54 protein-coding genes and 1 riboswitch (2 of these 55 running past the window's edge) are annotated in these 57,155 nt (G+C 50.9%); of the genes, 27 read left to right on the forward strand and 27 right to left on the reverse strand.

What is annotated here, in order from left to right; all coding sequences use genetic code 11:
* The 3 genes in view from ttdT to ttdA are tightly spaced (at most 48 nt apart) and all read right to left on the reverse strand, a layout consistent with a single transcriptional unit that may run on beyond the window.
* Positions 1 to 843, reverse strand: the 5' portion of a protein-coding gene (gene ttdT / locus ACK8NJ_RS03255) for an L-tartrate/succinate antiporter (protein ID WP_220417937.1). It extends 621 nt beyond the left edge of the window; only the first 843 of its 1,464 coding nucleotides appear in the window; the start codon lies at positions 841 to 843; its stop codon lies off the left edge, out of view.
* Between the two features lie 48 nt (positions 844 to 891).
* A complete protein-coding gene (ttdB, locus tag ACK8NJ_RS03260; protein ID WP_000722957.1) occupies positions 892 to 1,497 on the reverse strand; it encodes a L(+)-tartrate dehydratase subunit beta in 606 nt (201 codons plus the stop codon).
* Positions 1,494 to 2,405, reverse strand: a complete 912-nt coding sequence (gene ttdA, locus ACK8NJ_RS03265; protein ID WP_077519422.1) for a L(+)-tartrate dehydratase subunit alpha — start codon at positions 2,403 to 2,405, stop codon at positions 1,494 to 1,496. Before ttdA ends, ttdB begins: the two co-directional genes overlap by 4 nt.
* A gap of 206 nt (positions 2,406 to 2,611) precedes the next feature.
* On the opposite strand from ttdA, the gene ttdR reads away from it, so the two are divergent.
* On the forward strand, positions 2,612 to 3,544 hold the full coding sequence (ttdR, locus tag ACK8NJ_RS03270; protein WP_000935209.1) for an L-tartrate utilization transcriptional activator TtdR: 933 nt from the start codon (positions 2,612 to 2,614) through the stop codon (positions 3,542 to 3,544).
* Positions 3,545 to 3,556: 12 nt separating this feature from the next.
* Here ttdR and plsY read toward each other — a convergent pair whose 3' ends face one another.
* A complete protein-coding gene (gene plsY / locus ACK8NJ_RS03275) occupies positions 3,557 to 4,174 on the reverse strand; it encodes a glycerol-3-phosphate 1-O-acyltransferase PlsY (protein ID WP_001272796.1) in 618 nt (205 codons plus the stop codon).
* A 104-nt stretch (positions 4,175 to 4,278) separates the two neighbouring features.
* On the opposite strand from plsY, the gene folB reads away from it, so the two are divergent.
* Together folB and bacA are read left to right on the forward strand one after the other, a co-directional pair.
* Entirely contained in the window at positions 4,279 to 4,647 is a 369-nt protein-coding gene (folB, locus tag ACK8NJ_RS03280) for a bifunctional dihydroneopterin aldolase/7,8-dihydroneopterin epimerase (protein WP_001295541.1), read from the forward strand.
* Between the two features lie 90 nt (positions 4,648 to 4,737).
* Positions 4,738 to 5,559, forward strand: coding sequence for an undecaprenyl-diphosphate phosphatase (bacA, locus tag ACK8NJ_RS03285; protein WP_001305111.1), 822 nt, complete (start codon positions 4,738 to 4,740; stop codon positions 5,557 to 5,559).
* An 80-nt stretch (positions 5,560 to 5,639) separates the two neighbouring features.
* On the opposite strand, the gene cca is transcribed toward bacA, so the two are convergent.
* The gene (gene cca / locus ACK8NJ_RS03290) at positions 5,640 to 6,878 is read right to left on the reverse strand and encodes a fused tRNA nucleotidyltransferase/2',3'-cyclic phosphodiesterase/2' nucleotidase/phosphatase Cca (protein WP_328117074.1); all 1,239 of its coding nucleotides are present in this window, start codon (positions 6,876 to 6,878) and stop codon (positions 5,640 to 5,642) included.
* Between the two features lie 63 nt (positions 6,879 to 6,941).
* The gene (locus tag ACK8NJ_RS03295) at positions 6,942 to 7,562 is read right to left on the reverse strand and encodes a TIGR04211 family SH3 domain-containing protein (protein ID WP_001125331.1); all 621 of its coding nucleotides are present in this window, start codon (positions 7,560 to 7,562) and stop codon (positions 6,942 to 6,944) included.
* 241 nt (positions 7,563 to 7,803) lie between these two features.
* Between ACK8NJ_RS03295 and ygiF the strand changes: the two genes are divergently transcribed.
* The 3 genes from ygiF to hldE are packed head-to-tail and all read left to right on the forward strand — an operon-like array spanning position 7,804 to position 13,449.
* A complete protein-coding gene (gene ygiF / locus ACK8NJ_RS03300) occupies positions 7,804 to 9,105 on the forward strand; it encodes an inorganic triphosphatase (protein WP_328117073.1) in 1,302 nt (433 codons plus the stop codon).
* A gap of 22 nt (positions 9,106 to 9,127) precedes the next feature.
* A complete protein-coding gene (gene glnE, locus ACK8NJ_RS03305; protein ID WP_328117072.1) occupies positions 9,128 to 11,968 on the forward strand; it encodes a bifunctional [glutamate--ammonia ligase]-adenylyl-L-tyrosine phosphorylase/[glutamate--ammonia-ligase] adenylyltransferase in 2,841 nt (946 codons plus the stop codon).
* Between the two features lie 47 nt (positions 11,969 to 12,015).
* Entirely contained in the window at positions 12,016 to 13,449 is a 1,434-nt protein-coding gene (gene hldE, locus ACK8NJ_RS03310; RefSeq protein WP_000869187.1) for a bifunctional D-glycero-beta-D-manno-heptose-7-phosphate kinase/D-glycero-beta-D-manno-heptose 1-phosphate adenylyltransferase HldE, read from the forward strand.
* A gap of 119 nt (positions 13,450 to 13,568) precedes the next feature.
* Here hldE and ACK8NJ_RS03315 read toward each other — a convergent pair whose 3' ends face one another.
* The 3 genes from ACK8NJ_RS03315 to ACK8NJ_RS03325 form a co-directional block, all read right to left on the reverse strand.
* A complete protein-coding gene (locus ACK8NJ_RS03315; protein ID WP_100249717.1) occupies positions 13,569 to 13,628 on the reverse strand; it encodes a type I toxin-antitoxin system Ibs family toxin in 60 nt (19 codons plus the stop codon).
* Positions 13,629 to 13,866: 238 nt separating this feature from the next.
* Positions 13,867 to 15,528, reverse strand: coding sequence for a flotillin family protein (locus ACK8NJ_RS03320; protein ID WP_000341038.1), 1,662 nt, complete (start codon positions 15,526 to 15,528; stop codon positions 13,867 to 13,869).
* A 26-nt stretch (positions 15,529 to 15,554) separates the two neighbouring features.
* Entirely contained in the window at positions 15,555 to 16,184 is a 630-nt protein-coding gene (locus tag ACK8NJ_RS03325; protein ID WP_000599928.1) for an OB-fold-containig protein, read from the reverse strand.
* A gap of 268 nt (positions 16,185 to 16,452) precedes the next feature.
* Between ACK8NJ_RS03325 and glgS the strand changes: the two genes are divergently transcribed.
* Positions 16,453 to 16,653 (forward strand): cell surface composition regulator GlgS, encoded by a 201-nt coding sequence (glgS, locus tag ACK8NJ_RS03330; protein WP_001296424.1) that lies wholly within the window; start codon positions 16,453 to 16,455, stop codon positions 16,651 to 16,653.
* A gap of 34 nt (positions 16,654 to 16,687) precedes the next feature.
* Here glgS and ubiK read toward each other — a convergent pair whose 3' ends face one another.
* Positions 16,688 to 16,987 carry a ubiquinone biosynthesis accessory factor UbiK gene (ubiK, locus tag ACK8NJ_RS03335; RefSeq protein ID WP_001298379.1) on the reverse strand — a complete coding sequence of 100 codons (300 nt, stop codon included), beginning with the start codon at positions 16,985 to 16,987 and terminating at the stop codon, positions 16,688 to 16,690.
* Between the two features lie 121 nt (positions 16,988 to 17,108).
* Positions 17,109 to 17,257: riboswitch (FMN riboswitch) on the forward strand.
* Positions 17,258 to 17,360: 103 nt separating this feature from the next.
* On the opposite strand from ubiK, the gene ribB reads away from it, so the two are divergent.
* Positions 17,361 to 18,014, forward strand: coding sequence for a 3,4-dihydroxy-2-butanone-4-phosphate synthase (gene ribB / locus ACK8NJ_RS03340; RefSeq protein ID WP_001076997.1), 654 nt, complete (start codon positions 17,361 to 17,363; stop codon positions 18,012 to 18,014).
* A gap of 53 nt (positions 18,015 to 18,067) precedes the next feature.
* On the opposite strand, the gene ACK8NJ_RS03345 is transcribed toward ribB, so the two are convergent.
* From ACK8NJ_RS03345 to ACK8NJ_RS03360, 4 genes are all read right to left on the reverse strand, one after another.
* Positions 18,068 to 19,117, reverse strand: a complete 1,050-nt coding sequence (locus tag ACK8NJ_RS03345; RefSeq protein WP_000631275.1) for a pilus protein — start codon at positions 19,115 to 19,117, stop codon at positions 18,068 to 18,070.
* Complete coding sequence (locus ACK8NJ_RS03350; RefSeq protein WP_001366880.1) at positions 19,114 to 19,854, reverse strand: fimbrial biogenesis chaperone; 741 nt, start codon at positions 19,852 to 19,854, stop codon at positions 19,114 to 19,116. Before ACK8NJ_RS03350 ends, ACK8NJ_RS03345 begins: the two co-directional genes overlap by 4 nt.
* 15 nt (positions 19,855 to 19,869) lie before the next feature.
* Positions 19,870 to 22,392, reverse strand: a complete 2,523-nt coding sequence (locus tag ACK8NJ_RS03355) for a fimbria/pilus outer membrane usher protein (RefSeq protein WP_328180464.1) — start codon at positions 22,390 to 22,392, stop codon at positions 19,870 to 19,872.
* Positions 22,393 to 22,477: 85 nt separating this feature from the next.
* Positions 22,478 to 23,041 carry a fimbrial-like protein gene (locus ACK8NJ_RS03360; protein WP_000475129.1) on the reverse strand — a complete coding sequence of 188 codons (564 nt, stop codon included), beginning with the start codon at positions 23,039 to 23,041 and terminating at the stop codon, positions 22,478 to 22,480.
* 581 nt (positions 23,042 to 23,622) lie between these two features.
* Here ACK8NJ_RS03360 and ACK8NJ_RS03365 point away from each other — a divergent pair.
* Positions 23,623 to 23,793: a hypothetical protein gene (locus ACK8NJ_RS03365; RefSeq protein WP_001296421.1), complete on the forward strand. Its 171-nt coding sequence runs from the start codon at positions 23,623 to 23,625 to the stop codon at positions 23,791 to 23,793.
* Positions 23,794 to 23,854: 61 nt separating this feature from the next.
* Here the strand turns inward: ACK8NJ_RS03365 and zupT are convergent, their stop codons facing one another.
* On the reverse strand, positions 23,855 to 24,628 hold the full coding sequence (gene zupT, locus ACK8NJ_RS03370; protein WP_001295627.1) for a zinc transporter ZupT: 774 nt from the start codon (positions 24,626 to 24,628) through the stop codon (positions 23,855 to 23,857).
* Positions 24,629 to 24,770: 142 nt separating this feature from the next.
* On the opposite strand from zupT, the gene ygiD reads away from it, so the two are divergent.
* The gene (gene ygiD, locus ACK8NJ_RS03375; protein WP_024174118.1) at positions 24,771 to 25,559 is read left to right on the forward strand and encodes a 4,5-DOPA dioxygenase extradiol; all 789 of its coding nucleotides are present in this window, start codon (positions 24,771 to 24,773) and stop codon (positions 25,557 to 25,559) included.
* A gap of 37 nt (positions 25,560 to 25,596) precedes the next feature.
* Here ygiD and ACK8NJ_RS03380 read toward each other — a convergent pair whose 3' ends face one another.
* From ACK8NJ_RS03380 to tolC, 3 genes are all read right to left on the reverse strand, one after another.
* Positions 25,597 to 26,757 (reverse strand): glutathionylspermidine synthase family protein, encoded by a 1,161-nt coding sequence (locus ACK8NJ_RS03380; RefSeq protein ID WP_411962117.1) that lies wholly within the window; start codon positions 26,755 to 26,757, stop codon positions 25,597 to 25,599.
* Positions 26,758 to 26,762: 5 nt separating this feature from the next.
* On the reverse strand, positions 26,763 to 27,434 hold the full coding sequence (locus ACK8NJ_RS03385; protein ID WP_000831543.1) for a DUF1190 family protein: 672 nt from the start codon (positions 27,432 to 27,434) through the stop codon (positions 26,763 to 26,765).
* Positions 27,435 to 27,581: 147 nt separating this feature from the next.
* Positions 27,582 to 29,063 (reverse strand): outer membrane channel protein TolC, encoded by a 1,482-nt coding sequence (gene tolC / locus ACK8NJ_RS03390; protein ID WP_000735289.1) that lies wholly within the window; start codon positions 29,061 to 29,063, stop codon positions 27,582 to 27,584.
* 204 nt (positions 29,064 to 29,267) lie between these two features.
* On the opposite strand from tolC, the gene nudF reads away from it, so the two are divergent.
* Genes nudF through parE form a run of 5 tightly spaced genes read left to right on the forward strand, consistent with a single transcriptional unit; the run spans position 29,268 to position 33,674 of the window.
* Positions 29,268 to 29,897: an ADP-ribose diphosphatase gene (gene nudF / locus ACK8NJ_RS03395; RefSeq protein ID WP_000917117.1), complete on the forward strand. Its 630-nt coding sequence runs from the start codon at positions 29,268 to 29,270 to the stop codon at positions 29,895 to 29,897.
* Entirely contained in the window at positions 29,898 to 30,320 is a 423-nt protein-coding gene (locus ACK8NJ_RS03400; RefSeq protein WP_000833393.1) for a DUF1249 family protein, read from the forward strand.
* A 24-nt stretch (positions 30,321 to 30,344) separates the two neighbouring features.
* The gene (gene cpdA, locus ACK8NJ_RS03405; protein WP_000444747.1) at positions 30,345 to 31,172 is read left to right on the forward strand and encodes a 3',5'-cyclic-AMP phosphodiesterase; all 828 of its coding nucleotides are present in this window, start codon (positions 30,345 to 30,347) and stop codon (positions 31,170 to 31,172) included.
* Entirely contained in the window at positions 31,172 to 31,753 is a 582-nt protein-coding gene (gene yqiA / locus ACK8NJ_RS03410; protein WP_064225869.1) for an esterase YqiA, read from the forward strand. Before cpdA ends, yqiA begins: the two co-directional genes overlap by 1 nt.
* A gap of 28 nt (positions 31,754 to 31,781) precedes the next feature.
* Positions 31,782 to 33,674: a DNA topoisomerase IV subunit B gene (parE, locus tag ACK8NJ_RS03415; RefSeq protein ID WP_411962118.1), complete on the forward strand. Its 1,893-nt coding sequence runs from the start codon at positions 31,782 to 31,784 to the stop codon at positions 33,672 to 33,674.
* Between the two features lie 63 nt (positions 33,675 to 33,737).
* On the opposite strand, the gene ACK8NJ_RS03420 is transcribed toward parE, so the two are convergent.
* Positions 33,738 to 35,879, reverse strand: coding sequence for a TonB-dependent siderophore receptor (locus ACK8NJ_RS03420; protein WP_001559959.1), 2,142 nt, complete (start codon positions 35,877 to 35,879; stop codon positions 33,738 to 33,740).
* Between the two features lie 373 nt (positions 35,880 to 36,252).
* Here ACK8NJ_RS03420 and ACK8NJ_RS03425 point away from each other — a divergent pair, with 373 nt between their 5' ends.
* From ACK8NJ_RS03425 to ACK8NJ_RS03445, 5 genes are read left to right on the forward strand one after another with little or no spacing between them, the layout of a single operon-like run.
* Positions 36,253 to 37,062 carry an ABC transporter ATP-binding protein gene (locus ACK8NJ_RS03425; protein WP_000940887.1) on the forward strand — a complete coding sequence of 270 codons (810 nt, stop codon included), beginning with the start codon at positions 36,253 to 36,255 and terminating at the stop codon, positions 37,060 to 37,062.
* Complete coding sequence (locus tag ACK8NJ_RS03430) at positions 37,059 to 38,042, forward strand: FecCD family ABC transporter permease (protein WP_411962119.1); 984 nt, start codon at positions 37,059 to 37,061, stop codon at positions 38,040 to 38,042. The genes ACK8NJ_RS03425 and ACK8NJ_RS03430 overlap by 4 nt, the downstream gene beginning before the upstream one ends.
* Positions 38,043 to 38,050: 8 nt before the next feature.
* On the forward strand, positions 38,051 to 39,088 hold the full coding sequence (locus ACK8NJ_RS03435; protein WP_001490512.1) for a FecCD family ABC transporter permease: 1,038 nt from the start codon (positions 38,051 to 38,053) through the stop codon (positions 39,086 to 39,088).
* A gap of 10 nt (positions 39,089 to 39,098) precedes the next feature.
* Positions 39,099 to 40,046, forward strand: coding sequence for an iron-siderophore ABC transporter substrate-binding protein (locus ACK8NJ_RS03440; protein ID WP_001305988.1), 948 nt, complete (start codon positions 39,099 to 39,101; stop codon positions 40,044 to 40,046).
* On the forward strand, positions 40,043 to 40,930 hold the full coding sequence (locus ACK8NJ_RS03445) for a MurR/RpiR family transcriptional regulator (RefSeq protein ID WP_000614954.1): 888 nt from the start codon (positions 40,043 to 40,045) through the stop codon (positions 40,928 to 40,930). Before ACK8NJ_RS03440 ends, ACK8NJ_RS03445 begins: the two co-directional genes overlap by 4 nt.
* A gap of 44 nt (positions 40,931 to 40,974) precedes the next feature.
* Here ACK8NJ_RS03445 and ACK8NJ_RS03450 read toward each other — a convergent pair whose 3' ends face one another.
* The 4 genes from ACK8NJ_RS03450 to qseB all read right to left on the reverse strand — a co-directional run bounded on the left by ACK8NJ_RS03450 (position 40,975) and on the right by qseB (position 44,016).
* Positions 40,975 to 41,289 (reverse strand): putative quinol monooxygenase, encoded by a 315-nt coding sequence (locus ACK8NJ_RS03450; protein WP_000958598.1) that lies wholly within the window; start codon positions 41,287 to 41,289, stop codon positions 40,975 to 40,977.
* A gap of 30 nt (positions 41,290 to 41,319) precedes the next feature.
* Complete coding sequence (mdaB, locus tag ACK8NJ_RS03455; RefSeq protein ID WP_000065430.1) at positions 41,320 to 41,901, reverse strand: NADPH:quinone oxidoreductase MdaB; 582 nt, start codon at positions 41,899 to 41,901, stop codon at positions 41,320 to 41,322.
* Between the two features lie 109 nt (positions 41,902 to 42,010).
* Entirely contained in the window at positions 42,011 to 43,360 is a 1,350-nt protein-coding gene (gene qseC / locus ACK8NJ_RS03460) for a quorum sensing histidine kinase QseC (RefSeq protein WP_411962120.1), read from the reverse strand.
* Entirely contained in the window at positions 43,357 to 44,016 is a 660-nt protein-coding gene (gene qseB, locus ACK8NJ_RS03465) for a quorum sensing response regulator transcription factor QseB (RefSeq protein WP_001221493.1), read from the reverse strand. The genes qseC and qseB overlap by 4 nt, the downstream gene beginning before the upstream one ends.
* Before the next feature lie 151 nt (positions 44,017 to 44,167).
* On the opposite strand from qseB, the gene ygiW reads away from it, so the two are divergent.
* The 6 genes from ygiW to ACK8NJ_RS03495 all read left to right on the forward strand — a co-directional run bounded on the left by ygiW (position 44,168) and on the right by ACK8NJ_RS03495 (position 52,687).
* Positions 44,168 to 44,560: an OB fold stress tolerance protein YgiW gene (gene ygiW / locus ACK8NJ_RS03470; protein ID WP_000712658.1), complete on the forward strand. Its 393-nt coding sequence runs from the start codon at positions 44,168 to 44,170 to the stop codon at positions 44,558 to 44,560.
* Positions 44,561 to 44,612: 52 nt separating this feature from the next.
* The gene (locus tag ACK8NJ_RS03475) at positions 44,613 to 45,095 is read left to right on the forward strand and encodes an AraC family transcriptional regulator (protein ID WP_000183504.1); all 483 of its coding nucleotides are present in this window, start codon (positions 44,613 to 44,615) and stop codon (positions 45,093 to 45,095) included.
* A gap of 545 nt (positions 45,096 to 45,640) precedes the next feature.
* Entirely contained in the window at positions 45,641 to 47,899 is a 2,259-nt protein-coding gene (parC, locus tag ACK8NJ_RS03480; protein WP_001281890.1) for a DNA topoisomerase IV subunit A, read from the forward strand.
* A gap of 233 nt (positions 47,900 to 48,132) precedes the next feature.
* Positions 48,133 to 48,870: a 1-acylglycerol-3-phosphate O-acyltransferase gene (gene plsC, locus ACK8NJ_RS03485; RefSeq protein WP_000965711.1), complete on the forward strand. Its 738-nt coding sequence runs from the start codon at positions 48,133 to 48,135 to the stop codon at positions 48,868 to 48,870.
* 74 nt (positions 48,871 to 48,944) lie between these two features.
* Positions 48,945 to 50,357: a cell division protein FtsP gene (ftsP, locus tag ACK8NJ_RS03490; protein ID WP_000059395.1), complete on the forward strand. Its 1,413-nt coding sequence runs from the start codon at positions 48,945 to 48,947 to the stop codon at positions 50,355 to 50,357.
* A 110-nt stretch (positions 50,358 to 50,467) separates the two neighbouring features.
* Positions 50,468 to 52,687, forward strand: a complete 2,220-nt coding sequence (locus ACK8NJ_RS03495; protein WP_411962121.1) for a YgiQ family radical SAM protein — start codon at positions 50,468 to 50,470, stop codon at positions 52,685 to 52,687.
* Positions 52,688 to 52,729: 42 nt separating this feature from the next.
* Here the strand turns inward: ACK8NJ_RS03495 and yqhH are convergent, their stop codons facing one another.
* The 4 genes from yqhH to yqhD form a co-directional block, all read right to left on the reverse strand.
* Complete coding sequence (yqhH, locus tag ACK8NJ_RS03500) at positions 52,730 to 52,987, reverse strand: lipoprotein YqhH (RefSeq protein ID WP_001559953.1); 258 nt, start codon at positions 52,985 to 52,987, stop codon at positions 52,730 to 52,732.
* A 50-nt stretch (positions 52,988 to 53,037) separates the two neighbouring features.
* Complete coding sequence (locus ACK8NJ_RS03505; RefSeq protein WP_001559952.1) at positions 53,038 to 53,964, reverse strand: YbjP/YqhG family protein; 927 nt, start codon at positions 53,962 to 53,964, stop codon at positions 53,038 to 53,040.
* Between the two features lie 199 nt (positions 53,965 to 54,163).
* A complete protein-coding gene (gene dkgA / locus ACK8NJ_RS03510) occupies positions 54,164 to 54,991 on the reverse strand; it encodes a 2,5-didehydrogluconate reductase DkgA (RefSeq protein ID WP_000013149.1) in 828 nt (275 codons plus the stop codon).
* Positions 54,992 to 55,095: 104 nt separating this feature from the next.
* Positions 55,096 to 56,259 (reverse strand): alcohol dehydrogenase, encoded by a 1,164-nt coding sequence (gene yqhD, locus ACK8NJ_RS03515; RefSeq protein ID WP_001058802.1) that lies wholly within the window; start codon positions 56,257 to 56,259, stop codon positions 55,096 to 55,098.
* A gap of 193 nt (positions 56,260 to 56,452) precedes the next feature.
* Here yqhD and yqhC point away from each other — a divergent pair, with 193 nt between their 5' ends.
* A protein-coding gene (gene yqhC / locus ACK8NJ_RS03520) for a DNA-binding transcriptional regulator YqhC (RefSeq protein ID WP_411962124.1) crosses the window boundary here: on the forward strand, positions 56,453 to 57,155 show its 5' portion. 197 nt of this gene lie beyond the right edge of the window; 703 of the gene's 900 nt are visible here — the first part of the coding sequence; it begins with the start codon at positions 56,453 to 56,455; the stop codon falls past the right edge of the window.

A 57,155-nucleotide genomic window follows, 5' to 3' on the forward strand; every position in this document is an offset into this window, starting at 1 on the left:
CGGGCCCATTGCCTGCAGTTCCGTCTCTGCCCAGCGCGGCACCTGATCGCCAGACTTCAGTACCGGCGGGTACAGCACGTAAGCCAGCCAGGGAACCAGCAGAACCAGTAAAATACTGAGCGGCAACATCCCGAGGAACCAGTCGCCCCAACTCAGTGTGGCGTGAGATGCGCTTTTCATCAGGCCAATTAACAGCAAGTTAGGTGCCATCGCCGTCAGGAAAATGGCGCTGGTCACGCAGTCGGCAACAATCCCCATCCACATGATGTACGAGCCAATGCTGCGCGAACTGCTGTCGTTTGGTTGTGATTGATAGAGCGGTGGCAGGTTACGGATGATGGGATAGATAATCCCCGCACCGCGCGCCGAGTTGGACGGTGTTACAGGTGCCAGGATCAGCTCGGAGAACATCACCGCATAGCCGAGAAACAGCGTACGATGCCCCATCTTTTTCACCAGAATCAGCGCGATACGTCGCCCCAGCCCGGTTTTTTCATAGCCTGTGCCAAACATAAAGGCGGCGAAAATCAGCCAGATAACCGAATTAGAAAAACCAGAAACCGCCCACGAGAGGGATTTGGCGGTGAACTTAAAACCTGGTTGGGCGAGCTGCTCCGGGCTAAACAGCAGCCACGGCGAGAGAATGGCGATAATGGAGATACCCACCATCGCCACCACGGCACCCGGCACGGGTTCGAGGATCAGTCCAACGATCACGCCAGTAAAAACGGCAAAGTAGAGCCAGGTATGACTCTCCAGCCCTGCGGGAACCGGAATTAGAGCAATAATGGCGATGACCGCCAGCGGCGCAAGGTATCGCCACCATTCAGTGGAAGGTTTCATCGTGTTATGCCTGCGAAAAAGGAGAGGGGGTGAGCCTCTCCGGGAGGGTTATTTGATGTAGTGGACGTGCTCGCAAATCTCTTCCACGATGGGATCGCGGCGTTCGGCGAACAGCTTTTTGTTTTCGGCTATCAGGTTGTTGCCGTGGGTATCAATAGAGACAATCAGCGGACCGAACTCTTTGACCCGGCAGACCCACAGCGACTCCGGCATCCCGAGTTCTGTCCAGTGCACTTCTTCAATCTCTTCCACCTGGGTTGCCGCCAGTACTGCGCAGCCTGCCGGGAAAATCACATGTAGCGCCTTGAATTTCTGACAGCCTTCTTCGGTCAGCGGCCCCATTCCGCCTTTGCCGACCACCAGTTTCACGCCGGTCTGCTCGATAAATTCACGTTCAAAACTTTCCATACGCATACTGGTTGTCGGACCGACGGATACCATCTCCCATTTGTCGCCGTTTTTGCGCACGATGGGGCCAGCGTGGAAAATCGCTTTGCCGTTGAGATCGTAAGGGATCGGACGTTTCAGTTCGATCAAGCGGCGGTGACAAACGTCACGGCAGGTCACCAGCGTACCGGTCAGGTAGATCACATCGCCGACGCGAATATCTTGCAGATCTTCAGCTTTGATCGGGGTTGTCAGGATCTTTTTCATAACGCGCTCCGGGTGTGAGACAGATTTTCAAAGGAGAGATCGGCATGAACCAGCAGTGTGCCGCGACGATGCGCCCAGCAGCCTGTAGAAACAGCAACGCCGATGGTTGACGGATGGCGAGCGGCAGATTCGATATGTACGCCCATCACTGAACTGTTGCCAGTCAGCCCTTGTGGACCAATCCCCAGACGGTTGAGTCCTTCTTCCAGGCGTAGCTCCAGCTCTGCCGCTTTCGGATTGGGGTGGCGGCTGCCAATTGGGCGCAAAATGGCTTTACGTGAGAGCACAGCGGCGGTTTCCACCGAGGTGGCGATGCCCACGCCTACCAGTACCGGTGGACAGGCGTTTACGGCGAGGGTGGAGATATTTTCGAAGACGAATTTCACTACGCCTTCGTAGCCTTCCGACGGCATTAACACTTTCGAACGACCAGGCAACGTGCAGCCGCCGCCTGCCATGTAAACTTCGATTTCCGCATCGTCATTGTCGGGGATGATGTCCCAGGTGACCCACGGTACGCCGCTACCGGTATTTTTGCCGGTATTTACTTCGTCAAAAATTTCCACCGCGTTGTGGCGCAGTGGCGCTTTGACGGTTGCCTCTTCCACGGCTTGCTTAAGAATGCTTTGCAGCTCGCCAAGCAGTGGGAAGCGGGAACCGACTTTAACGAAGAACATAATCTCCCCGGTGTCCTGACAGGCAGGACGATTCAGGTCAATCGCTTTTTGCATGTTGTCGAACATCGTATGGTAGATAATTTTCCCCATCGACGACGTTTCGGCATTCTTTAGCTGTTTTAGTTTATCCACCACGTCATCAGGCATTCGGGTAGAAATCATGGCGGTAAAGTTAGCGACAATCTCTGTCAACTTATTCACTGCCTGTTGCTTATTACTTTCGCTCATCATGGCAACTCCAGTTTCTGTATTTGTCTGGAAAAATTTACCGTCACAAACTACCACTAAAAATGTGGTTTTATATTTTTTGCCACCGTGAATATGTAATTAACAGTTCGTGAATCAACGCGAAAATAAGAATGAATATTGCGCCAGAGCAGGGAATGGCAATGTTTTGCGAAATACACTGCGCTTATCACAACTGCGGATAATTAACGATGCTGAATAGCTGGCCTTTAGCCAAAGATTTGCAGGTACTGGTAGAAATCGTCCACAGCGGGAGTTTTAGCGCCGCAGCGGCGACGCTTGGGCAGACGCCTGCATTTGTCACCAAGCGGATCCAAATCCTTGAAAATACGCTGGCAACAACGCTGCTGAACCGCTCCGCTCGCGGCGTGGCGCTGACTGAAAGTGGCCAACGTTGTTACGAGCATGCGCTGGAAATCCTCACCCAATATCAGCGACTGGTCGATGACGTCACGCAAATCAAAACGCGCCCGGAGGGGATGATTCGTATTGGTTGCAGTTTTGGTTTTGGGCGCAGCCATATTGCGCCAGCCATTACCGAACTGATGCGCAATTATCCTGAGTTACAGGTGCATTTTGAATTGTTCGATCGGCAAATTGATTTAGTGCAGGATAATATTGATCTGGATATTCGTATTAATGACGAAATTCCTGATTATTATATTGCGCATCTGTTAACGAAAAATAAAAGAATATTATGCGCAGCACCTGAGTATCTGCAAAAATATCCGCAGCCACAATCCTTACAGGAATTAAGTCGTCATGATTGTCTGGTGACCAAAGAGCGCGATATGACCCACGGAATATGGGAGTTGGGGAACGGTCAGGAGAAAAAATCGGTGAAGGTAAGCGGGCATCTTTCCTCCAATAGCGGCGAGATAGTGTTGCAATGGGCGCTGGAGGGCAAAGGGATTATGCTGCGTTCTGAGTGGGATGTTTTACCGTTTCTGGAGAGTGGCAAACTGGTGCGAGTATTGCCGGAGTATGCACAAAGCGCCAATATCTGGGCTGTTTACCGGGAGCCGCTCTATCGCAGCATGAAATTACGTGTCTGCGTGGAATTTCTGGCGGCATGGTGCCAGCAACGGCTGGGCAAGCCCGACGAAGGCTATCAGGTTATGTAGACTCGCGAAAAATCACTCAGGATCCTTTTCGCGCTTTCTTTTGAATTTCGTCCAGATTTTTGTCTCTTGACGACGCCACAGACGCTGGATGTTGTCATGATGACGCAGCAGGATCAGGCAAGAGAGCATCGAAACCGGGAAGGTGAATTGTGGCTTAAACCACCAGACATAAAACGGAGCAATCAGTGCACTGACAATCGCTCCCAGCGACGAATATCCGCTCAATAGCACGGTCAGTAACCAGGTTCCCGCCATTACTCCGGTAAGATCCCAGCCAATTGGTGCGATGGCACCAAAAGCGGTAGCAACGCCTTTTCCTCCTTTAAAACCGAAGAAAACGGGCCAGATGTGTCCAAGACAGGCGGCGATGGCAATTAAGCCTAGCCAGAAGGGGCTGACACCTAATTCATACGCGCCCCAGACAGGCAACATTCCTTTCAGAACGTCGAAAATCAGTACTGCTACGGCTGCTCCCTTGCCACCGATACGTAACACATTGGTTGCGCCAGGATTGCCGGAGCCGCTGGTTCGCGGATCGGGCAGCCCACACAAGCGGCAAACCAGAATGGCACTGGAAATGGAGCCGCAGAGGTACGCGATGAGGATCATTCCAGGCGCGATTGCACTCATAAGCTGTTCCGTTTTGAAAATTCGTGTTCAACGATGAATCTGTGGATAATACGCACATTTCGCCGGAAGTGGTATCCGGTTAGCCAAAAAGCAGGCAGGACGTGATGGATATTGTATTTATAGAGCAACTTTCGGTAATCACCACCATTGGTGTTTACGACTGGGAACAGACCATCGAACAGAAGTTAGTGTTCGATATCGAAATGGCGTGGGATAACCGTAAAGCGGCGAAAAGTGATGATGTGGCGGATTGCCTCAGTTACGCTGACATTGCAGAAACGGTGGTCAGCCACGTCGAGGGGGCGCGTTTTGCGCTGGTGGAACGTGTGGCGGAAGAGGTGGCGGAGCTGCTGTTAGCACGCTTCAACTCGCCGTGGGTGCGTATCAAACTCAGCAAGCCAGGCGCAGTGGCGCGGGCGGCGAATGTTGGCGTCATCATTGAGCGTGGCAATAATCTGAAAGAAAATAATTAATTTTACAGCTGTTAAACCAAACGGTTATAACCTGGTCATACTGCAGTAGTTCGGACAAGCGTTACATTTTTATAATTTAGGGGTTTATTGATGAGCGATATGCACTCGCTGCTGATAGCGGCAATATTGGGTGTGGTCGAAGGATTGACAGAATTTCTGCCGGTATCCAGCACGGGCCATATGATTATTGTCGGTCACTTGTTGGGATTTGAGGGCGACACGGCGAAAACCTTTGAAGTCGTGATCCAGTTAGGATCAATTCTGGCAGTGGTTGTCATGTTCTGGCGACGTCTGTTTGGCCTTATTGGTATTCACTTTGGTCGCCCGTTGCAGCACGAAGGAGAAAGCAAAGGTCGTTTAACGCTGATCCACATTTTGCTGGGGATGATTCCGGCGGTGGTACTGGGGCTGTTGTTCCACGACACGATTAAGTCATTGTTTAACCCGATAAATGTGATGTATGCGCTGGTCGTTGGCGGTCTGTTGCTGATTGCCGCCGAATGCCTGAAACCAAAAGAACCGCGTGCGCCGGGTCTCGATGATATGACCTATCGTCAGGCGTTTATGATTGGTTGCTTCCAGTGTCTGGCGCTGTGGCCGGGTTTCTCTCGCTCCGGGGCGACCATTTCAGGTGGGATGCTGATGGGCGTGAGCCGTTACGCTGCTTCCGAGTTCTCGTTCCTGCTGGCGGTGCCGATGATGATGGGTGCAACGGCGCTCGATCTCTACAAAAGCTGGGGCTTCCTGACAACCGGCGATATCCCGATGTTTGCCGTTGGGTTTATCACCGCTTTTGTGGTGGCACTGATAGCGATTAAAACCTTCCTGCAATTGATTAAGCGCATTTCGTTTATCCCGTTCGCCATTTATCGCTTTATTGTGGCAGCTGCGGTGTATGTCGTGTTCTTTTGATTGAGGGATAGTGTCGGATATGACGCATGTGCGTCTTATCCGACCTGGACGGTGTTTGCAATATATTGAAATTCAAGTGCTTAATCAGGCTTTGGGCAACGTTGTTCCTTCCAACTGGCTACCGCCGCAATCCGCCGTCGGGTCAGCTCCTCGCGAATCTCCACACCTTTAAATCCCGCTTCAACGACGGCTTTTGTCGGCACTGACTGCGCCACTTCCCAGGCTTCGCGCAACCAGCGGCCTTGCGGGTAGTCCGCTGATTCAAAACCGGTTCTGCCGCGCACGTCAGCCTCGCTGGTCAGCGCCAGTTGCTCGACACGCTGCGGTTTACGCCAGGCGTCGATGGAATCAAACAATTTGACGATGGTTTTTGGGTTCAGCATTGGGAAGGTGTGGATGAGATCGTGAAACTCAGCCACCAGTCTGGCTAAATCGCGAATTTCATTTGGCACGCGCAGACGCTGACAGAGTTGTTCCACTAACTTAATACCCGCCGGGCCATGACCATGATGACGCGGCCAAAGTTCTGGCGGCGTGAGTCCTTTACCGAGATCGTGGCATAGCGTTGCGAAACGGACATCGACCTGCGGACTCAGAATCGCCGCCATTGAGAGCGTCATTAAGGTGTGAATACCGGTGTCGATTTCCGGATGCCACCTGGCAGGGGCTGGAACGCCAAACAGGGCGTCAATTTCCGGGAATAAAACGCGCAGTGCGCCGCAATCGCGCAGTACCTGGAAGAACACCTGGGGATTGCGGGTAGTGAGGGCGCTTTCCGTCTCTTTCCACACCCGTTCAGGCGTCAGGTGTTCCAGTTCACCCGCGTGGGTCATCTCGCGCATCAGCGCCAGAGTTTCATCGGCAATACGAAAACCGAGGTGGGCATAACGCGCAGCAAAACGCGCCACGCGCAGTACGCGTAACGGATCTTCGCCAAAAGCGGGGGAAACATGGCGCAACAGACGATTTTGCAGATCGCCCAGACCGTTGTACGGGTCGATAATCTCGCCGTTATCGTCCTGGGCCAGCGCATTAATGGTCAGATCGCGACGCTTAAGATCATCTTCCAGCGTGACATCCGGTGCGGCATAGCAGGTAAAACCGGTGTAACCGGAACCGGATTTCCGTTCGGTACGTGCCAGCGCATACTCTTCATGCGTTTGCGGATGCAGAAAAACAGGAAAATCGCGGCCTACCTGCTGGTAGCCCGCGTCGAGCATCTCCTGTGGCGTACTGCCGACTACCACCCAATCTCTGTCTTTGACCGGTAGCCCTAACAATGCATCCCGAACAGCACCACCGACCAGATAAATCTTCACGCCATCATCCCTTCGTCAAATACACAATTCCTAATAATAAGACAGTGCAACGAAGAAGGCGATTTAGTTCATCCAGCGATCTTTGCGTTTGCGGCTTGGGATCAGGTGCGGCAGTACCAGACCGAGCAGCAAGCCAAGCCCCAGCACGCCGCCGCCATACATAAACCACTGCATGATGATGGTGCGCTGTTTGTCATCCAGCTGTACGCTGGCGGCATCGACCTTTTTCTGTGCGACAATCAGCTCGTTTTTCAGTTTCTGATTTTCTTCTTTTAACCCGTTGATCACGCTGTCGCTCTGCGCCACTTTTTGCTGCATTTCTGCGGTGCGCTGATTCCAGGTGTTATCGATATTGGTGAGTTTATCGGTCAGGGTTTTGACCTGATTTTCCAGATCTGGCACACGGGAGCGCAGGCTTGGCTCAGTGCTAAGTTGTTTCAACGGGATCCAGGCGGTACGGCCAGAGCTGTCTTTCACCTGGGCATAATTGGTGTTGGCGTCAGTTTGTAATAAGGTCACTTCCTCGCCGGCGTTAACCGTGCCCACGAGGCGATAATGATCTCCCGGACCGCTACGGACCCAGGTATTCAGTTCATCAGAAACATAGCGCGTTTCTTCAGCGTGTGAGACGGCAGTGGCGCTAAGTGCGAGTAAAGTTAATCCGATCAGGCGTAATTTTGGCATCAGGCTGTCGTTATTGTCATGGAAAGTGGAACGATAGTAGTGGCATCAGTGTCGCTACGCAAAGCATTCGACATCAATCGGAATCCTCTGTGTCAGGTCTTGCCACTGCTTCAAACTTTTACGCCCGTCAAATTGCCCGTTGCATGGCAATTTGGCGCAAAATACTATCTACTGACAAAAAAGATCGCATTAAGTTCGCCGTTCATCGTCACTTATGTGACATAACCGATAAGTAAAGGCCATGGCTCAGGAAATCGAATTAAAGTTTATTGTTAATCACAGTGCCGTTGAGGCGTTGCGTGACCATCTCAATACGCTGGGCGGCGAGCACCATGACCCCGTGCAGTTGTTGAATATTTACTACGAAACGCCGGATAACTGGCTGCGTGGGCACGACATGGGCTTGCGTATTCGTGGCGAAAACGGTCGCTATGAGATGACCATGAAAGTTGCAGGAAGAGTGACAGGCGGCTTACACCAGCGCCCGGAATATAACGTGTCGTTGAGCGAACCGACGCTCGACCTGGCGCAGTTACCGACGGAAGTCTGGCCGAACGGCGAATTGCCTGCCGATCTCGCTTCCCGCGTACAACCGCTGTTCAGCACCGATTTTTATCGCGAAAAGTGGCTGGTAGAGGTTGATGGTAGCCAAATTGAAATCGCCCTCGACCAGGGGGAAGTGAAAGCGGGTGAATTTGCTGAACCTATCTGCGAGCTGGAACTGGAACTGCTTAGCGGCGACACGCGCGCGGTGCTGAAACTGGCGAACCAACTGGTATCGCAAACCGGATTACGCCAGGGCAGCCTGAGCAAAGCGGCGCGTGGCTATCATCTGGCGCAGGGCAATCCGGCGCGTGAAATCAAACCGACCACCATTTTGCATGTTGCGGCAAAAGCCGATGTGGAACAGGGGCTGGAAGCGGCGTTCGAGCTGGCGTTAGCGCAATGGCAGTATCATGAAGAACTGTGGGTACGCGGCAACGATGCGGCGAAAGAACAGGTGCTGGCAGCCATTGGCCTGGTCCGTCATACGCTGATGCTGTTCGGTGGCATTGTGCCGCGTAAAGCGAGCACTCACTTACGTGATTTATTGACTCAATGCGAAGCGACCATCGCTTCAGCGGTTTCTGCCGTGACGGCGGTCTACTCTACCGAAACGGCAATGGCGAAGCTGGCATTGACCGAATGGCTGGTAAGCAAAGCCTGGCAGCCGTTTTTAGATGCCAAAGCGCAGAGTAAAATGAGCGATTCCTTCAAACGCTTTGCCGATATCCATCTTTCCCGCCATGCCGCTGAACTGAAAAGCGTTTTCTGCCAGCCGTTGGGCGATCGCTACCGTGACCAGTTGCCACGCCTGACGCGTGATATTGACTCAATCCTGTTGCTGGCGGGTTACTACGATCCTGTCGTCGCGCAAGCCTGGCTGGAGAACTGGCAGGGGCTGCGTCACGCTATTGCGACCGGGCAACGCATCGAAATTGAACATTTCCGTAATGAGGCAAACAATCAGGAACCGTTCTGGTTGCACAGCGGAAAACGTTAATCAGGCAAGGATAAAATCGCTTATGAAGCCGCTCTCTTCACCGTTACAGCAGTACTGGCAGACCGTTGTTGAGCGGCTGCCAGAGCCTTTAGCCGAGGAATCACTTAGCGCACAGGCGAAGTCAGTACTTACTTTTAGTGATTTTGTGCAGGACAGCATAATTGCGCATCCAGAGTGGCTGACGGAACTGGAAAGCCAACCGCCGCAGGCCGACGAATGGCAGCATTACGCTGCCTGGTTGCAGGAGGCGCTCAGTAATGTGAGTGACGAAGCCGGGTTAATGCGTGAACTGCGGCTATTCCGGCGGCGCATTATGGTGCGCATTGCCTGGGCGCAAACGCTGGCACTGGTTACTGAAGAGAGCATATTGCAGCAGCTCAGCCATCTGGCGGAGACGCTGATTGTTGCGGCGCGTGACTGGCTGTATGACGCCTGCTGCCGCGAATGGGGAACGCCGTGCAATGCGCAGGGCGAAGCGCAACCGCTGCTGATTTTAGGCATGGGTAAGCTGGGCGGCGGGGAACTGAATTTCTCCTCTGATATCGATCTGATTTTTGCCTGGCCGGAACATGGTTGTACGCAGGGTGGACGCCGGGAACTGGATAACGCCCAGTTTTTTACCCGCATGGGGCAGCGGCTGATTAAAGTGCTGGATCAACCAACGCAGGATGGCTTCGTCTATCGCGTGGATATGCGGCTGCGTCCGTTTGGCGAAAGTGGCCCGCTGGTGCTGAGCTTTGCGGCGCTGGAAGATTATTACCAGGAGCAGGGGCGCGACTGGGAGCGTTACGCGATGGTTAAGGCGCGGATTATGGGCGATAGCGAAGGCGTCTATGCTAACGAGTTGCGTGCGATGCTGCGCCCGTTTGTTTTCCGTCGTTACATCGATTTCAGCGTGATTCAGTCGCTGCGCAACATGAAAGGGATGATTGCCCGCGAAGTGCGTCGACGCGGTTTGACCGACAACATCAAACTTGGCGCGGGTGGCATTCGTGAAATTGAATTTATTGTCCAGGTATTCCAGCTCATTCGCGGCGGGCGCGAACCATCGCTGCAATCGCGCTCTTTACTGCCAACGCTCAGCGCCATTGCCGCGCTGCATCTGCTTTCTGAAAACGATGCTGAACAATTGCGAGTGGCGTATCTGTTCCTGCGGCGTCTGGAAAACCTGCTGCAAAGTATTAACGACGAACAAACCCAGACGCTTCCTTCTGATGAGCTTAACCGTGCGCGGTTGGCGTGGGCGATGGACTTTGCTGACTGGCAGCAACTGACTGGGGCGCTGACCGGACATATGACCAATGTGCGCCGGGTGTTTAATGAATTGATTGGCGACGACGAAAGTGAAACTCAGGAAGAGTCGCTGTCGGAACAGTGGCGTGAGCTGTGGCAGGACGCGTTGCAGGAAGATGACACTACACCAGTGCTGGCGCATCTTAGCGAGGACGATCGCAAACAGGTGCTGACGCTGATTGCCGATTTTCGCAAAGAGCTGGATAAGCGTACCATCGGGCCGCGCGGGCGTCAGGTGCTCGACCATCTGATGCCGCATCTGCTAAGTGATGTCTGTGCGCGTGAAGACGCTGCTGTCACGCTGTCGCGCATTACCGCCTTGCTGGTGGGGATTGTTACTCGCACCACTTATCTTGAGCTGCTTAGTGAATTCCCTGCGGCGCTTAAACATTTGATTTCTCTGTGTGCTGCATCGCCGATGATTGCCAGCCAACTGGCGCGTTATCCATTATTGCTGGACGAACTGCTCGATCCAAACACTCTCTACCAACCGACGGCGACGGATGCCTACCGTGATGAACTGCGCCAGTATTTGCTGCGTGTGCCGGAAGATGACGAAGAACAACAGCTTGAGGCGCTGCGTCAGTTCAAACAGGCGCAACTGTTACGTATTGCGGCAGCGGATATCGCCGGTACGCTACCGGTAATGAAAGTGAGCGATCACTTAACCTGGCTGGCGGAGGCTATGATAGATGCCGTCGTTCAGCAGGCGTGGGTTCAAATGGTTGTCCGCTACGGTAAGCCAAATCACCTGAACGAACGCGAAGGGCGTGGTTTTGCGGTGGTCGGCTACGGCAAGCTGGGCGGCTGGGAGTTAGGCTACAGTTCCGATCTTGACCTGATCTTCCTCCATGATTGCCCAATGGATGCGATGACTGACGGCGAGCGGGAAATCGACGGGCGACAGTTTTATCTGCGTCTGGCGCAACGCATTATGCATCTGTTCAGTACGCGAACCTCTTCCGGCATTTTGTATGAAGTGGATGCACGGTTGCGTCCGTCCGGGGCGGCGGGAATGCTGGTGACATCCGCAGAAGCGTTTGCCGATTATCAGAAAAACGAGGCCTGGACGTGGGAACATCAGGCGCTGGTGCGTGCGCGTGTAGTGTACGGCGATCCGCAGCTCACCGCGCACTTTGACGCAGTACGCCGGGAGATTATGACGCTGCCGCGCGAAGGCAAAACCCTGCAAACAGAAGTGCGGGAAATGCGCGAGAAAATGCGCGCTCATCTCGGCAATAAACATCGCGATCGCTTTGATATCAAAGCCGATGAAGGCGGAATTACCGATATCGAATTTATTACCCAATATCTGGTGTTGCGCTACGCTCATGAAAAACCGAAGTTAACGCGCTGGTCAGACAACGTGCGTATTCTGGAGCTGCTGGCGCAAAACGACATTATGGAAGAGCAGGAAGCGATGGCGCTGACCCGTGCTTACACTACGCTGCGCGATGAACTTCATCATCTGGCATTACAGGAATTGCCGGGCCATGTGTCGGAGGATTGCTTCACCGCAGAGCGTGATCTGGTGCGGGCAAGCTGGCAGAAGTGGCTGGTGGAAGAATGAAGTATGGTATTATCGCGCGCAAATTTTGAATCTCTCAGGAGACAGGAATGAAAGTAACGCTGCCAGAGTTTGAACGTGCAGGAGTGATGGTGGTTGGTGATGTGATGCTGGATCGTTACTGGTACGGTCCCACCAGCCGTATCTCGCCGGAAGCGCCGGTGCCCGTGGTTAAAGTAAATACCATTGAAGAACGTCCGGGCGGCGCGGCTAACGTGGCGATGAATATCGCTTCTCTCGGTGCTAATGCACGCCTGGTCGGGTTGACGGGCATTGACGATGCGGCGCGCGCGCTGAGTAAATCTCTGGCCGACGTCAACGTCAAATGCGACTTCGTTTCTGTACCGACGCATCCGACCATCACCAAATTACGGGTACTTTCCCGCAACCAACAGCTGATCCGTCTGGATTTTGAAGAAGGTTTCGAAGGTGTTGATCCGCAGCCGCTGCACGAGCGGATTAATCAGGCGCTGAGTTCGATTGGCGCGCTGGTGCTCTCTGACTACGCGAAAGGTGCGCTGGCAAGCGTGCAGCAGATGATCCAACTGGCGCGTAAAGCGGGCGTTCCGGTGCTGATTGATCCAAAAGGCACCGATTTTGAGCGCTACCGCGGCGCTACGCTGCTGACGCCGAATCTCTCAGAATTTGAAGCTGTTGTCGGTAAATGTAAGACCGAAGAAGAGATTGTTGAGCGCGGCATGAAACTGATTGCCGATTACGAACTCTCGGCTCTGTTAGTGACCCGTTCCGAACAGGGTATGTCGCTGCTGCAACCGGGCAAAACGCCGCTGCATATGCCAACCCAGGCGCAGGAAGTGTATGACGTTACCGGTGCGGGCGACACGGTGATTGGCGTCCTGGCGGCAACGCTGGCTGCGGGTAATTCGCTGGAAGAAGCCTGCTTCTTTGCCAATGCGGCGGCAGGCGTGGTGGTCGGCAAACTGGGGACATCCACGGTTTCGCCGATCGAGCTGGAAAATGCAGTACGTGGACGTGCAGATACCGGCTTTGGTGTGATGACCGAAGAGGAACTGAAGCTTGCTGTAGCGGCGGCGCGTAAACGCGGTGAAAAAGTGGTGATGACCAACGGCGTCTTCGACATCCTGCACGCCGGGCACGTCTCCTATCTGGCAAATGCCCGCAAACTGGGTGACCGCCTGATTGTCGCTGTGAACAGCGATGCCTCCACCAAACGGCTGAAAGGGGATTCCCGCCCCGTTAACCCTCTCGAGCAGCGTATGATTGTGCTGGGTGCACTGGAAGCGGTCGACTGGGTGGTGTCGTTTGAAGAAGACACGCCGCAGCGCTTGATCGCCGGGATCTTGCCAGACCTGCTGGTGAAAGGCGGCGACTATAAACCAGAAGAGATTGCCGGGAGTAAAGAAGTCTGGGCCAACGGTGGCGAAGTGTTGGTGCTCAACTTTGAAGACGGTTGCTCGACGACCAACATCATCAAGAAGATCCAACAGGATAAAAAAGGCTAACCGGAAAGCGGTTCACAGATCTCGCTTCGAACCTGGCAGACCTATTGACGCTGTTTTTTTTTCAACCTAAAGTAAAGGAACAAGGGTGAGGGAGGATTTCTCCCCCCTCTGATTGGCTGTTAATAAGTGGCGAAACTTACAAGTAACAACACAATCAGTATGATGACGAGCTTCATCATAACCCTTTCCTTCTGTAAGGCCCCTTCCTCGGGAGGGGCTTTCCCGTTTCAGCCCTTTGCTGACTTCCCGATTGTTGATGAGCGTCAGACCCCGCGCAATGCTTTCCCAGAGGCAGTTTTGCCTTCCCCGAGCGGTCACGCAAAAGGCTGCAACGACCTGAGCATTTGCAGTTTTTTGCGGAATGCAGATATAAAAAATCCCCGGCTTTTTGGGCCAGGGATGTTCATAGTTGAAAATTTATTCTACGTTTTCGGCGACGGGAGTTGTTGAGGTTAAGGGTGAAGTCAATGCCGCCAGCGAGCCGCCAGAAACACCGATTTCATTGAGCAAGGAGTCAATCAGTGGTGCCTGTGTGCGGTAAGAGAGTGCGGCAGACAATGCCTGTTCTGCCAGGTTTCCGCCACTAACGCTGCCTGATGCTGCATCCCCCGCAGCACCACCTCGGTTTAATCCATCGACCTGAATAATCTTGATGCCGTCGATAGACTTCATCGGCTCAACGGATTTCTCTATTACTGCAGGTAACGACTGTAATAGCGCCAGTTTGAATTTAAGGCTGGTTTGTTCATCAGAAAGTACGTTGATAGCGTCGTTCAGCGCACGTTGCGCTTCTGCTTCCGCCAGACCCTTTTTACGCGTAGCTTCGGCTAACTCAACGATTGCCGCCGCCTGCATCTCTGCGGCTTCTTTCTCTGCTTTCGCCCGCACGGTCAGTTCAACCGCTTTGGTTTCTGCATCCTGCGCGGCAGCGATTAGGGCAACTTGTTTAGCACGATCGGCTTCTGCGGTCTGGCGAGTTGTTTCTACGTTTTGCTGGGCGCTTACCGCTTCTGCAAGTGCAAGGTTGGCACGCGCTTCCGCTTGTGACTGCTGTTCCGATTTGGCGGCAATAGCGATCGATTTCGTCTGGTTGGCGATTTCGGTGACCTGCTGCTGTTCGATCTCTTTAATGCGAACTTCACGTTCAGCTTCAACTTTTCTGGAACGGACGGCCTGTTCGCGGTCGATTTCCGTTTCCTGAATCTGTCGTTCAGCCAGAATTCGCGTCTGCTCTGCTTCCCGACGACGCTCGGCCTCAAAAGCCGCAATTTTCGCATTCTGCTCAGCGGTACGGGTTTTAACCTGCTGCTCCTGCTCAAGCGTCATAAACGCTTCTTGTTGTTCAATCTCCAGCTTCCGCGAAAGTGCATCACGGTTTTTCTCACGCACCGCAACTTCTACATCCTGTTCAACTTCGTTACGTTCGCGACGACGGCGCTCCGTCTCCTGCGTCAGCTTGGTTAAACCTTCGGCGTCAAAGGCGTTGTTAGGATTGAAATGTTCTTTCGACGTCTGGTTAAAGTTGGTAAGTGAAACGCTTTCCAGTTCCAGGCCATTTTTCGACAGATCTTCAGCTACGGTATTTTGTACGCCCTGCACGAAGTTCTCGCGGGTATCCTGTAACTCATGCATGGTCATTTGTGCAGCTGTTGCACGGAGGGCATCGACAAATTTATCTTCAACCAACATACGTAAGTCTTCAGGCGACAGGGTGCGTTGCCCCAGCGTCTGGGCGGCGGTGGCAATACCTTCCACTGACGGTTTTACCCGCACAAAGAAAGCGACAACGACATCGACGCGCATACGATCTTTCGTAATCAGGCTATCAATGGTTGAGCGGCTGACTTCCAGCTTCAGAGTATTCATATTGATGGGGATTATTTCATGAAAGATCGGCATCACGATTGCGCCACCGCTCATTACCACTTTTTGCCCACCTAAACCAGTACGAACAAAAGCTTGCTCTGCCGAAGCGCGACGATAGAGCCTGGCGAAAATAATTCCAATAATAAACAGAATGCATACGGCAATAATTGCGGTAAACATCCAGGAGGGCACAGAATTAACAATATCATCCATTATTAAATTTCCTTTTGATTAATAAATTACAATATTTGGGGCCAGGGATTGTTTTCCGCCAAATATCGCGTTGCAGAAAGTCGGCAAATAATTAACACTTTGTCTCCTTTAGTGAAAATTTTTCCTTCTTCAGGCTCCAGTAGTAAATAATGTATTTGGCCAAATTGATCGGTGAGTTTTCCTTCGCAGGGATTACCTGAAGTGGCCTGATGACCGGTAATTAATGCCATGCTACCAATATATTCTTCTTCTGTAATAGCTGAACTATGGTCGCGTGGAATCCAGGGCGCAACTATTTTACCGGTATAATGCACCGTAATAATCGTAAACAGTAAACTGACAGGAACCACGAACAGGTTCGACAGTGGTGATTGCCAGACCATGATGCAGGCATGCTGCAACAGGATGCCAATAAGACCAAAAAAACCAGCCAGCAAGCAGAGAACGACGAGAGCTGGCAATCTTCCGATATTGAGATAATGAAGTGCCTGGCTAATATGACCTGTGGTTATGGAATCATAATGGTCAAGATGTGCATCAAGTGCACCGGAGAGCATGTGACCGCAGATAAGCGCAAAAATTTCTAAAAGGCCGATCAACAGTACAAAGGAAATAGCGAAAAGATAAGGGGTGTTATAGTCGGCGAATAAAATCATATGTCACTCCAATGTCCATTTAGTGACGCAATATTTACTTTAGGATAGTTTCCTTGCTTACATTTATCTTTGTTAATAATAACACATGTTAGAGAAGTTCTGGAAGAGAAAGTCTTTTAATATGGTTTTTTATTTTTCACTAAAAAGTGTGATCGGGGACAATATATTTACGCACGTTATGTTTAAAGGCACTACACTGATTGGGGAATACTGAAATCAGAAAAAGCATATGGCCTTAAAAGGTATGCGATAACCGGAGGATGTGCTTATGGATCATAGTCTTAATTCTTTAAATAATTTCGATTTCCTGGCGCGTAGTTTTGCCAGAATGCACGCAGAAGGTCGCCCGGTCGATATTCTGGCCGTTACTGGTAACATGGATGAAGAACATAGAACCTGGTTTTGCGCACGTTATGCCTGGTATTGCCAACAGATGATGCAAACCAGAGAACTTGAATTAGAACACTGATATTACGGGCCGTCTGGCCCGTTTTTGTGTTGCTTTATTCTGCTTTATCAATAGGCGGGATAGCCGGAGGAGATTGAAGGTCTGCTACCGAATTATTGCGCGCTTCCAGTTCACTGATGCGCTGCTCCAGTAATGCCAGTTTCTCACGAGTCCGTAACAGGACTTGCGTCTGTACGTCGAATTCTTCGCGGCTCACCAGATCGAGACGCGTCAGCTGCGCTTGTAGGGTTTGGCGGATTTTTTTCTCCACATCTTCCCCGAACTCCCTGATTCCTTTAGGCATTGATTCGTGAACCTGGCGAGCGATTTGCTCAATTTTTTTCGGGTCAATCATTGTAGTTTCCCTGTACTGATAGGTGTTGAGTGCCATTGTAGTGCGATAAGGGTAAGTCATAAACCAGAATTATGTGAAGCTATGCGTTGCTGCCGCTAATCATTAGCGTTATAGTGAATCCGCTTATTCTCAGGGCGGGGCGAAATTCCCCACCGGCGGTAAATCAACTCAGTTGAAAGCCCGCGAGCGCTTTGGGTGCGAACTCAAAGGACAGCAGATCCGGTGTAATTCCGGGGCCGACGGTTAGAGTCCGGATGGGAGAGAGTAACGATTCTGTCGGGCATGGACCCGCTCACGTTATTTTGGCTATATGCCGCCACTCCTAAGACTGCCCTGATTCTGGTAACCATAATTTTAGTGAGGTTTTTTTACCATGAATCAGACGCTACTTTCCTCTTTTGGTACGCCTTTCGAACGTGTTGAAAATGCACTGGCTGCGCTGCGTGAAGGACGCGGTGTAATGGTGCTTGATGATGAAGACCGTGAAAACGAAGGCGATATGATCTTCCCGGCAGAAACCATGACCGTTGAGCAGATGGCGCTGACCATTCGCCACGGTAGCGGTATTGTTTGCCTGTGCATTACTGAAGATCGCCGTAAACAACTCGATCTGCCAATGATGGTAGAAAATAACACCAGCGCCTATGGCACCGGTTTTACCGTGACCATTGAAGCGGCTGAAGGTGTGACTACCGGTGTTTCTGCCGCTGACCGTATTACGACCGTTCGCGCAGCGATTGCCGATGGCGCAAAACCTTCTGATCTGAATCGCCCGGGCCACGTTTTCCCACTTCGCGCGCAGGCAGGTGGAGTACTGACGCGTGGCGGTCATACTGAAGCAACTATTGATCTAATGACGCTGGCAGGCTTTAAACCGGCTGGTGTGCTGTGTGAGCTGACTAATGACGATGGCACGATGGCGCGTGCACCAGAGTGCATTGAGTTTGCCAATAAACACAATATGGCGCTCGTGACTATTGAAGACCTGGTGGCATACCGTCAGGCACATGAGCGTAAAGCCAGCTAATGAGATGAAATACTAAATATGAAAATGCCGGGGTGTTCCCGGCATTTTGCTGTTTAGTGGTAGTTGATTTTAACTATCAGGTCTTTCTGAAATGGGCCATAGACGAGTGGTTCACCAGGTTTTTGGGTTAATTCGGCCTGGTAATCGCGGGTTGCCATTGCCGCACTCTGACCGGGAATATAAGTACTAAATAATTTGAACTGGTTAAATTTAATATCTTCTTGCGTTTTTTGATCAGTAATTCGCATGAGCAAGCCGTTACCTATTTCCAGATGCGTATTGTCATATAATGTATCTGAAGTAAAGAAACTGGTTGCAACATCAAACTGTTCGGTACAATCAGACGCAATGTCTTTTATGGTAGAAACGCTGAATGCTGCCTTCGGTGGGAAAGTTGCAATGGAATTCGCAGCGATCTGCCCAAAATTGACTATCTGACTTTCCGGGGAAATGCGGACGTCGACACTACAGTCAAGGAATGAAATATTATCTAACCCCGTAATTGCATAGCGTAAATTTTTCGCGTTGGGGGCCATGTTCGCCCCGCCTTCACCGTCGAATTGCAGCACGTTGACTGTGCCAAAGTTTACCGTCTGATCTCCTGCCGGGCGGCTTTTGAATTTTACATAGACGCGAAAATGGGCGTTAAATGTTACATTTTTTTGAAGAGTGCTGCCATTGCATACAGGGTCATGATAATACCCATTATAGTATTGTTCATATTTATCCAGGCACGCATGAGTATCAATTTTTTCATTTGTCCCTTCATAATCTACACCATTATAAGTCACGCCAAATGTTAAATACGGATTATTCAACATATCGGCACTATTTATTTGGGGCAATTTGATCCAGGCATAGACATTTTCTGATGGGTTATTACTTGACCATCCTGGTGCATTGTCACAATAAACTGTGATATTAATATCTCCGCTCTCCCAAATTTTTTGCCCAGGTTGCGCATTCTCTGGAATTTTGAACGTTGGTAAATCTCCATTTATGAGGGTTGTTCCTCTGTACCCATCCTGATAGCAATCAACAGCAAAAGCTGAAACGTTAAAAAAAAGGCAAAGAATCGCCAGTAGTCGAAAAAGTGTAATCATATTTTCCCCTTCTTCGCAGGAGTACTTTGGCAGAGGGACTGGACGGAATTACATACTACTTTAAACATCTCCAGCCCGCCGTAGTCCGCCACAAAGCCTAACTGGAACGTAGAGGGCAGGTTGTTTAAGTGTTGAGTCGCAGAAGCAAATGGTGCCACCATAATACTGTCCGCACCAGGCATCAGTGTCTTGCCATTAGTGCCGATATAGCCGACGGTAATATGATAAGGCGTCGGGTTATTCAGGGTCAGCCCGGCGGCGGTGCGGGTAATCGTCACTTTTTGCAGAGGAACCATCTCTCCTTCTTTTAACTCAATCGCTTTCGGTCGCCAGAATAGTTTCAGACGGCTTTGCATGGCGATTTGCATGACATTCTGTTCTTTGGCACGCGGCGGAATTTCCCGCACGTTATAGTAGAATAGCGTTTCTCTGTCCTGTGGTAAGTTATTTAACGAGGCCAGCGCCATCAGGCGAATTTGTACCTGTTCATCAGGCTCAATACGTTCCATCGGCGGCAGTGTTGAAATGTAATCACGCGTTTTTTTACCGCTGGCATCTTCAATCCACGATTGAGCAAGATAAGGATCGATTTTACTTTGGTTGGTCAGGCGAACCGTTGCGCTTTTATTCGAAGCATTAAAAATGATGCGTGTCCTGTCGGGGGAGACAGTAGCCTGGGCAAAGTTGCAGATCCCCAGAAAACAAATCATTCCTGTTGTGATTAATGGTAATTTCATTATATTCATCCTGAATTATTTGACTGTTTTACAAGGTAAAATTATCGCGCTTTCACTAATGTTACTTTGGTTTGGCGGCGTGACTTCACAGGTATTATCACCCCAGGTTAAATGCAGAATACTGTTTTCCTGAATACCGCTGAGATAAACGAAGCCATCTTCCGCTACCAGGCCCACATCTTTACCTGTCGCTTTATCCGTGACATTCACACCTAGTGGAGGGAAGCGGCCATTTTCCTGACGAATAACGCCGACGATTTGGTATCCGGTGGTGGCATTCAGTTTTGCGTAGCCGATGGCACCCTGGGTGAGCGTAGTACGAATAACCGAGTTTTCGACATCGACACCTTCAGGCAGATCGTTATTGTTCACCCGCAACATGGAGGTGGTGTAGTTCGATAACGAAGGTATCACGGCGATGCCCAGCCCGTTGGTAACAGTTCGGTTAGAGTTGATTTCAACGCCGGAGATGCCATCGGTATCGACCATCATGCGGGCATTATCGCCATAGCTATAATCGTGAAGGGCGACACCATGACGTGTAGCGGTAAGTGAACCGTACCAGCCTGCGGTAACAGAATTGTACTGATTCGGCTGTACACTGCCATTAATGTTCAGACGTCCCCACGGCGAATAGTGCTGGTAGCTGCCGCGCAGTGTGGGTTCGCCATCACGTATATTGTCGTCAGTTGCCGACGCAGAAATATTCCAGATATTGTTGCGATCTGATGAATCGTACCAGGAAATCATCTGCGAAGTATTACTGCTTCCCGTACGCTGCATACTGTAGGAGATGTTGCGGTTTTGTTGTAAAGGTAGAGAGAAAGAGAAGTAATATTGATTCTCTTCGTCGTCATCCCAGCGGATTCGACTTACTGCCAGCGATGCAGAGATACCTTTGAAATTGCCAATATCAAAGTTTTTGCTTACAGATACGGAGTAGTTGGTATTGCTGGCGCTGTCCCAATAAGTATTGCGTGTAACGTTGAGATAAGAGTTTAATTCCAGCGTTTCAAAGTACTGGTTCAAGGAAATGACATAACTCTCTTTTTCATTATCAATTGACTCATCGCCATTACGCGAGCTTAGGTACTCACTCATCGACACGTAATCTTTATCTGAGAAGCGATAACCCGCGAAGGTAATCTGACTACCTGTCGATTCGAAATGCTTTGCATAGTTGAAGCGATAGCTGTAACCACGCAGATTGTCGCTATTTTGTTGCTGCAGAGAGGCGTCTGCTCCGGTGACATCAAAAGAAAGCGAACCGAATTGGTTAAGGTTAAAGCCAATACCGGTAGTGATAGCCTGATAATCATCAGCGGTGAACATGCCGCCACCATACAGCGACACATTGTTCAGCCAGCCCCAGGAGGCTTCCGCCGTCCAGAAAAAGGGATTATTGATATCGTTATGCCCGACGGATGTTGGTTTTCCCAGCGACGTCTTATAGCGCACTTGCCCTTTACGGGTTAAATAGGGAATGGATGCGGAGCCAACCTGGAAGGTGCTGGTGCGGCCATCTTCTTCTTCCACTGTGACATCCAACTGCCCCTGAAACGATTGCCCCAAATCAGAAATAGTAAAAGGGCCTGGCGCGACAGTGGTTTGATAAAGTACGCGACCATTTTGTGCCACAGTCACTTTAGCGTTGGTCTGCGCGATACCGGTAATTTGTGGCGCATAACCCTGTAAATCTGGCGGCAGCATGCTTTCATCACTTTCCAGCGATGCGCCAGTAAAGTGGAAGGTATCGTAAAGATTGGAGCTCAGGTCGTACTGGCCCATAGTGAATTTTGACGACCAGGAGGGGATAGGGCGAAACAGATAAGTTCGCGCAAATTCGCTGTCGTGGTTTACCGAGCGTCCATCAGCAAAATTCTGATTATATTGGTAATCGCTACGTAAGCGCCATGCGCCGAGGTTAAAGCCTAACGTACCATAGGAGCTGACGTTTTGGGTGCTGTCTCCGTGATGTGGGGCATACTGGCTGGCGTACACGTTGTAATCAAGGATAAACCCGGCGATACCGGCATCCCAAAACTCTGGTGGCGTCCAGTTTGTTGCCTGGTATTTTAACCATGCCTGGGGAACACTTAGCGATAATATCATCGTAGCTTTATCAAGCCGTGTCGTTAATTCCTGAGGTTGGCTTAAATTGAGACATTCGCTGCCAGCTATGGTTTGCAATGATTCAATAAATTCCGTATTAAGACCGAAACTAGTCAGATTTTCTTTGGTTAAGCAGAGTAACGAACCACTTTCATTATCGGCTTTTACCCATTCCAGTATTAACGTTTGTGGCAACATATTTTTATTTATCTGCACACGAACGAGATATTTACCAGGAGTAATATAGCCTTTTTTCTCAAAACGCGAGATATCGATGTTTTCACGGTCTTCAACGTCAATCATATCGACGTTGAATTCCACTGCATGAACAGGTAAAACGAAGAGTAGCGAACACACAACGCCAGACAGGGCATTTTTAATTGCGTGGGATAATGTATCCCCGGTAAACGTGTTTTTATTTTTCATAAAAATCCATTTCAAAAAGACCCAAAGTTGCCGATGAATTTTCATCGGCTTTACTGCCTGACGTTGTGTAGGTACTAATTGCCGCTTACTTGTAGTCGAGTACGTAATTAGCTTGTGCCTGCACGTTACCTGGGGTCGCGGTGCGTCCCAGAGATTCCATACGGGCTTTAAAGTTCAACTCCTGGTAGGAGTTAGTCGTCGGGAAGTTGATAGTGATTGGAGTGCCAAGAGTCACGTTGGTGTTGTCTGATTTCACCAGACGTACGCCTACATCAGTTGCGCCGCCGATGTTACCTTCCAGAGTGTTTTTAAGCAGGTTGGAATCGGTAGCGTCAACACTGGCAGAACTAAAGGTGATTTTGACTTTATCAACAGTATTAGTGCCGTCAGATAAAATACAATCCTGCAAGTGAATGGTGACATCTACAGGCAGAGATTTCTGACCGCTTTTTAATACGGTATCAGCAACTTCACCGAGGTTTATTGTCTGATCTTCATCACCAGGAGCAATAGAACAAGGTGCATCGATAACTTCACCTTTAAAAGTAATTTTACCGGACCCCTGATTAGCATCGTCAGCAAGAGCGTTAAAAGCAACGCCTGATAACAATGCGGTTGCGAACATAGATAACAATGTTTTTTTAAACATGACTATAATCCTTTATAAATTAGAAAGGTTATTAATGAGGAAAATATAGGTTTGAATCTGATATTAATTCCGCTATGGAGATTACCATAGTTAGAGATGACTTAGCTTGTTATTAATATTAAATACTGATTAAGTAAAACTTAAATCATACACTTTCATTATATATTAAGATGCGTATACCTGGATATTTGTTGTATATCGTTGTGAATAATAATTTTTTTGTATGAGTTGTGGTGAAAAAATGAACATCCATTGACAAAAGTTTACGTATGATATTGTAAGGTGGTAAAGTATGTTTATTAAAACGAGTAGTGACGCAAGAATCGTGAAGATATAATATATATCTAGTGGTGCTTATTAAGTTTTATCATTAATTAGTGATATTTCATCCCAGAATAAGATGCATTAATAGCCTTAACTGTTCTTTTTTTAATCGGATATGGTATGTAATACAACACTTACTATGATCGAAATCATATACTTGATTCAGAATTATGCGAGTATATGAATATATTCGATGATGGATATGTGAAATTTTAACGCTAAATGTTTAGTAATGTTAAATTTTGAAGGTGAAAAGGATGTTTATTGCCTGGTACTGGATTGTATTAATTGTTCTACTGGCTGGTGGCTATTTTCTTCATCTTAAACGTTACTGTAAAGCTTTTCGCCATGACAGAGATGCGCTGTTAGCTGCCCGAAGTAAATTAGATAAACGCTCCGATAAAGAAGTGTTTGAAAAGCATCAATAATACCTTTAATAACGATACAGATGTTGCCTTTAGCAATGGGCAACATCTGTCATTATCGTCTTTAACCAATTCCCGCCGTTTGTAGCAGCACTAAACTGAATCCCATCACTGACATTCCACATAGTACGCCATAGCTGGGGTTATTATTAGGGTCAATCTCTTTGGCGAGCGGCATTAATTCATCAACCGAGAGCGCCACCATAATTCCTGCAACCGCCGCCATGATTGCCGCCATGACCACCGGGGAAATCATGCTACCGAGGATTAACCACGCCAGCACACCACCAAGAATTTCTGCCAATCCAGAAATCCCCGCCCAAAGAATCGCGGTGCGTTTAGAACCCGTTGCTGCATAAACCGGGCCTGCAACCGCCAGACCTTCAGGGATATTGTGCAACGCGACGGCCAGTGCGATGCCAAATCCCAGCTCCAGGTTGCTGCTCGCAGTGACAAAGGTGGCAATCCCTTCCGGGAAGTTATGCAGACTGATGCCGAGAGTGAGCAGAATGGCTGTGCGCTTGATCGATTTTGGCAACGGCTGCACCGATTTTTGCATTAAATCCTGCGGATGCGCATGTGGCAACATGCGGTCCAGGCCAAAATAGCCAAGCAGACCGAAGATAAACATTCCATAACCCAACACAGGCGACATTCCTTCGGCGGCTAGTGCGGCAGGAAGCATTTCCATTAATGAGATGAGCAACATGATCCCCGCCGCAAATCCTAGCGAAAACGCCAGTAAGCGGTTCGAGGGTTTTTGCCCGAGAACGCCGAGAAACGCGCCAATAAACGTGGCTGCCCCCGCCAGTATGGTCAGAATGAGAGGTACTGACATCGACAACTCCTTATAAATCTTCACCTTCAGGCAGATCGTCAAAATAACTGATGATCATCATCATTGTTATCCGGGTTCTTACTCCGCCGAACAAGCGTATTGTGAGGATATCAAAATGACACCTTTAGTTAAGGATATCATCATGTCTTCAACACGTATGCCAGCATTGTTTTTAGGTCACGGTAGTCCGATGAACGTGCTGGAAGATAATTTGTATACCCGCAGCTGGCAGAAGTTGGGGATGACATTGCCACGCCCGCAAGCGATTGTGGTGGTTTCGGCTCATTGGTTTACCCGTGGAACAGGAGTGACCGCGATGGAGACGCCGCCCACGATTCATGATTTTGGTGGCTTCCCGCAGGCGCTGTACGACACCCATTATCCGGCTCCTGGATCACCGGCTTTGGCTCAGCGATTGGTTGAGCTGTTAGCGCCAGTGCCTGTCACACTGGATAAAGAAGCCTGGGGCTTTGACCACGGTTCCTGGGGTGTGCTGATTAAGATGTATCCTGACGCCGATATTCCGATGGTGCAGTTGAGTATCGACAGTAGCAAACCTGCCGCCTGGCATTTCGAAATGGGGCGCAAACTGGCAGCGCTGCGGGATGAAGGAATAATGTTGGTCGCCAGCGGTAACGTGGTGCACAACCTGCGTACGGTGAAGTGGCACGGTGATAGTTCACCGTATCCTTGGGCGATGTCGTTTAATGAGTATGTGAAAGCGAATCTGACGTGGCAAGGGCCGGTAGAGCAGCATCCTCTGGTGAATTATCTCGACCATGAAGGTGGCGCGTTATCTAACCCAACGCCAGAGCACTATCTGCCGTTGTTGTATGTCTTAGGTGCGTGGGATGGGCAGGAGCCAATTACCATTCCGGTCGATGGTATAGAAATGGGCAGTTTAAGTATGTTGTCGGTGCAGATAGGCTAATAATTACCGGATGGCGAGTGCCATCCGGTATCATGGCTTATTCAACAAAAATATGTGGATAAAACCGAGACATATCCTGGGTGATCAATGCACGGTCTTCACGAATGCCAATTCCGGCAGGTTGAGCGTTCACCAGCCAGCTACCAATCAGCATATAGCTGTCGCCGAATTTCGGTAACGGGTGGAATTGCTGAACAATCATCCCTTCTTCGCCATACGGACCTTCCGCTGCTTCAATGGTTTTGCCGTTCTCAATGATCGACACGTTTGCGCCTTCACGGGAGAAGATCGGTTTAACCACATATTTTTCCATTTGCGGATGATCATCTTCCGCAAAATAAGCGGGCAGCAGGTTCGGGTGATTCGGGAACATCTCCCACAGTAGCGGCAGAAGCGCTTTGTTGGAGATAATGCTCTTCCACGCCGGTTCCAGCCAGCGTACGCCTGCATCCTCCAGCTTGGTGGAGAACATCTCACGCAGCATAAATTCCCACGGATACAGCTTGAACAGGTTAGAAATCACCTGATCTTGTAAATCCGTGAACTGACCTTTTTCGCCTAAACCGATATCGTCGATGTAGAGGAATTCAGTAGCGATTTCAGCTTCTGTCGCGCAGTCCTGCAAATACTGGATGGTTCCGCGATCTTCCACCGTGTCGCGACAGCAGGTGAGATGCAGCAACTGGAAGCCATACTGTTCACGCAACTCGACAAAGCGATCGATTAGCTTTTCTTGCAGACTGTTAAACTGGTCGCTGCCTTCCGGCAGGTTACCGGCGTTAAGCTGATCTTCCAGCCAGATCCACTGAAAGAATGCGGCTTCATACAGTGACGTTGGCGTATCGGCGTTATTTTCCAGAAGTTTAGGTTCGCCAGTACCATCCCACGCCAGATCAAGACGCGAATAAAGCGATGGCTGGTGAGTCAGCCATGACTGGCGCACAAAACTCCAGGTGTGTTTTGGAATGCGGAATTTGGTCATCAGCTCATCGCTGGCGATCACTTTTTCAACCACTTTCAGGCACATCTGGTGCAGTTCGGCGGTGACTTCTTCCAGCTTTTCAACCTGGGCGAGGGTCAACTTGTAGTAAGCATCTTCACACCAGTACGGTTCGCCGTACATGGTGTGAAAATTGAAACCGTATTCGTGGGCTTTTTCGCGCCAGTCCGGGCGCTCGGTAATACTGACTCTTTCCATCGGTATCAGCCACCCATTGAACGAGAAGAGGTGCCGGTTGCGCTACGCTGCATAGTGCTTTGTTTGGCAACAGATTCACCAAAACCGCCACGAGTAACGGTGGTAGTGGTTGCCGGTTTTGGTGCCATTGCCGTCTTCGGTACGGTCATGGTGCGGCCTGGCTGGGCTGCGCCATAGTTTTTACCGGTCGCGTCGGTATATTTACCGTAAGCCGGGCTGGCCGGGTTTTTCGAGGAGAACAGCGGCTGCTGTGCAAATCCCGCGCCGCCGCCCATCAGACGACCCATCATGTAACCGGCCATCAGCGGCATCCAGAAACTCCCGCTGGATTGCTGGGCCTGCGCCTGGTTTTCTGGTGCCATGCCAGCCTGGGCTGGTGCCTGCTGGCACTGACCTTCACCAAATTCAGCAACACAGTCTTCACGGGTGGCGTATTTCGGCGCAGTACGTTCGGCTTCTTTCAGCGCATTGTTGTACGCGGTGGTACATTCGGCGCTTTTGCCTGGGTTTGCAGCTGAACAGTCGTCAGCATTTTGATAGAGAGACACTGTTTCATCACTCTTTTCACAGCCAGCCAGCATAAAAACAGTGGCAACCGCGAGAGCGACTGGTGTCAGATGGCGTGCGCTCCAGTTTTTGCGGAACGATGCGTGGCGTATGGATTTTGTCCGTTTCATTTTTGTCTTCCGGGACCAGTGGTAAATACCCATCAGAATAGAGGATGGCTGGTCGAAATTGAAGCGAGAAGGGGGAAGAATGCGGCAGATAACCCGTATCTTTACGTTGCCTTACGTTTAGACGGGGCCGAAGCCCCGTCGTAGTCATCAGTTACGGAAAGGGTTATGACCGTTACTGGTGGTAGTGCGTGCGGATGTTTGCTGAACGACGGGTGCCGGGCTATCAGGCGCATAACCATCAGCAATAGCATTCTGTTCCGGCGTTTGCGGGGCAACGTTTTCCGGGTTAGTGGAAACCGGTTTGCTCAGCGCATTGTTCAGTGCCAGCAGATCCTGCTCGTTCAACGTACCCAGGGCTGACTTAATATTCAGCTGATTAATCAGGTAGTTATAACGTGCATTCGCCAGCTCTTGCTTGGCGTTGTACAGCGTGGTGGTCGCATCCAACACATCAACAATGGTACGCGTACCAACCGAGTAACCCGCTTCCATCGCGTCTAATGAGCTTTGAGCGGAAACTACGGCTTGTTTGTAGGCGTTAATGCTACTGATAGAAGCATTAATGTTGTTGAAGGAGGAACGTACGGTTTGCACGACGCTACGATGGGCGCTTTCCAGTTGCTCACTGGCACCAACAAAGTTGTACTGGGCCTGTTTCACCTGCGAGTTAACCATTCCGCCCTGATAAATCGGCAGCGAGAAGCTCAGGCCAACTTTGTTCTGGCCCATATTGCTATCGTCATACTGGGTACCAGCGGCACCTCGGGTTTTCGAACCGCTATATGAGGTGTCAGAAATCCCGGTAGAAGCCGTTAAATCCAGAGTCGGTAAGTGACCATCCTGCGCCTGGCGAATTTGCTCGCGTGCCAGGTCCTGGCTCAAGCGCGCCTGTAACAACGACAGGTTGCGTTTTTCGGCTTCTTTCAGCAGCGTGTTAACCGGCTGTGGTTTGTCGGTTTTAAAGTTTTCGACATTCAGCGCCGCCAGTTCCGGATAGTAGTTACCGGTGATCTGGCGCAGCTGCTCTACCGCGTTATCAAGGTTATTACGTGCGGTCACTTCGTTCGCCAGCACGGTATCGTACTGTGCGCGGGCGTTCTGCACGTCAGTGATCGCTACCAGGCCCACGTTAAAACGTTGGGTGGTTTGATCTAATTGACGGTAGATCGCTTCTTTTTGCGCCTGTGTATAGGAAAGAACGTCAATAGCATTCAACACGTTGAAATAAGCGGTCGCGGTGTTGAGGATCAAGGTTTGTTGATCGGTCTGATACGTGACGTCCTGAATCCCAGCTGCTTTTTCCTGCAGCGTTAACGCACGCCATTTCGACATATCAAAAATGGATTGAGTTAACTGCAGGGACGCACTGGTCGCGTTAGAGTTGATGCCGTTCGCGTCGCGGTAGCCGTTGCTATAGGTGTAATCTGCACCTAAACCTAGCTGTGGCAGTAATGGACTGCGCGCTTCATTAATTTTTTCAAAGGCAGCATCACGATCGGCGGCAGACTTACGCAATTCCGGGTTACTAAGGCGTGCTTGCTGATAAACTTGCATCAGGTTCTCGGCCTGGCTCAACGAACTGAACCCAGAGAGGCTCAGGCCGATAAGAATGGGGAGCAATTTCTTCATTTGCATTCCTTGTGGTGAAGCAGTATTTAGCGCGATCAAACTGTAAAATTATTGCGGATTCTAGCAGAAGCCGCTACCGCAAAAGGTTGGCGTTACGTGCCATAGGGCGTTAATGTGCCTCAATTTAACACATGACTGCTCAAACGGCAGTCAAACGTCGCTGAAATTCACATTTAATTCACTATTAGTGCCAGGACATTAACAATGCTTAAGCCAGACAACCTGCCCGTTACATTTGGCAAAAACGATGTAGAAATTATTGCACGAGAAACACTTTATCGCGGCTTTTTTTCATTAGATCTTTATAGATTTCGTCATCGTCTATTCAACGGGCAAATGAGTCATGAGGTACGGCGGGAAATTTTTGAGCGCGGTCACGCCGCAGTCTTGCTACCCTTTGACCCAGTGCGTGATGAAGTTGTGCTGATTGAGCAGATTCGAATTGCCGCGTACGACACTAGCGAAACCCCCTGGCTACTGGAGATGGTTGCCGGGATGATTGAAGAGGGGGAAAGTGTGGAAGATGTTGCCCGTCGCGAAGCGATTGAAGAGGCGGGGCTGATAGTCAAACGGACCAAACCGGTGTTAAGTTTCCTGGCAAGCCCGGGGGGCACCAGTGAGCGTTCGTCAATTATGGTGGGCGAAGTGGACGCCACGACCGCAAGCGGTATTCACGGTCTGGCTGATGAAAACGAAGATATTCGCGTTCATGTGGTAAGCCGGGAACAGGCATACCAGTGGGTAGAAGAGGGGAAAATCGACAACGCAGCGTCGGTCATCGCTTTGCAATGGCTACAGCTGCATCATCAAGCGTTAAAAAATGAGTGGGCATAAATGAAGCGTTACACACCTGACTTTCCTGAAATGATGCGCCTGTGCGAGATGAACTTTTCACAATTGCGCCGTTTGTTGCCGCGCAATGACGCACCCGGCGAAACTGTAAGCTATCAGGTGGCAAACGCACAATATCGGCTGACGATTGTGGAATCGACCCGATACACTACCCTGGTGACAATAGAACAGACTGCGCCCGCGATCAGTTACTGGAGCCTTCCGTCAATGACGGTGCGTCTGTATCATGACGCGATGGTGGCTGAAGTGTGTTCAAGCCAGCAGATTTTTCGCTTCAAAGCGCGGTATGATTATCCTAATAAAAAGTTGCATCAACGCGACGAAAAGCATCAAATTAACCAGTTTTTAGCGGACTGGTTGCGATACTGTTTAGCACATGGAGCGATGGCGATTCCGGTTTACTAGCGTCGTGAAACCTAAGGACACCATTTGGAAAGCCTGTTAACCCTTCCTCTGGCTGGTGAGGCCAGAGTCAGGATTTTACAAATTACCGACACTCACCTGTTTGCACAAAAGCACGAAGCCCTGTTAGGGGTAAACACCTGGGAAAGCTACCAGGCGGTGCTGGAGGCGATTCGGCCACACCAGCACGAATTCGACCTGATTGTCGCGACAGGTGATTTAGCGCAGGATCAATCCTCTGCGGCCTATCAGCATTTCGCTGAAGGCATCGCAAGTTTTCGTGCGCCCTGCGTCTGGCTGCCGGGCAACCACGATTTCCAGCCCGCGATGTACAGCGCGTTACAGGATGCGGGTATCTCCCCGGCGAAGCGGGTGTTTATTGGTGAGCAATGGCAAATCCTGTTGCTGGATAGCCAGGTGTTTGGCGTGCCGCACGGTGAGCTGAGCGAGTTTCAGCTTGAGTGGCTGGAACGTAAACTGGCCGATGCGCCAGAACGCCATACGTTGCTGCTGCTGCATCATCATCCGTTACCTGCGGGTTGTAGTTGGCTTGATCAACACAGCCTGCGTAACGCGGGCGAACTGGATACCGTGCTGGCGAAGTTTCCGCACGTCAAATACTTGCTGTGCGGTCATATTCATCAGGAGCTGGATCTCGACTGGAACGGTCGCCGCCTGCTGGCAACGCCGTCGACCTGTGTGCAGTTTAAGCCGCACTGTTCCAACTTTACGCTGGATACCATCGCGCCCGGCTGGCGTACTCTCGAGTTACATGCTGATGGCACGCTGACCACCGAGGTGCATCGCCTGGCGGACACACGTTTCCAACCTGATACCGCTTCAGAAGGCTACTGATGTCTACGCTTCTTTATTTACACGGTTTCAACAGCTCGCCGCGCTCTGTAAAAGCGAGCTTGTTAAAAAACTGGCTGGCGGAACATCACCCTGACGTAGAGATGATTATTCCGCAGTTGCCGCCGTATCCTTCTGACGCGGCAGAACTGCTGGAATCCATTGTCCTGGAACATGGCGGCGATTCGCTGGGTATTGTCGGTTCGTCACTGGGGGGATATTACGCCACCTGGTTGTCGCAATGTTTTATGCTGCCCGCAGTGGTGGTCAACCCGGCGGTGCGCCCGTTTGAACTGCTGACGGACTATCTCGGTCAGAACGAGAACCCCTACACCGGGCAGCAATATGTGCTAGAGTCACGCCATATTTACGATCTCAAAGTCATGCAGATTGACCCGCTGGAAGCGCCGGATTTGATCTGGCTGCTGCAACAGACGGGAGATGAAGTGCTGGATTACCGCCAGGCGGTGGCGTACTACGCTTCCTGCCGCCAGACTGTCATAGAAGGCGGCAACCACGCATTCACGGGCTTCGAAGATTATTTCAACCCGATCGTCGATTTTCTTGGTCTGCACCATCTCTGACGATCAACTCGAATTGCTAACTTAAACCATGACGCAAACTTATAACGCTGATGCCATTGAGGTACTCACCGGGCTTGAGCCGGTTCGCCGCCGTCCGGGGATGTATACCGATACCACTCGCCCTAACCATTTGGGGCAAGAAGTTATTGATAACAGTGTCGATGAAGCACTGGCGGGTCACGCAAAACGCGTGGATGTAATCTTACATGCTGACCAGTCGTTAGAAGTGATTGACGATGGGCGCGGGATGCCGGTGGATATTCACCCGGAAGAGGGTGTACCGGCGGTTGAACTGATTCTTTGCCGTCTGCATGCAGGCGGTAAATTCTCTAACAAAAATTACCAGTTCTCTGGCGGCCTGCATGGCGTGGGGATTTCGGTGGTTAACGCCCTGTCGAAGCGCGTAGAAGTTAACGTACGCCGCGATGGTCAGGTTTATAACATCGCCTTTGAAAATGGCGAAAAGGTGCAGGATTTACAGGTTGTCGGCACTTGCGGTAAGCGCAATACCGGTACCAGCGTGCACTTCTGGCCGGATGAAACCTTCTTTGGCAGCCCGCGTTTTTCTGTTTCACGCCTGACACATGTGCTGAAAGCCAAAGCAGTACTGTGCCCGGGTGTTGAGATCACTTTTAAAGATGAGATCAACAACACCGAACAGCGCTGGTGCTATCAGGACGGTCTGAATGATTACCTGGCGGAAGCGGTAAACGGTTTACCGACGCTGCCAGAAAAACCGTTTATCGGTAATTTCGCTGGCGATACTGAAGCGGTGGACTGGGCGCTACTGTGGCTGCCGGAAGGCGGTGAACTGCTGACCGAAAGCTACGTCAACCTGATCCCAACGATGCAGGGCGGTACGCACGTTAATGGCCTGCGTCAGGGCCTGTTGGACGCGATGCGTGAGTTCTGTGAATACCGCAACATTCTGCCGCGCGGCGTGAAGCTGTCGGCGGAAGATATCTGGGATCGCTGCGCCTATGTTCTGTCGGTGAAAATGCAGGATCCGCAGTTTGCCGGGCAGACCAAAGAGCGTCTCTCTTCGCGTCAGTGTGCGGCATTCGTTTCGGGCGTGGTGAAAGATGCCTTCATCCTGTGGCTGAACCAGAACGTTCAGGCGGCGGAGCTGTTGGCAGAGATGGCGATTTCCAGCGCCCAGCGTCGTATGCGTGCGGCTAAAAAAGTGGTGCGTAAAAAGCTAACCAGCGGCCCGGCGTTGCCTGGCAAACTGGCTGATTGTACCGCGCAGGACCTTAACCGTACCGAGCTGTTCCTTGTGGAAGGTGACTCCGCAGGCGGATCTGCCAAGCAGGCGCGCGATCGCGAATATCAGGCTATCATGCCACTGAAAGGTAAGATCCTTAACACCTGGGAAGTCTCCTCCGACGAAGTGCTGGCTTCGCAGGAAGTGCACGATATTTCGGTAGCGATCGGTATCGATCCTGACAGCGACGATCTGAGCCAGCTTCGTTACGGCAAAATCTGTATCCTCGCAGATGCGGACTCTGATGGTCTGCACATTGCCACGCTGCTCTGCGCTTTGTTCGTAAAACACTTCCGCGCATTGGTGAAACACGGTCACGTTTACGTTGCACTGCCACCGCTCTACCGTATTGACCTCGGGAAAGAGGTTTATTACGCGCTGACGGAAGAAGAGAAAGAGGGCGTACTTGAGCAATTAAAACGCAAGAAAGGCAAGCCGAACGTTCAGCGTTTTAAAGGTCTGGGGGAAATGAACCCGATGCAATTGCGCGAAACCACGCTTGATCCGAACACTCGCCGTCTGGTGCAGTTGACTATCGATGATGAAGACGATCAGCGTACTGACGCGATGATGGATATGCTGCTGGCGAAGAAACGCTCGGAAGATCGCCGCAACTGGTTGCAAGAGAAAGGCGACATGGCGGAGATTGAGGTCTGATAATCCTCCCGCCAGAAGAATAAAACATAGCCCGGTATACAAGTGTATACCGGGCTTTTTTGATCAAAATTCCATTTTCACCGTGAATTGCACTTCACGCGGATCGCCAATCTGATTCCCCAGATTATTTGTGGCGATGGAAGAGGTGTAATACGTTTTATCAAACAGGTTTTTGACGTTTAATTGCAGTGTGACCGGATACTGCAATTTCATTTTGTATGCGGCGAAGGCATCGGCAACGAAATAGCCTGGCAGATAATAGTCAGCCCCATTGGTTGCCGAACGACGGCTTACGCCATGTCCACCACCGCCAAACGTCAGTGTGTTATTGCCTGGCATGTTATGAATGTCATAGGTCAGGAATAGCGAACCGGTATGACGAGGAACATTCGGCAATGGTTTCCCTGCATAATCAGGATCTTCCAGAACCTTAGCATCGGTATAGCCGTAGCTGGCAATGATATTAATGTTTTCAGTTAATGCTCCCGCAAGGTCGACTTCTACCCCTCTTGAACGAACGCGGCCTGCCGTTTTGGCGATGGTTTCATCACCAATACTTTCGGTATACAACACGTTACGTTTATGGATATCAAACAGCGCAATATCTGCGGTGATACCATCGAACAGCTCGAATTTTGCCCCGACTTCGTAAGCATTAGATGATTCCGGTGGAAGATCTCCGATGTAGCTGGCAATTGACGATTGCGGCATAAATGTTTGCGAATAATTAGCAAATAAGGATACCGATGGCGTCAGTTTGTAGACTAACCCCAGTTTGGGCGTCCATTGTTCATCGCGGCTGTCAGTATTGACATTAAAAGGACGGCCTTTACCCGCATACTGCGTGTAATACTGATAGCGGATCCCGGCGACGGCAATCCAGTTATCGGTCAGATAGAGCGCGTCCTGTGCATACGCTGAGTAGCTCTCCTGTTTGATCGTCTGATCGCTGTCCGACGCCGAGACAGTTGTGCATTTGCTGGTATTGCCGTAAACAGGGTTGTAGATATTGAAATCTTTAGCGTTTTTACAGCGAATCATATCTGTGCGCAGAAGATCATAATATTCATATGACACCCCACCCAGAATCTCATTATAGAACCCAGCAATATCAACATTCCCTTGCAGATCCGCACGAGTAGCATGCATACGCTGGGTAGATCCCTGAGTTGCATCAACACGCCGTGTCAGCGTTCCTGTCGTTGCATCATACGCGGTAACACGAGCCTGATTATCGCCGTATTTATCCTGGCTGTAGCTGTAATCAAAGCGCGCTGTCCACTGGCTATTGAGATGATATTCTGCGTTGAGTTGCGCCAGATCGGACTGACCATCTGTAATATTAAACGGTTCGTCAAAACGTATTTTTCGATCAACGTTTACGGGCTGTTTCGTCGTAAGGTCGAAAATCGTTCCACGATCGAACGGAGTTTTATAATCCCGATGGGAATAGAGCATGGTTACTGTTGCATTATCACCAAACCAGGTGAGTGATGGGGCAATAAATGTACTGCGCTCTTTACCAAAGTTTCGCCAGTAATCTTCATCCTGCACTTCCCCGGTAAGGCGATACGCCAGTTGAGTGCCTTCAATGGGGCCAGTGATATCAAGTTGCCCGGTGCCACCACCGAAACTGGAGGACGTGGCTGAGACAGAACCATGGAATGTTTTTTCCGGGCGCTTGGTCACGACGTTAATCAATCCACCAGGATCGAGAATGCCATACAGCGTGGAGGCCGGACCTTTTAGCACTTCCACACGCTCTGTGGCGGCGTTGAAACTGCGAGGAAGTACAGTTCGCAGGCCGTTGGTCATGATGGAGCCATCCCGGTTAGCACCAAACCCACGACGTACAAAGGCGTCCTGAGTTCCGCCTAATGTATTGGTCTGTACCACGTTACTGACGTTATAAAGCGCTTCATCCAGCGTCGTCGCATTCTGATTTTCCAGAACCTGATCGCTAACCGTATTGACCACCTGCGGGATATCCAGCATCGGCATATCGGTTAATGTCGCCGTGGAAGTGCTCAGAGGTTGATAACCATCGGTCGCCTCAGTTGCGGTATTTGCATCCGCTGTAACAGTGATTGTTTCGCCATCTTTGGTCGTTACAGAGTCTGTTGCATGAATCATCGGTGCCGCAAAAAGCAGTGAAAAGAGCGCCCGACCTTTGAGTCCTGAGAATGAAGGTGTGAACATAGCCATTTAGTCTGTTATCCCAAAAACTCGCGGATTGTCGCGAGTGAAAATTGTTTCTTATTGCTCACTAAGCACTATCCGTTTGTTATTTCGCCATCGGATATGTAATTGAGAATCATTCAATCATGCGGTAATGTAGTAGTAAATGAGAAATAACAAAAAATTGCTACATGTGTTTTTATGAGAGGTTAATGCAATTCAATTGATGGTAATTTATTAATATTTAATGGTTTTATTTTTATCTTTAAAAATATTTCACCTGTTATTTACCTTGTTTTTGTATGGCTTTTAACTTCTTGACTACTACATTTTGTGGCGTCAAACTCTCAAAAGAGAATGAGTTTTATTTTTGTTTGTCTTTGATTAAGTTGGCGTACACGTGGCACATAACGCAAAAGGGCAGGGGCTGATCCTCGACAATGTTTCTGCTGGGTATCACACGAAAATCATTGTTGATGGTGTTTCTTTCTCCGTTCCCACAGAAAAAATGACCGTTCTGGTTGGGGCAAACGGCTGTGGAAAGTCGACGTTGCTCAGCACCATAGCACGTATCTTGCAACCTATGGGCGGCTCGATATTGCTGGATGGTAAAGCGATTCACGAGCAACCAACGAAAGCGTTATCCCGTAGACTTGGGATCTTGCCGCAGTCGCCATTATTGCCGGAGGGCTTAACCGTTTATGAACTGGTGTCGCGTGGGCGTTTTCCCTGGCAGAATTTCATTCGTCAATGGAGCGACGCCGACGAGCAGGCGGTAGAAGAGGCCCTGAAATTAACCGGTACGCAGGAGTTTGCACATTTACCTGTTGAAAAACTTTCTGGTGGGCAGCGCCAGCGTTGCTGGATTGCGATGGTGTTGGCGCAAAAGACGCCTTATATCCTGCTGGATGAACCCACAACCTGGCTTGATTTACGTTATCAGGTTGAAATTCTTGAGTTATTACATGATTTAACGCGTCATCACGGGCGTACAGTCGTCGTGGTGTTGCATGATCTGAATTTTGCCGTCAATTATGGTGATACGTTGATATTTTTACGCCAGGGGAAAGTGGTGCGTGTGTTGAATGAGGGGGAGCATTGCACGCCTGAGCTGGTAAAAGCTGTCTTTGACGTTGATGTTCACGCATCAATAAATCCTCTGACGGGAAAGCCGTTCTTCATGCCGTTTCGTGGTGTAGAAAAAGTATGATGCGCACAGGGCTGGTTACTGTAATTTTCCTCGCCTTACTGCTGGTGGGATGCGTGGTATATCCAGGGATTGGTGCCCGATTTATTGCACCACAAACGGTGTTGCAGGCATTTCTTCATTTTGAACCGCAAAACTTCGATCACAACGTAATTGTAAGACTCCGTTTGCCGCGTTTAGCGGCAGCATTGCTTACCGGTGCTTCTCTTGGAGTTGCTGGTGCTTTGTTGCAGGCTGTCATTCGTAACCCATTGGGGGAGCCACATATTTTAGGCTTAAATGCCGGAGCCGCTCTTGCTGTCGTTGCTGCCAGTGCGCTTGGGCTGGCCTTTCCGGTTGGACGCCCACTGCTGGCATCTACGGGCGGCGCGTTATTGTTCCTGTTGATATTGCTGCTTTCCTCCGCAGGGCGTTCAGGGTTAACGCCAATGAAAGTTACTTTATGCGGCGTGGCGCTATCGGCGTTCGTGTCCTCAATAACGGCTGCAATCCTGATTCTTGACGAACAAACACTGCTGGCGATGCGGACATGGCTAGCAGGTGATTTAGCGGGGCAGGATTGGGCGACGCTGGGTACGTCCGCCTGGTTTTCTCTGGGGGGGGTTGTGTTAGCCATTTACCTTGCGCCCTCTCTTAACATGTTGGCACTGGGTGATCGCATGGCGCAGGGGCTGGGCGTCTCGGTACTCCGCACGCGAACATTCACTCTGCTTGCGATCGCGTTGCTCTGTGGCGCAGCCGTATCGATTGCTGGCCCCATTGGTTTTGCCGGTCTGCTAGTACCGCAGATTGTCAGGCGTCTGGTATCAGCGGATCTGCGCGTTCTGCTCCCTCTTTCAGCTTGTGTCGGCGCGCTTTTGTTATTACTGGCAGATATTATTGCTCGGACGCTTTTCACGCCCCATGAGTTAGCGACCGGTGTCATGACGGCGTTAGTTGGTGCGCCTGTTTTTGTCATTATGGCGACGAGGATGTTCAAATGAGTCGGATAATGAACGTCGGGCTACGTCCACTACGTGTTGGTAAGTTTTCGACACTGGTACGCCCTAAAAATCTGGTGTTGCTTGGTGGGCTGTTTCTGTTTGCGGTTGGAATACTGATATTCGGTCTGATGCATGGTTCTTTTTCTGTCCCGGCATCGGAAGTAGGACGAGCGTTGTTTGCTCCAGAAAACGTAAGCACAGACGCACGTTATATTGTGCAGGATATTCGCTTGCCGAGAGTCATCATGGCATTGCTATGCGGAGCCATGTTAGGTATGGCGGGGGCCGCGATGCAATCCATTGCGCGTAACGGCCTTGCCGATCCTGGTTTAATCGGCGTCAAAGAAGGATGTAGCGTGGCGGTGCTGTGGCTGATTTTCCAGTTTCCAATGCTGGGAATGTTCTGGCGTCCAGTGGCTGGTCTTGCTGGTGGCTTGTTGGTGGCTTTAATCGTGATTTTTTGTGCGCGCGATATTTCCCGCCCGCGATTTGTTCTGATTGGTATTGGTGTTTCCTGGTTTTTCGCCGCCGGTATCGGTGTATTTATGACCACTGCAGATGTTCGAGATGTACAAACTGCATTGATGTGGTTATCGGGAAGCCTGCATGCAGCTAACTGGATGTTAGTCGGTATTTCAGCCTGTTGGATGTTGCCAGCCGCTCTTTTATTGCTGTTCACCGCCAGGACGGCGGATATCGCTCTGCTTGGTCATCAGGTTGCAACCGGGTTAGGGGTGAATAGTTCTCGTCTGGCGTTGTTACGTGTCGCCGCACCAATAATCCTGACAGCCGTCTGCGTTTCGTGTGTTGGTAACATCGGTTTTGTCGGATTGATAGCACCCCATATATCACGTTTTATTCTACGTGGCGGGCAGACGACATTACTGCTGGGGAGCGCCGTATCGGGGGCGTTGTTAGTCATCCTGGCGGATAGCATTGGTCGTTTGGCTTTTTTGCCTTTGCAACTGCCTGCCGGAATCATTATTTCATTGATTGGTGGACCATTCTTTTTGCTACTGCTCTGGCAGCGCAGGAACAGTTTTTAATGGGAGTTATATGCGTTTATTTTTTTCTCTGCTGATACTGTTGTCATTCTTTGCCCGCGCGACAGAACCTGTTCAGGTCTTTACTGATGATTTAGGGCGCAAAGTTACTGTTCCTGCTCATCCAAAGAGAATTGTCTCTTTACACGATCTTGATATCACTATTCCTCTGATTGAGCTCGGTGTACCTCCTGTCGCCAGCCACGGGCGAACCCGGCCTGATGGTAGCCATTTCATTCGATCAGGCGCGTTATTGACAGGTGTCGACTTTGATAATTCATCGATCGCTTTTATTGGCACCGCTGATATTGATATTGAAGCGATTGTGGCGGCAAAGCCTGACCTGATCATCACAGAACCGACCCGTAATACGCCCATTGAACAACTGGAAAAAATTGCGCCCACGGTGAGCATTGATCATCTCAAAGGAGGCGCGCCAGAAATCTACCGCAAGCTGGCAGAACTTACAGGAACGCAGTCGCAGCTGGCGATACTTGAACGCCGCTATCAGGCACAAATCAATGCGCTGAAGGCGACGCTGGACAGCCAAAAAATAACGGTATCGGTGATTCAGGCAAATCAGGGAAAAATTAATGTGATGCATAGCTATCATTCGCTGGGGCGGGTATTACGCGATGCTGGTTTTCGCTTTCCGCCGCTGATTGAGAGCATTCCTGAAGGTGGGCGAATGGATGTGAGCGCAGAGCGTTTACCTGAACTGGATGCCGATTTTGTTTTTGCAACCTGGCGCGGTGACACCGGTGGTAAACCTCAGGATGAGCTGGCAGCAATGGAAAAAGTCATGCCGGGATGGTGTCAGTTTCTGACGGCCTGTCGTTCCGGGCGCTATGTGCTGATTTCTCGTGAAGAGGCGATTTCTAACTCCTTTGCATCTCTGGGGCTGATGGCTGCGCAGATACAATCACAAATTGCGGGACGACCTCTACCGGAGGCTAAATGATCCAGAAAGACAAAACGCGGGTTGATATTTATGGTGAGCGTTTTCGCACTCGCGCGAGTCAGTTAACGCCTGGGTTAAGAGCTGTCGCAAGCTACATTAATGAGCATCGTGAAGTGGTACTCGAGCAAACGGCGATGGAAATTGCGGCCACGTTGAACACTTCCGATGCCACAGTTATCAGGGCTATACAGGCTCTGGGGTTTGCCGGGCTGCGTGATCTGAAACGCACTCTGGAACAGTGGCTTGGTCCAGCCCTTAGTTCCAGCGAAAAGATGTCTACGACGGTGAGTAACTTGACGAGCGATGTTAACACCGCAATCGACTTTGTTCTTGAAGGGCATTTGTATACTTGTAATGTCCTGTCAGAGCCTGAAAACCGCCACGCGCTTGCGCAAGCTGTAGCGTTGTTGGTGCAGGCACGGCAAGTCGCTATTTTTGGCATTGGCGCTTCGGGTATCCTGGCGGACTATACCGCACGACTATTCAACCGCATAGGTTTGCCTGCCACGGCACTAAACCGTACGGGTATTGGCCTTGCCGAGCAACTGATCGCGCTTCAACGTGGCGATGTTCTGATCATGATGGCGCAAAAATCTGCGCACCGGGAAGGGCTGACAACGCTTCGTGAGGCGAGGCGGCTGGGGATCCCTGTTATTTTGCTGACAAACGCGCTGGATTCACGTTTTAGCAAAGACGCCAGTATCGTGATTCATGTTCCGCGCGGGGATGAAAAGGGGAAAACGCCACTACATGGTACGGTATTGTTGTGTCTGGAAATGATTGTCTGGTCGGTAGCTTCCGCAGTGCCGCAGCGTGCGGTTAAAACCATTAAGCGAATTAACGATTTCCATCGAGGACTGAAAACGGGAAGAAAGAATGGCTAATCTGGGCTGAGACCGGTAGCAGCACCGGCCTCTTTTCAGGAATGTTAAATCCCCGGTTGCAGAATACGGATATTCATCTCCAGCACGTCGCCTTTTACGGCTTCGCTGTACGCCTTCATGTGCGGGGTTTGCAGATGCGCTTCAAGATGCGCGATGCTTTCCCACTGCTCAATCATCACGATAGAATCCGGTGCCATAGACTGGAAACTCACGCCAGCAGCGCAATCCACCATTGGCGCATAGCCGTGGCAACCTTCTTCTTTCAGTACGGTTGGAACGATTTTAGCAAACTGATCCAATACTGCCTGACGGTGATGTTGACCAGGACGAGTACGGATTTCTGCGATTACGGTAAGCATGGTTAACTCCTTCTAAAGCCTGAGCTCTAGTTAACCAAAAATTTCCACAAGATGCTTGCGATATTCTTCAGTATAGCGGGGAACATCAGGCATTTTTATCACGTCATTAGCGATAAATGTCGGCAGCGGTTCCATGCCAAGGAATTGGTTTGCTTTATGGAACGGCAGATACACACCGTCAACGCCAACGCCGTGGAAGAACTGATCTTTTTCGGTGAAGGCTTCCATTGGTGCGTTCCAGGTCAGAGAAAGCATATATTTTTTGCCCTGTACCAGGCCGCCGGAACCGTATTTTTTCGACGGATCTTTGCGGGTACGACCATCGCTGGCATACAGAGTCCCGTGACCTTCGGTGAATACATCATCAATGTATTTTTTCACTGTCCACGGCGCGCCCATCCACCAGCCTGGCATCTGCCAGATCACCACATCAGCCCAGAGAAAGTTTTGTACTTCCGCTTTGACATCGTAGTCGCTGTCGGCGCGAACGATGCGAACATCATGCCCGAGGTCGCGCAGTGTGCCATCCGCGACTTCGGTCAGGGTGTCGTTCAGTTGACCATTGGAGTGGGCGAATTTTTTCGCGCCGTTGATAATCAGGATGTTGCTCATTTTTTAACCTCAAGGTGAGACGTTTGTCGACTATAGTACGTCACAGAACGGTACAGTGAAATTAGCAAAATGTGCAAAGTCTTTTGCTAATTTAGCAAAAGTCTTACCCTTACCAGCTCACCTTCGCCTCAAATCCACCTTGTTCCGCATTCCCAAACTCAACATTTATGCCATGCAATTTGGCGATTCGCTGGACAATCGATAGCCCAAGTCCACTGCCGGTAGCGGTTTGTCCGGGTGGGCGATAGAAGCGTTCGCCAATTCTCGCCAGTGCCTCTGGCGTCACACCGGGGCCGTTATCCCTCACGATGAAACTATCGGCATTCAGCGTGACGTCCACCACGCTGCCCTGTGGACTGTAGCGCACGGCGTTATCCAGAAGGTTTCGTACCAACAAACTTAGCAACAGCGGTTGTCCGGTGCGTTTGATGCCGTGGGCATTGAGTGTCAGTCGCACGTCAATTTTCGCCTGCTGCGCCGTGTGGTAAATATCCATCACCGACGATTGCAGGAGATCTTCAAGCGGGATCTCCGCGACGTCCTGAAGGTTATCCAGTGAGTCCAGCCGCGATAGCGTGAGCAGTTGATCAACCAGACGAGTAGCGCGATCGATCCCGGAATGTAATTGGAGCAGCGCTTTTTTCCGCGCCTGCGGATCATCGTCAGAGAGCTGAGCAACTTCGGTTTGCACTTTCAGCGCCGTTAACGGGCTACGAAGTTCGTGAGCTGCGTCGGAGGTAAAGCGTCGTTCACGAACCATCATCGCATGTGTACGGGCGAACAGTTGATTCAACGACTCAACCAGTGGACGCACTTCGCTGGGTACGCCCGTCGCGTTTAGTGGTTTTTCCGAGTCAGGGTCACGCATACGTAGTGCCAGCGCCAGTTTGTTCAGCGGCGCGAGTTCACGACCCAGTAGTACCATCATGATGATTAACATAATCGGCAGTGCGACCAGCCACGGGATCAATTGTCCGGCAACAATCGCCAGCGCCATGTCTTCACGGTATTCCCATTCCTGACCAACAACGATGCGATATTTGCCATCATGTGAGGTCATCCAGACAAAACGCCAGGGATCGTCTTCACCGACCAGTTGCCCGTCAGCAAAACCTTCCCGCTGATAGCTATAGGGAATATCTTCTCCGTTATCGCCATCGTTAAGGACCATTCTGCCGTCGTGGGTAAAGATGGCAAAGGTCAGCGCATCGTCATCAACATGACCGTGTTTTAATTTATTTGGCGTCTGTGCCATGCGATCCGCCGCGTTGATTTCGTTGAGATCGAGCGTACTTAACCGTTTGGCAAACAGCATCAGTTGGGTGTCGAACAACTCATCGACGTTATCCGTTGTTTGTTTCCAGGCGACAAAGCTGGAAAGCAGCCAGGTCACTGAGGCCAGAATTAAAAAGATTAGCGTCAGCCTGACTCGCAGACTAAGACGTTGGGTAAATTTCATTTCTCACCTAATGTGTAGCCAATACCATGAACGGTACGAATAAAATCACTGCCGAGTTTGCGTCGCAGATGATGCACATGCACTTCAACGGCATTACTGGTGACCTCTTCGTCCCAGGTATACAGTTTCTCTTCAATCAGTTTGCGCGGCAGTACCCGACCAGCGTTACGCATCAGTAATTCCAGCAGGGCAAATTCTTTTGGTTTCAGCGTTAAGGGTTCGCCAGCCAGCGTGGCGATACGTTTGCCGGGGTCGAGCATGACGTTACCGTGGCGCAGTTCGTTGCTGGCCTGGCCGTTGGTTCGGCGCATCAGAGCTTCCAGCCTGGCGGCGACTTCTATCAACGCAAAAGGTTTACACAGATAATCGTCAGCTCCCAGACGCAGCCCCTCTACACGTTCCGCTAACGCATCGCGCGCGGTCAGGATCAGTACCGGCTCACGCTGACCTTTTTCTCGCCATTCGCGCAAAATATCGCGACCATCCATGCCTGGTAAGGTTAAATCCAGGATCACCGCATCATAAGGCGCACTATATAGCGCCTCTTTTCCCTGACGACCTTGTGTAAACCAGTCGACGCTAAAACCCATTTTACTAAGGCCCGTTTTGATGCCGTCGCCAATCAGCATGTCATCTTCTATCAGTAAAATTCGCATTTTTTCATCCCTGCGATAACCGTATTTGCTGCCAGTAAACCGTGTTGTAACGCGCTCTGTACAGCATTAAATTTTATTTTTTTACCTTAAGAAGTTGTTAAGGACTATCTTGTTAAATGCTCGGAAACAGACATTAAAGGGAGTAATAAACATGAAAAAATTCGCAGCAGTAATCGCAGTAATGGCCCTGTGCAGCGCACCGGTGATGGCAGCAGAGCAGGGCGGTTTTTCTGGCCCATCGGCAACGCAAAGTCAGGCCGGAGGATTCCAGGGGCCGAACGGCAGCGTAACGACCGTAGAAAGCGCAAAATCCCTGCGTGACGACACCTGGGTAACCCTGCGCGGCAATATCGTTGAACGCATCTCTGACGATCTCTACGTGTTCAAAGATGCCAGCGGTACTATCAATGTTGATATCGACCACAAACGCTGGAACGGCGTGACGGTGACGCCGAAAGATACAGTTGAGATTCAGGGTGAAGTCGATAAAGACTGGAATTCTGTTGAAATTGACGTCAAACAGATCCGCAAAGTAAATCCGTAATTGTTACCGCTCCCGGGACACGTTCCCGGGAATAATTTCGCAGGGAGGCAAAATGACAAACCTGACACTGGATGTAAATATTATCGATTTCCCATCAATCCCTGTGGCGATGTTGCCGCACCGCTGTAGCCCTGAGTTGCTCAACTACAGCGTGGCGAAATTTATCATGTGGCGTAAAGAGACGGGGCTTTCTCCTGTTAACCAAAGCCAGACTTTTGGCGTCGCCTGGGACGACCCTGCCACCACCGCACCGGAAGCGTTTCGCTTTGATATCTGCGGCAGCGTTAGCGAACCGATTCCCGATAATCGTTATGGCGTAAGTAATGGTGAACTTACCGGTGGACGTTATGCTGTGGCCCGCCATGTTGGCGAGCTGGACGATATTTCACACACGGTATGGGGCATCATTCGCCACTGGCTACCTGCAAGCGGCGAGAAAATGCGTAAAGCACCGATTCTGTTTCACTACACCAATCTTGCCGAAGGGATGACAGAGCAGCGACTGGAAACGGATGTTTATGTACCGTTAGCGTGATGGAGAATCTTTACCGGAGTGTGAGCCAAATCACTCGCGATAAGTTTGAGCGAACAATGCCACAGGCGTATTGTTGTCGGGCTTATAAGTTCTCCGGTAAGGAATGCCATGTATACGCGAAATTTATTATCCGGTGCGCCGTAAGCCGTCTCGAGGGTACCCATGAGCAGGCCGCACTTATGGCAGGAGGCGCGGGGCACAGGTGGAGACACTGCTAAGCTGGGCTGAACCGTATACTTACAGACGACTACTTTGATGCTTTAGGCTTCCCTGGACTCGCATAACCTCAACTTCTCGAATCGCCCGGTGCGGACCCGCATGCCGAGTGGTGTGGCATGGGCGCAACCTTGTGTTGCCCCCTATGCCGATCAAGTCTACAGCAAAGAGTTGTATATCAAGGCACATTGATGCCTTTATCGCCGTCGGAGCACGTCCGGCGGCGCTATTCACGCTGATCTCCTGTGACTCGACGCGGCAGATAATGTAGTATCTCCGGCAATATTGCCCCTTTGAAGGCTGGCGAATAAGTTGAGGAATCAGAATTAATGAGCGATATGGCAGAGCGCCTTGCGCTACATGAATTTACGGAAAACGCCTACTTAAACTACTCCATGTACGTGATCATGGACCGTGCGTTGCCGTTTATTGGTGATGGTCTGAAACCTGTTCAGCGCCGCATTGTGTATGCGATGTCTGAGCTGGGCCTGAATGCCAGCGCCAAATTTAAAAAATCGGCCCGTACCGTCGGTGATGTACTGGGTAAATACCATCCGCACGGCGATAGCGCCTGTTATGAAGCGATGGTCCTGATGGCGCAGCCGTTCTCTTACCGTTATCCGCTGGTTGATGGTCAGGGGAACTGGGGCGCGCCGGACGATCCGAAATCGTTCGCGGCAATGCGTTACACCGAATCCCGGTTGTCGAAATATTCCGAGCTGCTATTGAGCGAGCTGGGGCAGGGGACGGCTGACTGGGTGCCAAACTTCGACGGCACTTTGCAGGAGCCGAAAATGTTGCCTGCCCGTCTGCCAAACATTTTGCTTAACGGCACCACCGGTATTGCCGTCGGCATGGCTACCGATATTCCACCGCATAACCTGCGTGAAGTGGCTCAGGCGGCAATCGCATTAATCGACCAGCCGAAAACCACGCTCGATCAGCTGCTGGATATCGTGCAGGGGCCGGATTATCCGACTGAAGCGGAAATCATTACTTCGCGCGCCGAGATCCGTAAAATCTACGAGAACGGACGTGGTTCAGTGCGTATGCGCGCGGTGTGGAAGAAAGAAGATGGCGCGGTGGTTATCAGCGCATTGCCGCATCAGGTTTCAGGTGCGCGTGTACTGGAGCAAATTGCTGCGCAAATGCGCAACAAAAAGCTGCCGATGGTTGACGATCTGCGCGATGAATCTGACCACGAGAATCCGACCCGTCTGGTGATTGTGCCGCGTTCCAACCGCGTGGATATGGATCAGGTGATGAACCACCTCTTCGCAACCACCGATCTGGAAAAGAGCTATCGTATTAACCTCAATATGATCGGTCTGGATGGTCGTCCGGCGGTGAAAAACCTGCTGGAAATTCTCTCCGAATGGCTGGTGTTCCGCCGCGATACCGTGCGCCGCCGACTGAACTATCGTCTGGAGAAAGTCCTCAAGCGCCTGCATATCCTCGAAGGTTTGCTGGTGGCGTTTCTCAATATCGACGAAGTGATTGAGATCATTCGTAATGAAGATGAACCGAAACCGGCGCTGATGTCGCGGTTTGGCCTTACGGAAACCCAGGCGGAAGCGATCCTCGAACTGAAACTGCGTCATCTTGCCAAACTGGAAGAGATGAAGATTCGCGGTGAGCAGAGTGAGCTGGAAAAAGAGCGCGACCAGTTGCAGGGCATTTTGGCTTCCGAGCGTAAAATGAATAACCTGCTGAAGAAAGAACTGCAGGCAGACGCGCAAGCCTACGGTGACGAACGTCGTTCGCCGTTGCAGGAACGCGAAGAAGCGAAAGCGATGAGCGAGCACGACATGCTGCCGTCTGAACCTGTCACCATTGTGCTGTCGCAGATGGGCTGGGTACGCAGCGCTAAAGGCCATGATATCGACGCGCCGGGCCTGAATTATAAAGCGGGCGATAGCTTCAAAGCGGCGGTGAAAGGTAAGAGCAACCAACCGGTAGTGTTTGTTGATTCCACCGGTCGTAGCTATGCCATCGACCCGATTACGCTGCCGTCGGCGCGTGGTCAGGGCGAACCGCTCACCGGCAAATTAACGTTGCCACCTGGGGCGACCGTTGACCATATGCTGATGGAAAGCGACGATCAGAAACTGCTGATGGCTTCCGATGCGGGTTACGGTTTCGTCTGCACCTTTAACGATCTGGTGGCGCGTAACCGTGCAGGTAAAGCTTTGATCACCTTACCGGAAAATGCCCATGTTATGCCGCCGGTGGTGATTGAAGATGCTTCTGATATGCTGCTGGCAATCACTCAGGCAGGCCGTATGTTGATGTTCCCGGTAAGCGATCTGCCGCAGCTGTCGAAGGGCAAAGGCAACAAGATTATCAACATTCCATCGGCAGAAGCCGCGCGTGGAGAAGATGGTCTGGCGCAACTGTACGTTCTGCCGCCGCAAAGCACGCTGACCATTCATGTTGGGAAACGCAAAATTAAACTGCGTCCGGAAGAGCTACAGAAAGTCACTGGCGAACGTGGACGCCGCGGTACGTTGATGCGCGGTTTGCAGCGTATCGATCGTGTTGAGATCGACTCTCCTCGCCGTGCCAGCAGCGGTGATAGCGAAGAGTAATATGCCGGGGAGGGCGCTGTTTCCTCCCGCTTGCAAGGAACGCCGGATGAAACGTTAAGTCGTCATCCGGCAGCGTATTCAACCCCCGGAAACGATAAAAATTCCCTTGAAACCGTTGTTTATTCATGCGTTGCGATTAACAATACGCTTTTCCAGAGAGCGGCTTTTAACAATGCCCTAACCTGATTTCAGGTGACGTACAATGCCAGTCTCTCAGACCTTCAGAGGGTGTTATGCTATATATCTTTCGTCTTATTATTACCGTGATTTACAGCATCTTAGTCTGTGTATTCGGCTCCATTTACTGCCTTTTCAGCCCGCGTAACCCGAAACATGTGGCCACCTTTGGGCATATGTTTGGTCGTCTTGCGCCGCTGTTCGGCCTGAAAGTTGAGTGCCGCAAACCTGCAGATGCTGAAAGCTACGGCAATGCTATCTATATCGCTAACCACCAGAACAACTATGACATGGTGACAGCATCGAACATTGTGCAACCGCCGACGGTGACGGTAGGTAAAAAGAGCTTGCTGTGGATCCCCTTCTTCGGGCAGTTGTACTGGTTAACCGGCAACCTATTGATCGACAGAAACAATCGCACTAAAGCTCACGGCACTATTGCGGAAGTCGTGAATCACTTCAAAAAACGCCGTATTTCCATCTGGATGTTCCCGGAAGGAACCCGCAGCCGTGGTCGCGGCCTGCTACCGTTCAAAACCGGGGCATTTCACGCGGCAATTGCGGCGGGCGTCCCGATTATTCCCGTGTGCGTCTCTACAACTTCGAATAAGATTAATCTTAATCGACTGCACAACGGTCTGGTGATTGTCGAAATGCTGCCGCCAATTGACGTCAGTCAGTATGGCAAAGATCAGGTTCGCGAGTTGGCTGCCCATTGTCGTTCGATAATGGAACAAAAAATCGCTGATCTCGATAAAGAAGTCGCAGAGCGCGAAGCCGCCGGAAAAGTTTAAGTCGGCAATCTGTATTTTTGCGGGGAACACTTTCCTGCACGGTATTACTTTAGCCAGTTTTACATGGAGCAAATATGTCACTCAGTCGGCGTCAGTTCATTCAGGCATCGGGGATTGCACTTTGTGCAGGCGCTGTTCCCCTGAAGGCCAGCGCAGCCGGGCAACAGCAACCGCTACCCGTTCCGCCGCTGCTTGAATCTCGCCGTGGGCAACCGCTGTTTATGACTGTACAACGTGCGCACTGGTCATTTACGCCAGGGACACGCGCGTCGGTTTGGGGAATCAATGGTCGTTACCTGGGGCCGACTATCCGCGTCTGGAAGGGCGACGATGTTAAGCTTATTTACAGCAACCGCCTGACAGAAAATGTCTCAATGACGGTGGCCGGGCTACAGGTACCTGGCCCGCTGATGGGCGGTCCGGCACGGATGATGTCGCCAAACGCTGACTGGGCACCCGTACTGCCTATTCGCCAGAACGCAGCTACTCTGTGGTATCACGCCAATACTCCCAACCGCACGGCTCAGCAGGTCTATAACGGCCTTGCCGGAATGTGGCTGGTGGAAGATGAAGTCAGTAAATCGCTGCCTATCCCCAACCATTATGGTGTGGATGATTTTCCGGTCATTATCCAGGATAAACGGCTGGATAACTTTGGTACGCCAGAATACAACGAACCGGGAAGCGGCGGCTTTGTTGGTGATACGCTGCTGGTTAACGGTGTACAAAGCCCGTACGTTGAAGTCTCGCGTGGCTGGGTGCGCTTGCGTCTGTTGAACGCGTCGAACTCTCGTCGCTATCAACTACAGATGAGCGATGGTCGCCCGTTACATGTGATTTCTGGCGATCAGGGATTCCTGCCCGCTCCTGTATCGGTGAAGCAACTTTCGCTGGCACCGGGCGAGCGTCGTGAGATTCTGGTGGATATGAGCAACGGTGATGAAGTGTCGATCACCTGTGGCGAAGCGGCGAGCATTGTTGATCGTATTCGTGGCTTCTTTGAGCCATCCAGCATTCTGGTTTCTACGCTGGTGCTAACGCTGCGCCCAACCGGCCTTCTGCCGCTGGTCACAGACAGTCTTCCGATGCGCTTGCTGCCAACTGAAATCATGGCTGGTTCGCCGATTCGCAGTCGTGATATCAGTCTGGGTGATGACCCGGGTATTAATGGGCAGCTGTGGGACGTCAACCGTATTGATGTCACCGCGCAGCAAGGAACGTGGGAACGCTGGACGGTACGCGCGGACGAGCCGCAAGCGTTCCATATTGAAGGCGTGATGTTCCAGATCCGTAACGTGAATGGTGCGATGCCGTTCCCGGAAGACAGAGGCTGGAAAGATACCGTTTGGGTTGACGGACAAGTGGAGCTGCTTGTTTATTTCGGTCAGCCTTCCTGGGCGCACTTCCCGTTCTACTTCAACAGTCAGACGCTGGAAATGGCGGACCGTGGCTCGATAGGGCAACTGTTGGTCAATCCGGTACCTTAATCTTCATACTCGCCCGAGGAGGGCGAGTATGGAATACCTTTCGATTTCTCTTTCGTTCCGGCTTATAATCCCCGGCCTTTGATTATTTTTTTATCATTTCTGGAAGCAAAATGAGCTCTATCTCCCTGATCCAACCGGATCGCGACCTGTTCTCCTGGCCGCAGTACTGGGCCGCCTGTTTTGGACCGGCACCGTTTTTGCCGATGTCTCGTGAAGAGATGGATCAACTTGGCTGGGATAGCTGCGACATCATTTTGGTTACTGGCGACGCGTATGTCGATCACCCAAGCTTCGGGATGGCGATTTGCGGTCGTATGCTGGAAGCGCAGGGCTTTCGTGTCGGGATCATTGCCCAACCGGACTGGAGCAGCAAAGACGACTTTATGCGTCTGGGTAAACCGAATCTGTTTTTCGGTGTTACTGCTGGCAACATGGACTCGATGATCAACCGCTATACCGCCGATCGCCGTTTACGTCATGACGATGCCTACACACCGGATAACGTCGCGGGTAAGCGCCCGGATCGCGCCACGCTAGTTTATACCCAGCGTTGTAAAGAGGCGTGGAAAGATGTGCCGGTGATCCTCGGCGGTATTGAGGCTAGTCTGCGCCGTACCGCGCATTATGATTACTGGTCCGATACCGTGCGCCGTTCTGTGCTGGTGGATTCCAAAGCCGACATGCTGATGTTTGGTAACGGTGAGCGTCCGCTGGTGGAAGTGGCGCATCGTCTGGCGATGGGCGAGCCGATTAGTGAAATCCGCGATGTGCGTAATACCGCGATTATCGTAAAAGAGGCGTTGCCAGGCTGGAGCGGCGTGGATTCCACCCGTCTCGATACCCCAGGGAAAATCGACCCGATCCCGCATCCGTATGGCGAAGATCTGCCGTGCGCGGATAACAAACCTGTTGCGCCGAAAAAGCAGGAAGCGAAAGCCGTAACCGTGCAGCCGCCGCGCCCGAAACCGTGGGAAAAAACCTACGTATTGCTGCCTTCTTTCGAGAAAGTGAAGGGCGATAAAGTGCTGTACGCCCATGCTTCGCGTATTCTGCACCACGAAACTAACCCAGGCTGCGCCCGCGCATTGATGCAAAAACATGGCGACCGCTATGTGTGGATCAACCCGCCTGCTATTCCGCTCTCTACCGAAGAGATGGACAGCGTTTTTGCGCTGCCGTACAAGCGCGTGCCGCATCCGGCCTATGGCAATGCTCGTATTCCGGCTTACGAAATGATCCGTTTCTCGGTCAACATTATGCGCGGCTGCTTTGGCGGCTGCTCTTTCTGTTCTATCACCGAGCACGAAGGGCGCATTATTCAGAGCCGTTCGGAAGATTCGATCATCAATGAGATCGAAGCGATCCGCGACACCGTTCCAGGTTTTACGGGCGTAATTTCCGATCTCGGTGGGCCAACTGCCAACATGTATATGTTGCGCTGCAAATCGCCACGCGCTGAGCAAACCTGCCGTCGTTTGTCGTGCGTTTATCCGGATATTTGTCCGCATATGGACACTAACCACGAACCGACGATCAACCTCTATCGCCGTGCGCGCGATCTGAAAGGCATTAAAAAGATCCTGATCGCTTCCGGCGTACGTTATGACATCGCCGTGGAAGATCCGCGCTATATCAAAGAGCTGGCGACCCATCACGTCGGCGGTTATCTGAAGATTGCCCCGGAACATACCGAAGAAGGGCCGTTGTCGAAGATGATGAAGCCGGGCATGGGCAGCTATGACCGCTTTAAAGAGTTGTTCGATACCTACTCGAAACACGCAGGTAAAGAGCAGTATTTGATCCCGTATTTCATCTCGGCACACCCCGGTACGCGCGATGAAGATATGGTGAATCTGGCGCTGTGGCTGAAAAAGCACCGCTTCCGCCTCGACCAGGTGCAGAACTTCTATCCGTCGCCGCTGGCGAACTCAACCACCATGTATTACACCGGGAAAAACCCGCTGGCGAAGATTGGTTATAAAAGTGAAGACGTCTTTGTACCGAAGGGCGACAAGCAGCGTCGCCTGCATAAAGCGTTGTTGCGTTACCACGATCCGGCAAACTGGCCGTTAATCCGCCAGGCGCTGGAAGCGATGGGCAAAAAGCATCTGATTGGCAGCCGTCGCGATTGCTTAGTGCCTGCGCCAACCATTGAAGAGATGCGTGAGGCTCGTCGCCAGAACCGCAATACCCGTCCGGCGTTGACTAAACATACGCCGATGGCGACCCAGCGTCAGATGCCTGCTACAGCAAAAAAAGCGTCGTCTACGCAATCTCGTCCGGTGAATGCTGGTGCGAAGAAACGCCCTAAAGCGGCGGTTGGACGTTAAAAAATATCCCCGGCAACTGACACGCTACCGGGGATTTTTTTATCATTCTGCGTACATACGCAAGCAGCGCAGGCAATCAAAATAGTCCTGAGCATCAAGACGCGTATTGGCTCTGTCAGCGTCGGATTTGGCAGCATAGATTTGTGGGCGTAATGCTTTCATATCCTGCTCAAGCCGGGCGATTTTGGCATTTAATGTTTGCACATTGCTCGCCAGCTGATTGACCTTTTGCTCATTGACGCAGCCACTGAGCAAGCAGGTTGCCAGAACAACAGCTCCCACGGTGAAAATCGTTTTCATATAGTGTTCCCTTTTATTTATTGTTCCGGCTAATTGTTATTTAATTCAGCTCATTGTTTTAATCTGGCGGCGGTTTTTGCCTCAATCTGCTTAAGTAGGCTGCCGCTGTTCGGGCGGATAAAATCAGCGATTTCCCACTTACCTTCGCGCCGCTGTAAAATCAGTTCTTGCTCTTCGTTGTTGCCATTGGTCAGCGTAAAACGAACATGAATGCGGGCGGAATCGGCGGTTTTCTCCAGGACTCGAATTTCATCAACGCGGGAAAATAACGACTCTTCGCCAAAACAGATCGGATTGTCGTAAATAAATTGCCGTTCTATTTGCATATCTTCATCGGGATTGTTGGCAGTCTTGAAGGTGGTTTTATAGAAGGCATTGACCGCCTGGCGGTAAGAGTCGGAAACCACCCACGTCCACGGCCAGCTATAATCAGCAATATGTTCAAAGAGTTCGGCAACAAAGGCTTCCGGCTGTTCTTTTTGCAACGAAGCTATAGCGGCCAGCGTTTTTTCATTCTCGCTATTAACTGCTTGTAAGACGCTGCCATGATTGCTGACAATATCGTCAATGACCCAACGACCATTTTCCGCCACCATTTTCAGTGTCTGCATGGTCTTTTCTTTATCGTCTTTAAAGATACGAAAGCGCACAACGGCATCGGCATGATCGGCGTCAGGTTGGGTTATCGCTACGCTTTCTAACACCAGATCGCCAAAATCCTGACAATCACAAACCGGATCATAATCCAGCCAGCCAATATTGCCCGGTAGTGTAAGATTGTCGTTCAGGGTAAGCGCCTGTTGAATACGCGCTGAAGTTATCGCCTGCTCTCCGGTTTCACCGAAATAAGGCGTACTGGCATCTGATTTATAGTTCTGATAAATCTGCCGGACTGTTTGTTCTACGGTCTGTGAAGGAGGCTGCGCGTGTACGGTAAAACTTGCCAGGGCTGCTAAAAACAGAAGTATTATTTTCATCTGTTTTTCACCTCTCCGTTGCGTTTATCCCGGGTGTAGATGAGTTGTTCCTTTAAGAGCTTCCGGCTCTGCATGATGATGTCCTTATATTTGGCATTCCTGAACAAGGAAGAGTAACAATGGGCAGGACGCGAGGGGAATAAATGATTTCTGAAAAGTCCGGTAGCGGAACATTACCGCCACCGGGAAAATTTGCATGTTAGCCGCCAAACTGGTCAGGATCGGGACCGAGACGCTTGCCCTGATCGAGTTTTGCAATTTCGCCGAGTTCGTCTTTGTCGAGACGGAAATCCCAGACATCAAAGTTTTCGGCAATACGTGAAGGTGTGACCGATTTCGGGATCACCACCAGGCCGCTATCCAGATGCCAGCGGATAACAATCTGCGCCGGGGTTTTGCCGTATTTATCTGCCAGATCGCGAATGACTTTCTGATCGAAAACGCCTTTCCCTCCTTGCGCTAATGGGCTCCAGGATTCGGTCTGGATTTTGTGTGTCGCGTTCCAGGCATGTAGCTGGCGTTGTTGCATCAGCGGGTGAAGTTCGATCTGATTAATAACAGGCGTCACGCCAGTTTCATCAATCAGGCGTTGCAGGTGATGGATCTGGAAGTTGCACACGCCGATGCTTTTGATTAATCCCTCTTTTTGCAATTCGATCATGCCTTTCCATGCTTCGACATAATGGTCGATAGCGGGAACGGGCCAGTGCATTAAGTAGAGGTCGATATAATCAAGCTGGAGTTTTTTCAGGCTGTCGAGCAGGGCTTCGCGGGGGCGCTTGTGGTCGTCGTTCCACAGCTTAGTGGTGATGAACAGTTCTTCTCTGTTGACTGAGGCATTTTTCAGGGCTTTGCCGACACCTTCTTCGTTCTTATAGGCCGCGGCGGTATCAATCGAGCGATAACCCACTTCTAACGCTTTTTGAATGGCGGTGATTACTTCCTCATTACTTGCTTGCCAGACGCCCAGTCCCAGCTGGGGCATGACATTGCCATCCTGTAGCTTAATAACGGTTGGATTAGCCATACGTTCCTCCTTTATATGAACTCACCGGAGCAGGCTCCGGTGAGGTGTTGTGAACTTAAGTCTGGACGAAATGCCCGAAAACGAAAGTTTGAGGCGTAAAAAGCTTAGCGGGCGGCTTCGTATATACGGCGGCTGACATCCAGCGTAATGTCATGATTTTCGCCCAGTTGGGTCATACCGTGCTCTTCCAGTTTTTTCAACAAAGCCGGGATGGAGCTGCCGTCCAGACCGTAGTCGGAGAGGTGGGTCGGCACGCCTAATTGCTCAAAGAAATTGCGGGTTGCGGCAATCGCGGCGTCAATACGCTCATCGTCGGAACCTTCTGTGATGTTCCAGACGCGTTCAGCATATTGCAGCAGCTTAGCGCGCTTGGTATCGCGTTTTTCATTCCACAGTGCAGGCAGGACGATAGCCAGTGTTTGTGCGTGATCGAGACCGTGCATCGCAGTCAGTTCGTGGCCTAGCATATGCGTTGCCCAGTCCTGCGGTACGCCAGCGCCGATCAAACCGTTCAGCGCCTGAGTCGCCGCCCACATAACGTTGGCGCGCACATCGTAGTTTTCTGGCTCTTTCAGGGCTTTCGGACCATCTTCGATCAGCGTCAACAAAATGCCTTCTGCGAAACGGTCCTGAATTTTGGCATCAACCGGTTTGGTAACATACTGTTCCACGGTGTGCACAAAGGCATCCACTACACCGTTAGCCACCTGACGCGGCGGCAGAGTGTAGGTATAAACCGGATCGAGCACGGCAAATACGGGTTGAACATGGGCAGAATGGAATGCCTGCTTGTCGCCTGTGGTTTTACGGGAGATCACCGCGCCTGCGTTGGATTCTGAACCGGTTGCTGGCAGCGTCAGCACACAGCCCATCGGGATGGCGCTTTTAATTTCTTTACCGCCCGTTTGCAGAATGTGCCACGGATCGATATTTTCCGGATAATTAGCCGCTGCGGCGATAAATTTGGTGCCGTCCAGTACAGAACCGCCGCCAACCGCCAGCAGGAAAGTCACTTTTTGTTCGCGAACCAGTTTCACGGCGTTCATCAGCGTTTCATAAGCCGGGTTTGGCTCAATACCGCCAAATTCCAGCACGTCCATGCCTTTCAGGGCATCCAGAACTTGATCGAGAACGCCGGTTTTTTTTACGCTGCCGCCGCCGTAGGTAATCAATACGCGAGCATCGTGAGGAATTTGTTCGCGTAAACCAGCGATTGCGCCTTTACCAAACAGAATGCGAGTTGGGGTGTGCAGATTAAAGTTGTTCATTACTTGCTCCCTTTGCTGGGCCAATATGAGGGCAGAGAACGATCTGCCTGATGTTTTTCATTGTGATCGCCAGCGCCCTGGCTCTCAATACTCATTTCTGCCAATGTCTTGCCTATTTCTCCAGAGTGCTGGAGAAATGCTACAAAATTGCGCACAATCAAATTGCCGCATTATTCCTAAGAAATTACGCGATATGAAACGTGAAGAGATTTGCCGCTTGCTGGCGGATAAAGTTAATAAACTGAAAAATAAAGAAAAAAATTTGTCAGAGCTGTTGCCCGATGTGCGTTTGTTGTATGGCGAGACGCCTTTCGCACGTACACCGGTAATGTACGAGCCTGGCATCATAATTCTCTTTTCCGGACATAAAATCGGTTATATCAATGAACGCGTGTTTCGTTATGATGCCAATGAATACCTGCTACTGACGGTGCCGTTGCCGTTTGAGTGCGAAACCTATGCCACGTCAGAGGTGCCGCTGGCAGGGTTGCGTCTCAATGTCGATATTTTGCAGTTACAGGAACTGTTGATGGACATTGGCGAAGATGAGCATTTCCAGCCGTCGATGGCAGCCAGCGGGATTAACTCCGCCACGTTATCAGAAGAGATTTTATGCGCGGCGGAGCGGTTACTCGACGTGATGGAGCGACCACTGGATGCGCGTATTCTCGGCAAACAGATCATCCGCGAAATTCTGTACTACGTGCTGACCGGACCTTGCGGCGGCGCGTTACTGGCGCTGGTCAGTCGCCAGACTCACTTCAGCCTGATTAGCCGCGTGCTGAAACGGATTGAGAATAAATACACCGAAAACCTGAGCGTCGAGCAACTGGCGGCAGAAGCCAACATGAGCGTATCGGCGTTCCACCATAATTTTAAGTCTGTCACCAGCACCT

Origin of the sequence: Escherichia sp. F1 (assembly GCF_046764225.1) — a bacterium.
Taxonomy (GTDB): domain Bacteria; phylum Pseudomonadota; class Gammaproteobacteria; order Enterobacterales; family Enterobacteriaceae; genus Escherichia; species Escherichia coli.

Coding starts and splice junctions, on each gene's coding strand:
- ACK8NJ_RS03495 (WP_411962121.1), top strand. CDS start 50,468: ATGAGCTCTATCTCCCTGATCCAACCGGATCGCGACCTGTTCTCCTGG.
- ACK8NJ_RS03380 (WP_411962117.1), bottom strand. CDS start 26,757: ATGGAAAGAGTCAGTATTACCGAGCGCCCGGACTGGCGCGAAAAAGCC.
- bacA (WP_001305111.1), top strand. CDS start 4,738: ATGAGCGATATGCACTCGCTGCTGATAGCGGCAATATTGGGTGTGGTC.
- ACK8NJ_RS03355 (WP_328180464.1), bottom strand. CDS start 22,392: ATGAAAAATAAAAACACGTTTACCGGGGATACATTATCCCACGCAATT.
- ribB (WP_001076997.1), top strand. CDS start 17,361: ATGAATCAGACGCTACTTTCCTCTTTTGGTACGCCTTTCGAACGTGTT.
- ACK8NJ_RS03295 (WP_001125331.1), bottom strand. CDS start 7,562: ATGCCAAAATTACGCCTGATCGGATTAACTTTACTCGCACTTAGCGCC.
- qseB (WP_001221493.1), bottom strand. CDS start 44,016: ATGCGAATTTTACTGATAGAAGATGACATGCTGATTGGCGACGGCATC.
- ACK8NJ_RS03385 (WP_000831543.1), bottom strand. CDS start 27,434: ATGAAACGGACAAAATCCATACGCCACGCATCGTTCCGCAAAAACTGG.
- plsC (WP_000965711.1), top strand. CDS start 48,133: ATGCTATATATCTTTCGTCTTATTATTACCGTGATTTACAGCATCTTA.
- ygiW (WP_000712658.1), top strand. CDS start 44,168: ATGAAAAAATTCGCAGCAGTAATCGCAGTAATGGCCCTGTGCAGCGCA.
- qseC (WP_411962120.1), bottom strand. CDS start 43,360: ATGAAATTTACCCAACGTCTTAGTCTGCGAGTCAGGCTGACGCTAATC.
- nudF (WP_000917117.1), top strand. CDS start 29,268: ATGCTTAAGCCAGACAACCTGCCCGTTACATTTGGCAAAAACGATGTA.
- ACK8NJ_RS03430 (WP_411962119.1), top strand. CDS start 37,059: ATGATGCGCACAGGGCTGGTTACTGTAATTTTCCTCGCCTTACTGCTG.
- ACK8NJ_RS03475 (WP_000183504.1), top strand. CDS start 44,613: ATGACAAACCTGACACTGGATGTAAATATTATCGATTTCCCATCAATC.
- ACK8NJ_RS03440 (WP_001305988.1), top strand. CDS start 39,099: ATGCGTTTATTTTTTTCTCTGCTGATACTGTTGTCATTCTTTGCCCGC.
- ACK8NJ_RS03505 (WP_001559952.1), bottom strand. CDS start 53,964: ATGAAAATAATACTTCTGTTTTTAGCAGCCCTGGCAAGTTTTACCGTA.
- yqiA (WP_064225869.1), top strand. CDS start 31,172: ATGTCTACGCTTCTTTATTTACACGGTTTCAACAGCTCGCCGCGCTCT.
- ftsP (WP_000059395.1), top strand. CDS start 48,945: ATGTCACTCAGTCGGCGTCAGTTCATTCAGGCATCGGGGATTGCACTT.
- ACK8NJ_RS03365 (WP_001296421.1), top strand. CDS start 23,623: ATGTTTATTGCCTGGTACTGGATTGTATTAATTGTTCTACTGGCTGGT.
- tolC (WP_000735289.1), bottom strand. CDS start 29,063: ATGAAGAAATTGCTCCCCATTCTTATCGGCCTGAGCCTCTCTGGGTTC.
- ACK8NJ_RS03435 (WP_001490512.1), top strand. CDS start 38,051: ATGAACGTCGGGCTACGTCCACTACGTGTTGGTAAGTTTTCGACACTG.
- ACK8NJ_RS03350 (WP_001366880.1), bottom strand. CDS start 19,854: ATGAAATTACCATTAATCACAACAGGAATGATTTGTTTTCTGGGGATC.
- ygiF (WP_328117073.1), top strand. CDS start 7,804: ATGGCTCAGGAAATCGAATTAAAGTTTATTGTTAATCACAGTGCCGTT.
- yqhD (WP_001058802.1), bottom strand. CDS start 56,259: ATGAACAACTTTAATCTGCACACCCCAACTCGCATTCTGTTTGGTAAA.
- ttdR (WP_000935209.1), top strand. CDS start 2,612: ATGCTGAATAGCTGGCCTTTAGCCAAAGATTTGCAGGTACTGGTAGAA.
- ttdB (WP_000722957.1), bottom strand. CDS start 1,497: ATGAAAAAGATCCTGACAACCCCGATCAAAGCTGAAGATCTGCAAGAT.
- yqhH (WP_001559953.1), bottom strand. CDS start 52,987: ATGAAAACGATTTTCACCGTGGGAGCTGTTGTTCTGGCAACCTGCTTG.
- ACK8NJ_RS03320 (WP_000341038.1), bottom strand. CDS start 15,528: ATGGATGATATTGTTAATTCTGTGCCCTCCTGGATGTTTACCGCAATT.
- folB (WP_001295541.1), top strand. CDS start 4,279: ATGGATATTGTATTTATAGAGCAACTTTCGGTAATCACCACCATTGGT.
- parE (WP_411962118.1), top strand. CDS start 31,782: ATGACGCAAACTTATAACGCTGATGCCATTGAGGTACTCACCGGGCTT.
- ygiD (WP_024174118.1), top strand. CDS start 24,771: ATGTCTTCAACACGTATGCCAGCATTGTTTTTAGGTCACGGTAGTCCG.
- ACK8NJ_RS03345 (WP_000631275.1), bottom strand. CDS start 19,117: ATGATTACACTTTTTCGACTACTGGCGATTCTTTGCCTTTTTTTTAAC.
- hldE (WP_000869187.1), top strand. CDS start 12,016: ATGAAAGTAACGCTGCCAGAGTTTGAACGTGCAGGAGTGATGGTGGTT.
- parC (WP_001281890.1), top strand. CDS start 45,641: ATGAGCGATATGGCAGAGCGCCTTGCGCTACATGAATTTACGGAAAAC.
- glgS (WP_001296424.1), top strand. CDS start 16,453: ATGGATCATAGTCTTAATTCTTTAAATAATTTCGATTTCCTGGCGCGT.
- ACK8NJ_RS03420 (WP_001559959.1), bottom strand. CDS start 35,879: ATGGCTATGTTCACACCTTCATTCTCAGGACTCAAAGGTCGGGCGCTC.
- ttdA (WP_077519422.1), bottom strand. CDS start 2,405: ATGATGAGCGAAAGTAATAAGCAACAGGCAGTGAATAAGTTGACAGAG.
- mdaB (WP_000065430.1), bottom strand. CDS start 41,901: ATGAGCAACATCCTGATTATCAACGGCGCGAAAAAATTCGCCCACTCC.
- ACK8NJ_RS03450 (WP_000958598.1), bottom strand. CDS start 41,289: ATGCTTACCGTAATCGCAGAAATCCGTACTCGTCCTGGTCAACATCAC.
- zupT (WP_001295627.1), bottom strand. CDS start 24,628: ATGTCAGTACCTCTCATTCTGACCATACTGGCGGGGGCAGCCACGTTT.
- ACK8NJ_RS03400 (WP_000833393.1), top strand. CDS start 29,898: ATGAAGCGTTACACACCTGACTTTCCTGAAATGATGCGCCTGTGCGAG.
- plsY (WP_001272796.1), bottom strand. CDS start 4,174: ATGAGTGCAATCGCGCCTGGAATGATCCTCATCGCGTACCTCTGCGGC.
- glnE (WP_328117072.1), top strand. CDS start 9,128: ATGAAGCCGCTCTCTTCACCGTTACAGCAGTACTGGCAGACCGTTGTT.
- ACK8NJ_RS03360 (WP_000475129.1), bottom strand. CDS start 23,041: ATGTTTAAAAAAACATTGTTATCTATGTTCGCAACCGCATTGTTATCA.
- ACK8NJ_RS03445 (WP_000614954.1), top strand. CDS start 40,043: ATGATCCAGAAAGACAAAACGCGGGTTGATATTTATGGTGAGCGTTTT.
- ACK8NJ_RS03325 (WP_000599928.1), bottom strand. CDS start 16,184: ATGATTTTATTCGCCGACTATAACACCCCTTATCTTTTCGCTATTTCC.
- ubiK (WP_001298379.1), bottom strand. CDS start 16,987: ATGATTGACCCGAAAAAAATTGAGCAAATCGCTCGCCAGGTTCACGAA.
- dkgA (WP_000013149.1), bottom strand. CDS start 54,991: ATGGCTAATCCAACCGTTATTAAGCTACAGGATGGCAATGTCATGCCC.